General features: G+C 69.5%; 52 protein-coding genes (2 of these 52 only partly in view). 25 read left to right on the top strand and 27 right to left on the bottom strand.

Going from position 1 to position 57,671, the window contains the following annotated elements; all coding sequences use genetic code 11:
- On the top strand, positions 1–378 hold the 3' end of the coding sequence (locus CVV72_RS40220) for a bifunctional lysylphosphatidylglycerol flippase/synthetase MprF (RefSeq protein ID WP_219149954.1). The gene continues 1,797 nt to the left of window position 1, outside the view; 378 of the gene's 2,175 nt are visible here — the last part of the coding sequence; the start codon falls outside the window, past its left edge; it ends in the stop codon at positions 376–378.
- Here CVV72_RS40220 and CVV72_RS40215 read toward each other — a convergent pair.
- Positions 315–1,244, bottom strand: coding sequence for a hypothetical protein (locus CVV72_RS40215; protein WP_219149952.1), 930 nt, complete (start codon positions 1,242–1,244; stop codon positions 315–317). The genes CVV72_RS40220 and CVV72_RS40215 overlap by 64 nt on opposite strands.
- A gap of 161 nt (positions 1,245–1,405) precedes the next feature.
- On the bottom strand, positions 1,406–3,154 hold the full coding sequence (locus tag CVV72_RS40210; RefSeq protein ID WP_219149950.1) for a proline--tRNA ligase: 1,749 nt from the start codon (positions 3,152–3,154) through the stop codon (positions 1,406–1,408).
- 126 nt (positions 3,155–3,280) lie between these two features.
- Here CVV72_RS40210 and CVV72_RS40205 point away from each other — a divergent pair, with 126 nt between their 5' ends.
- Positions 3,281–3,637 (top strand): VOC family protein, encoded by a 357-nt coding sequence (locus CVV72_RS40205; protein ID WP_219149948.1) that lies wholly within the window; start codon positions 3,281–3,283, stop codon positions 3,635–3,637.
- A 28-nt stretch (positions 3,638–3,665) separates the two neighbouring features.
- The gene (locus CVV72_RS40200) at positions 3,666–4,580 is read left to right on the top strand and encodes a 2-hydroxyacid dehydrogenase (protein WP_219149946.1); all 915 of its coding nucleotides are present in this window, start codon (positions 3,666–3,668) and stop codon (positions 4,578–4,580) included.
- A gap of 245 nt (positions 4,581–4,825) precedes the next feature.
- Here the strand turns inward: CVV72_RS40200 and CVV72_RS40195 are convergent, their stop codons facing one another.
- Both CVV72_RS40195 and CVV72_RS40190 read right to left on the bottom strand, forming a co-directional pair.
- Positions 4,826–5,761 carry an aminoglycoside phosphotransferase gene (locus CVV72_RS40195; RefSeq protein ID WP_219149945.1) on the bottom strand — a complete coding sequence of 312 codons (936 nt, stop codon included), beginning with the start codon at positions 5,759–5,761 and terminating at the stop codon, positions 4,826–4,828.
- A gap of 74 nt (positions 5,762–5,835) precedes the next feature.
- Positions 5,836–6,804: a GNAT family N-acetyltransferase gene (locus CVV72_RS40190; RefSeq protein WP_219149943.1), complete on the bottom strand. Its 969-nt coding sequence runs from the start codon at positions 6,802–6,804 to the stop codon at positions 5,836–5,838.
- Positions 6,805–6,863: 59 nt separating this feature from the next.
- On the opposite strand from CVV72_RS40190, the gene yaaA reads away from it, so the two are divergent.
- Complete coding sequence (gene yaaA, locus CVV72_RS40185; protein WP_219149941.1) at positions 6,864–7,619, top strand: peroxide stress protein YaaA; 756 nt, start codon at positions 6,864–6,866, stop codon at positions 7,617–7,619.
- Between the two features lie 87 nt (positions 7,620–7,706).
- On the top strand, positions 7,707–9,158 hold the full coding sequence (locus CVV72_RS40180; protein WP_219149939.1) for a trypsin-like serine protease: 1,452 nt from the start codon (positions 7,707–7,709) through the stop codon (positions 9,156–9,158).
- 55 nt (positions 9,159–9,213) lie between these two features.
- On the opposite strand, the gene CVV72_RS40175 is transcribed toward CVV72_RS40180, so the two are convergent.
- The 3 genes from CVV72_RS40175 to CVV72_RS40165 all read right to left on the bottom strand — a co-directional run bounded on the left by CVV72_RS40175 (position 9,214) and on the right by CVV72_RS40165 (position 13,520).
- Complete coding sequence (locus CVV72_RS40175; protein ID WP_219149937.1) at positions 9,214–10,737, bottom strand: NAD(P)/FAD-dependent oxidoreductase; 1,524 nt, start codon at positions 10,735–10,737, stop codon at positions 9,214–9,216.
- Positions 10,738–10,809: 72 nt separating this feature from the next.
- Positions 10,810–12,357, bottom strand: a complete 1,548-nt coding sequence (locus CVV72_RS40170) for a S8 family serine peptidase (RefSeq protein ID WP_219149935.1) — start codon at positions 12,355–12,357, stop codon at positions 10,810–10,812.
- Complete coding sequence (locus CVV72_RS40165) at positions 12,357–13,520, bottom strand: S8 family peptidase (protein ID WP_219149932.1); 1,164 nt, start codon at positions 13,518–13,520, stop codon at positions 12,357–12,359. Before CVV72_RS40165 ends, CVV72_RS40170 begins: the two co-directional genes overlap by 1 nt.
- A gap of 310 nt (positions 13,521–13,830) precedes the next feature.
- Here CVV72_RS40165 and CVV72_RS40160 point away from each other — a divergent pair, with 310 nt between their 5' ends.
- The 4 genes from CVV72_RS40160 to CVV72_RS40145 all read left to right on the top strand — a co-directional run bounded on the left by CVV72_RS40160 (position 13,831) and on the right by CVV72_RS40145 (position 21,057).
- Positions 13,831–16,656 (top strand): AAA family ATPase, encoded by a 2,826-nt coding sequence (locus tag CVV72_RS40160; protein ID WP_219149930.1) that lies wholly within the window; start codon positions 13,831–13,833, stop codon positions 16,654–16,656.
- 278 nt (positions 16,657–16,934) lie between these two features.
- The gene (locus CVV72_RS40155) at positions 16,935–17,876 is read left to right on the top strand and encodes a serine protein kinase RIO (RefSeq protein WP_219149928.1); all 942 of its coding nucleotides are present in this window, start codon (positions 16,935–16,937) and stop codon (positions 17,874–17,876) included.
- Between the two features lie 342 nt (positions 17,877–18,218).
- Entirely contained in the window at positions 18,219–19,727 is a 1,509-nt protein-coding gene (locus tag CVV72_RS40150) for a DEAD/DEAH box helicase (RefSeq protein WP_034311040.1), read from the top strand.
- A gap of 142 nt (positions 19,728–19,869) precedes the next feature.
- Positions 19,870–21,057 carry an 8-amino-7-oxononanoate synthase gene (locus CVV72_RS40145; RefSeq protein WP_219149926.1) on the top strand — a complete coding sequence of 396 codons (1,188 nt, stop codon included), beginning with the start codon at positions 19,870–19,872 and terminating at the stop codon, positions 21,055–21,057.
- Here CVV72_RS40145 and CVV72_RS40140 read toward each other — a convergent pair.
- Together CVV72_RS40140 and CVV72_RS40135 are read right to left on the bottom strand one after the other, a co-directional pair.
- Positions 21,023–21,505 carry a GNAT family N-acetyltransferase gene (locus CVV72_RS40140; protein WP_219149924.1) on the bottom strand — a complete coding sequence of 161 codons (483 nt, stop codon included), beginning with the start codon at positions 21,503–21,505 and terminating at the stop codon, positions 21,023–21,025. The genes CVV72_RS40145 and CVV72_RS40140 overlap by 35 nt on opposite strands.
- A 33-nt stretch (positions 21,506–21,538) precedes the next feature.
- Complete coding sequence (locus CVV72_RS40135; RefSeq protein ID WP_219149922.1) at positions 21,539–22,372, bottom strand: trypsin-like serine protease; 834 nt, start codon at positions 22,370–22,372, stop codon at positions 21,539–21,541.
- A 334-nt stretch (positions 22,373–22,706) separates the two neighbouring features.
- Here CVV72_RS40135 and CVV72_RS40130 point away from each other — a divergent pair, with 334 nt between their 5' ends.
- Together CVV72_RS40130 and CVV72_RS40125 are read left to right on the top strand one after the other, a co-directional pair.
- Positions 22,707–23,369 (top strand): M15 family metallopeptidase, encoded by a 663-nt coding sequence (locus CVV72_RS40130; RefSeq protein ID WP_219154422.1) that lies wholly within the window; start codon positions 22,707–22,709, stop codon positions 23,367–23,369.
- 75 nt (positions 23,370–23,444) lie between these two features.
- Positions 23,445–24,839, top strand: coding sequence for a mycothione reductase (locus tag CVV72_RS40125; protein WP_219149920.1), 1,395 nt, complete (start codon positions 23,445–23,447; stop codon positions 24,837–24,839).
- Between the two features lie 10 nt (positions 24,840–24,849).
- Here the strand turns inward: CVV72_RS40125 and CVV72_RS40120 are convergent, their stop codons facing one another.
- Both CVV72_RS40120 and CVV72_RS40115 read right to left on the bottom strand, forming a co-directional pair.
- On the bottom strand, positions 24,850–25,362 hold the full coding sequence (locus CVV72_RS40120; protein WP_255632413.1) for a hypothetical protein: 513 nt from the start codon (positions 25,360–25,362) through the stop codon (positions 24,850–24,852).
- A gap of 55 nt (positions 25,363–25,417) precedes the next feature.
- Complete coding sequence (locus CVV72_RS40115; RefSeq protein WP_219149918.1) at positions 25,418–26,665, bottom strand: MFS transporter; 1,248 nt, start codon at positions 26,663–26,665, stop codon at positions 25,418–25,420.
- 48 nt (positions 26,666–26,713) lie between these two features.
- Between CVV72_RS40115 and CVV72_RS40110 the strand changes: the two genes are divergently transcribed.
- Positions 26,714–27,403 carry a FadR/GntR family transcriptional regulator gene (locus tag CVV72_RS40110; RefSeq protein WP_219149916.1) on the top strand — a complete coding sequence of 230 codons (690 nt, stop codon included), beginning with the start codon at positions 26,714–26,716 and terminating at the stop codon, positions 27,401–27,403.
- Positions 27,404–27,476: 73 nt separating this feature from the next.
- Here the strand turns inward: CVV72_RS40110 and map are convergent, their stop codons facing one another.
- The 6 genes from map to dxr form a co-directional block, all read right to left on the bottom strand.
- Positions 27,477–28,334, bottom strand: a complete 858-nt coding sequence (map, locus tag CVV72_RS40105; RefSeq protein WP_034311024.1) for a type I methionyl aminopeptidase — start codon at positions 28,332–28,334, stop codon at positions 27,477–27,479.
- Between the two features lie 23 nt (positions 28,335–28,357).
- The gene (locus tag CVV72_RS40100; protein WP_219149914.1) at positions 28,358–30,163 is read right to left on the bottom strand and encodes a penicillin-binding transpeptidase domain-containing protein; all 1,806 of its coding nucleotides are present in this window, start codon (positions 30,161–30,163) and stop codon (positions 28,358–28,360) included.
- 50 nt (positions 30,164–30,213) lie between these two features.
- The gene (locus tag CVV72_RS40095) at positions 30,214–31,068 is read right to left on the bottom strand and encodes a GNAT family N-acetyltransferase (protein ID WP_034311020.1); all 855 of its coding nucleotides are present in this window, start codon (positions 31,066–31,068) and stop codon (positions 30,214–30,216) included.
- 154 nt (positions 31,069–31,222) lie between these two features.
- Positions 31,223–32,374: a flavodoxin-dependent (E)-4-hydroxy-3-methylbut-2-enyl-diphosphate synthase gene (ispG, locus tag CVV72_RS40090; protein ID WP_076155264.1), complete on the bottom strand. Its 1,152-nt coding sequence runs from the start codon at positions 32,372–32,374 to the stop codon at positions 31,223–31,225.
- Positions 32,375–32,492: 118 nt separating this feature from the next.
- Positions 32,493–33,734 (bottom strand): RIP metalloprotease, encoded by a 1,242-nt coding sequence (locus CVV72_RS40085; protein WP_219149912.1) that lies wholly within the window; start codon positions 33,732–33,734, stop codon positions 32,493–32,495.
- Positions 33,735–33,737: 3 nt separating this feature from the next.
- Positions 33,738–34,943: a 1-deoxy-D-xylulose-5-phosphate reductoisomerase gene (gene dxr / locus CVV72_RS40080; protein ID WP_219149910.1), complete on the bottom strand. Its 1,206-nt coding sequence runs from the start codon at positions 34,941–34,943 to the stop codon at positions 33,738–33,740.
- A 95-nt stretch (positions 34,944–35,038) separates the two neighbouring features.
- Between dxr and CVV72_RS40075 the strand changes: the two genes are divergently transcribed.
- Positions 35,039–35,308 carry a DUF2631 domain-containing protein gene (locus tag CVV72_RS40075; protein WP_034311011.1) on the top strand — a complete coding sequence of 90 codons (270 nt, stop codon included), beginning with the start codon at positions 35,039–35,041 and terminating at the stop codon, positions 35,306–35,308.
- Positions 35,309–35,320: 12 nt separating this feature from the next.
- Here CVV72_RS40075 and CVV72_RS40070 read toward each other — a convergent pair whose 3' ends face one another.
- The gene (locus CVV72_RS40070; protein ID WP_219149908.1) at positions 35,321–35,923 is read right to left on the bottom strand and encodes a hypothetical protein; all 603 of its coding nucleotides are present in this window, start codon (positions 35,921–35,923) and stop codon (positions 35,321–35,323) included.
- A gap of 553 nt (positions 35,924–36,476) precedes the next feature.
- Here CVV72_RS40070 and CVV72_RS40065 point away from each other — a divergent pair.
- The 4 genes from CVV72_RS40065 (at position 36,477) to CVV72_RS40050 (ending at position 42,735) form a co-directional block, all read left to right on the top strand.
- Positions 36,477–37,151 (top strand): peptidylprolyl isomerase, encoded by a 675-nt coding sequence (locus CVV72_RS40065; RefSeq protein ID WP_219149906.1) that lies wholly within the window; start codon positions 36,477–36,479, stop codon positions 37,149–37,151.
- 6 nt (positions 37,152–37,157) lie between these two features.
- Positions 37,158–37,430, top strand: a complete 273-nt coding sequence (locus tag CVV72_RS40060) for a hypothetical protein (protein WP_219149904.1) — start codon at positions 37,158–37,160, stop codon at positions 37,428–37,430.
- A gap of 247 nt (positions 37,431–37,677) precedes the next feature.
- On the top strand, positions 37,678–41,286 hold the full coding sequence (gene metH / locus CVV72_RS40055; RefSeq protein ID WP_219149902.1) for a methionine synthase: 3,609 nt from the start codon (positions 37,678–37,680) through the stop codon (positions 41,284–41,286).
- Between the two features lie 12 nt (positions 41,287–41,298).
- Complete coding sequence (locus CVV72_RS40050; RefSeq protein ID WP_219149900.1) at positions 41,299–42,735, top strand: PLP-dependent aminotransferase family protein; 1,437 nt, start codon at positions 41,299–41,301, stop codon at positions 42,733–42,735.
- Here CVV72_RS40050 and CVV72_RS40045 read toward each other — a convergent pair.
- Positions 42,732–43,463 carry an alpha/beta fold hydrolase gene (locus CVV72_RS40045; protein ID WP_219149898.1) on the bottom strand — a complete coding sequence of 244 codons (732 nt, stop codon included), beginning with the start codon at positions 43,461–43,463 and terminating at the stop codon, positions 42,732–42,734. The genes CVV72_RS40050 and CVV72_RS40045 overlap by 4 nt on opposite strands.
- 48 nt (positions 43,464–43,511) lie before the next feature.
- Between CVV72_RS40045 and CVV72_RS40040 the strand changes: the two genes are divergently transcribed.
- Positions 43,512–44,762, top strand: a complete 1,251-nt coding sequence (locus CVV72_RS40040) for a cytochrome P450 (RefSeq protein WP_219149895.1) — start codon at positions 43,512–43,514, stop codon at positions 44,760–44,762.
- Positions 44,763–44,814: 52 nt separating this feature from the next.
- Here the strand turns inward: CVV72_RS40040 and CVV72_RS40035 are convergent, their stop codons facing one another.
- Positions 44,815–46,272 carry an MFS transporter gene (locus tag CVV72_RS40035; protein ID WP_219149893.1) on the bottom strand — a complete coding sequence of 486 codons (1,458 nt, stop codon included), beginning with the start codon at positions 46,270–46,272 and terminating at the stop codon, positions 44,815–44,817.
- Positions 46,273–46,358: 86 nt separating this feature from the next.
- On the opposite strand from CVV72_RS40035, the gene CVV72_RS40030 reads away from it, so the two are divergent.
- A complete protein-coding gene (locus CVV72_RS40030; RefSeq protein ID WP_219149891.1) occupies positions 46,359–46,745 on the top strand; it encodes a MarR family winged helix-turn-helix transcriptional regulator in 387 nt (128 codons plus the stop codon).
- A 113-nt stretch (positions 46,746–46,858) separates the two neighbouring features.
- On the opposite strand, the gene CVV72_RS40025 is transcribed toward CVV72_RS40030, so the two are convergent.
- Positions 46,859–47,755, bottom strand: coding sequence for an LLM class flavin-dependent oxidoreductase (locus CVV72_RS40025; protein WP_219149889.1), 897 nt, complete (start codon positions 47,753–47,755; stop codon positions 46,859–46,861).
- Between the two features lie 107 nt (positions 47,756–47,862).
- Between CVV72_RS40025 and CVV72_RS40020 the strand changes: the two genes are divergently transcribed.
- The 5 genes from CVV72_RS40020 to CVV72_RS40000 all read left to right on the top strand — a co-directional run bounded on the left by CVV72_RS40020 (position 47,863) and on the right by CVV72_RS40000 (position 51,601).
- Positions 47,863–48,291 (top strand): hypothetical protein, encoded by a 429-nt coding sequence (locus CVV72_RS40020; RefSeq protein ID WP_370641854.1) that lies wholly within the window; start codon positions 47,863–47,865, stop codon positions 48,289–48,291.
- Complete coding sequence (locus CVV72_RS40015) at positions 48,285–48,506, top strand: helix-turn-helix transcriptional regulator (RefSeq protein ID WP_125673158.1); 222 nt, start codon at positions 48,285–48,287, stop codon at positions 48,504–48,506. The genes CVV72_RS40020 and CVV72_RS40015 overlap by 7 nt, the downstream gene beginning before the upstream one ends.
- A 7-nt stretch (positions 48,507–48,513) precedes the next feature.
- The gene (locus CVV72_RS40010) at positions 48,514–49,476 is read left to right on the top strand and encodes an NAD(P)-dependent alcohol dehydrogenase (RefSeq protein ID WP_219149887.1); all 963 of its coding nucleotides are present in this window, start codon (positions 48,514–48,516) and stop codon (positions 49,474–49,476) included.
- A gap of 83 nt (positions 49,477–49,559) precedes the next feature.
- Positions 49,560–51,095, top strand: coding sequence for an alkaline phosphatase (locus CVV72_RS40005; protein WP_219149885.1), 1,536 nt, complete (start codon positions 49,560–49,562; stop codon positions 51,093–51,095).
- A gap of 164 nt (positions 51,096–51,259) precedes the next feature.
- The gene (locus CVV72_RS40000) at positions 51,260–51,601 is read left to right on the top strand and encodes a hypothetical protein (RefSeq protein WP_219149884.1); all 342 of its coding nucleotides are present in this window, start codon (positions 51,260–51,262) and stop codon (positions 51,599–51,601) included.
- Positions 51,602–51,638: 37 nt separating this feature from the next.
- Here CVV72_RS40000 and CVV72_RS39995 read toward each other — a convergent pair whose 3' ends face one another.
- Together CVV72_RS39995 and CVV72_RS39990 are read right to left on the bottom strand one after the other, a co-directional pair.
- Positions 51,639–52,502: an alpha/beta fold hydrolase gene (locus CVV72_RS39995; protein WP_219149882.1), complete on the bottom strand. Its 864-nt coding sequence runs from the start codon at positions 52,500–52,502 to the stop codon at positions 51,639–51,641.
- A gap of 27 nt (positions 52,503–52,529) precedes the next feature.
- On the bottom strand, positions 52,530–53,354 hold the full coding sequence (locus CVV72_RS39990) for a GAF and ANTAR domain-containing protein (RefSeq protein ID WP_370641853.1): 825 nt from the start codon (positions 53,352–53,354) through the stop codon (positions 52,530–52,532).
- Between the two features lie 346 nt (positions 53,355–53,700).
- Here CVV72_RS39990 and CVV72_RS39985 point away from each other — a divergent pair, with 346 nt between their 5' ends.
- Positions 53,701–55,137 (top strand): PP2C family protein-serine/threonine phosphatase, encoded by a 1,437-nt coding sequence (locus CVV72_RS39985; RefSeq protein WP_219154419.1) that lies wholly within the window; start codon positions 53,701–53,703, stop codon positions 55,135–55,137.
- A gap of 6 nt (positions 55,138–55,143) precedes the next feature.
- Here CVV72_RS39985 and CVV72_RS39980 read toward each other — a convergent pair whose 3' ends face one another.
- The 4 genes from CVV72_RS39980 to CVV72_RS39965 all read right to left on the bottom strand — a co-directional run.
- Positions 55,144–55,698 (bottom strand): cysteine hydrolase family protein, encoded by a 555-nt coding sequence (locus CVV72_RS39980; RefSeq protein ID WP_219149878.1) that lies wholly within the window; start codon positions 55,696–55,698, stop codon positions 55,144–55,146.
- 67 nt (positions 55,699–55,765) lie between these two features.
- Entirely contained in the window at positions 55,766–56,593 is an 828-nt protein-coding gene (locus CVV72_RS39975; protein WP_219149876.1) for an acetylxylan esterase, read from the bottom strand.
- A 135-nt stretch (positions 56,594–56,728) separates the two neighbouring features.
- A complete protein-coding gene (locus tag CVV72_RS39970; RefSeq protein ID WP_219149874.1) occupies positions 56,729–57,280 on the bottom strand; it encodes a hypothetical protein in 552 nt (183 codons plus the stop codon).
- 115 nt (positions 57,281–57,395) lie between these two features.
- Positions 57,396–57,671: the 3' end of a cysteine desulfurase-like protein gene (locus CVV72_RS39965; RefSeq protein WP_219149872.1), read on the bottom strand. It continues 906 nt past the right edge of the window; the window shows 276 of its 1,182 coding nt (coding positions 907–1,182); its start codon lies off the right edge, out of view; it ends in the stop codon at positions 57,396–57,398.

The following is a 57,671-nucleotide window of genomic DNA, read 5'->3' as shown; positions in this document are numbered from 1 at the left end:
TCGTCGTGCCTGGCCTTCCGCGAGGAAGGCGCGAAGTTCGTCTCGCTGTCCGGCGCCCCGCTGGCGAGCTCCGGCGAACCCGCGCACGCCGTCGAGCGGGTGCTGGACGCGCTCGGCACGATGATGGAACCGTTCTACGGCTTCCGTTCGCTGCACGCGTTCAAGGCGAAGTTCCAGCCGCGCCACGTGCCGCTGTACCTCGCGTTCCGCGACGAGGCGGATCTGCCGCGGATCGGGATCGCGCTCGGCCGGGCGTACCTGCCGAACACCGGCCTGCTGCGGCTGGCGAAGCTCGCGCGAGCGGGCAAGAAGCCTCAGCGCACTGTCGAAGGCGGCGGCGTGATGGTCTTGCGGTCGGCCTCCGGGACACCCCGGTAGGTCTTGAGGATCTTCAGGATCAGCTCCCGATCCGCACCGCCCGGCGCGTCCTGGCCCGAATAGACGGCCAGGGCCGCCGAGGCGTCGCCCAGCTCCGGCGCGATCACTCCGACCAGGGCACGCTGGGCGCCACACGGGCCCGGCGGGGTGACGACCTCCGCGAGGACGATGCTGGCGGGGACCTTCTTGCCGGTACCGAGGGTGAACTCGGTCGGCTGGGGCGCTTCCGGGGTGATCTTGGCGGTCAGCGGGCCGTTCTCCGGGTTGTAGGCGCTGACGGCGAGGTCGTCGACCGCCTTCCGCGCCGCGGCGACGGGATCGGAGACCTTCACGTTCGCCACGCCGGCGCCGCCGAGCCTGCTCCGCTTCTCCTGCGGGCAGTAGCCCTCGCCGACGAACGCACTGGCGACCATGGTGATGCCCGGGACCTGGGTGCCCTTCTCCCAGCCGTGGATCGTGCCGGGTTTCGGCATCCAGTTCGGCGGGACGTCGTAGGCGTAGACGCCGTCCTTGCCGGCCACCGACTGCCAGCCTTCGGTCACCGGCGGCGCGACAACCCGAGGCGAAGGCGTGTAGACGACCGGGGCCCGGGTGGTCGGCGCGCTGCTGTCCGAAGACCGGTCGCTGGTGTTCGAGAGAGCGGCGACCGCAATGACACCGATCGTCGCGAAGAAGCCGTACATGGCCCTTCGCCCGCTCCGCGACATCGGCTGCTTCGCGGGCTTCTGCGGCTCCGGTTCGGCTGGAGCCGGTGTCTCGGGAGCAGGCGTGTAGCCAGACGAGTCCGAGGGCTGGTAGCCCCCGAACCCGTCCAGCGCCGCGTTGTCCTCGTAGCCCGGGGAATCCCGGCGCTTCTTGCCGAACACAGCGTCCTCCGTCGGGAATGCGGTGCGTTTCTCGGTGAGTCCGGGTTTCGGCCGGCAAGGCGCCGGGCCGTCCTCGTACCGGGTCGTACCCGGCGGACCGGCGACGCGGCCAACGGGAAGCCGGGCCGCCGAGATACGTGCCGGATTCCCGACGGTCGACGCTACGAACGGACGAGCTTGACCAGGTGCTCCACGACCGCGTCGACGGCGATCTCTTCACGGTCGCCGGTGCGGCGGTCCTTGACCTCGACGACACCGTTCGCCAGGCCGCGCCCGACGACGAGGATCGTCGGCACACCGACGAGTTCGGCGTCCGCGAACTTCACGCCGGGGGTGGCCTTGCGGTCGTCGAGGACGACCTCGAGGCCGGCGGCGTCCAGTTCGGCGGCGAGCTTCTCCGCGCCCGCGGCGACCGTCTCGTCCTTGCCCGCGATGACGACGTGCACGTCGAACGGCGAGACCTCGCGCGGCCAGACGATGCCGAGGTCGTCGTGGTTCTGCTCGGCGAGCACGCCGACCAGCCGCGAGACGCCGATGCCGTAGGAACCCATGGTTATGCGGATGGGCTTGGAGTCCGGGCCCAGCGCGTCGAGCTCGAACGCGTCCGCGTACTTGCGGCCCAGCTGGAAGATGTGCCCGATCTCGATACCACGCGCGGCGACCAGGGTGCCCTTGCCGTCGGGCGACGCGTCGCCCTCGCGGACCTCGGCGGCCTCGATGGTGCCGTCACCGGTGAAGTCGCGGCCCGCGACCAGGTCGACCACGTGGTGGTCGCGCTCGTCGGCGCCAGTGACCCAGGCGGTCCCGTCGACGACGCGCGGGTCGAGCAGGTAGCGGACGCCGTTGTCCTTCAGCGCCTTCGGGCCGATGTAGCCCTTGACGAGGAAGGGGTTCTTGGCGAAGTCGGCCTCTTCGAGCAGTTCGAACTCGGCGGGCTCGAGCGACGCTTCGAGACGCTTCGTGTCGACCTCGCGGTCGCCGGGGAGGCCGATGGCCAGCAACTCCCACTCCTTCGCGCCCGGCTGGCGGGTCTTCACCAGGACGTTCTTGAGCGTGTCGGCGGCGGTGAAGGTGCGGCCGAGGCCGGCGTTGTTCAGGAACGCGACCAGCGACTCGATGGTCGGGGTGTCCGGCGTGTGGTGGACCTTCGCTTCGGGCAGGCCCTCGATCGGCTTGGCCTCGGGAGCGGGCGTGGTGACCGCTTCGACGTTGGCCGCGTACCCCGATTCGGTGCTGCGGACGTAGGTGTCCTCACCCGTCTCGGCGACGGCGAGGAACTCCTCGGAGGCCGAGCCGCCCATCGCGCCGGAGGTCGCCTTCACGACGACGTACTCGATGCCGAGACGGTCGAACAGCTTCGTGTAGGCCTGGCGGTGCAGCTCGTACGACTTGGCCAAGCCTTCGTCGTCGAGGTCGAAGGAGTAGGAGTCCTTCATGACGAACTCGCGGCCGCGCAGGATGCCGGCGCGGGGGCGCGCCTCGTCGCGGTACTTCGTCTGGATTTGGTACAGGACGACCGGGTAGTCCTTGTACGAGCTGTATTCACCCTTCACGGTGAGCGCGAAGAGCTCTTCGTGCGTCGGGCCGAGAAGGTAGTCGGCGCCCTTGCGGTCCTTGAGGCGGAACAACGCGTCGCCGTACTCGGTCCAACGGCCGGTGGCCTCGTAAGGCTCCTTCGGCAGCAGCGCGGGGAACTGGATCTCCTGCGCGCCGATGGCGTTCATCTCTTCGCGGACGACGTTCTCGATACGGCGCAGCACCCGCAGGCCCAGCGGCAGCCAGGAGTAGCCGCCCGGAGCGACTCGGCGGACGTAGCCGGCGCGTACCAGGAGCCGGTGGCTCGGTACCTCGGCGTCCGCCGGATCCTCACGCAGGGTGCGAAGGAACAACGACGACATCCTGGTGATCACTTCTGGGCTCCTCGCTGGAATTACGTGCTGAGACGTTCTGCGCAGCGTAGTCACCCCGCCCCGGGCCGGTTCAACCGGTTATCGCGGGCGCCCGGTTTTGTCGGTGGCCACCGCTAACGTGCCGCCATGGGAATCGAACTGGGCATGATCACGATCGACTGCGCGGATCCGCGCGGGCTCGCGGCGTTCTGGACGAAGGCGCTCGGGGTCGAGGTGGATCAGGACCACGACGGCGAGTTCCTGATCCTGCACGCCAAGAAGGAGAACGGGCCGGTGTTCGCCTTTCAGCGCGTGCCCGAGGAGCGAGTGGGCAAGAACCGGGTCCACATGGACTTCGGTACCGACGACATGGAGAAGGAGGTGGAGCGTCTGATCGGATTGGGCGCGAAGAAGCTGGACAGGCACGAGATGCCGGGCTTCGCCTGGACGGTGCTGGCCGATCCCGTCGGCAACGAATTCTGCGTGGCCACCCACGAGGGCTGAGGCAGGCCGCGATGGTCAGAATGGCGGCATGACGGAGCGAGCCATCCTGCCCTGGTCCGACATCGAGCTGCCCGAGGGCCTGAGCGCACGGCTCTACGACGGCTGGGGGCCGCTGCCGGACGAGGGTCTCGAGGACGTCGAGGTCTACGTGCTGCCGTACGACACCGGCGCCGAGCCGATGAAGCTGCTCTCGCGGCTTCCGTCGCTGAAGCTCGTGCAGTCGTTGTCGGCCGGGGTGGAGAAGCTGATCCCGCTGGTGCCGGCGGGGGTGCGGCTCGCCAACGGTCGCGGCCTGCACGACCTCAGCGTGGCCGAGCACGCGCTGGCGCTGATCCACGCGTCGCAGCGGGATCTGCCGCGCTGGTTCGCGCAGCAGGCGACGGCGTCGTGGGAGCGCGAGCACACGCGGTCGCTGGCCGACAGCCGGGTGCTGCTGGTCGGCCACGGCTCGATCGGCCAGGCCATCGAGCGGCAGCTGGTCGCGGCCGAAGCGATCGTGACCAGGGTGGCGAGCACGGCCCGGCCCGCGGAGCGTGTGCACGGCGTCGGCGAGCTGGCGGAACTGCTGCCGTCCGCCGACATCGTGGTCCTGATCCTGCCCGAAACGCCCGCGACCATGGGTCTGTTCGGTGCCGCGGAGCTCGCGGCGCTGCCGGACGGTGCCCTGGTGGTGAATGTCGGGCGAGGCTCGGCGATCGATACCGACGCGCTCACGGCCGAGGCCGTCTCCGGGCGGCTGCGCGCCGCGCTGGACGTCGTCGATCCGGAGCCGCTGCCCGCCGGGCATCCACTGTGGACCGCGCCGGGAGTGATCATCACGCCGCATATCGCGGGCGGGTCGGCGTCGTTCTACCCGCGCGCGAAGCGGCTGGTCGCCGAGCAGTTGCGCCGGTACGCCGCCGGTCAGGAGCCGCTGAACCTCGTGAGCGGTAAAGACGGTTAGAACCGTCCTGGCCACTCACGAGCCCTGTCTCCCGCGCCGAGGTGTCGCCCCCGCCGGTGGCGTTGCGAAAGCCACTTTCGCAACGTTGAAGGTTGCGAAAGTGGCTTTCGCAACGGGGTCCCGGCCGCAGTGAAGTAGCGGCGGCTCTGGTCGAGGCCGATGTCGCGAAAGCCACTTTCGGGACACCTGACGTCGCGAAAGTGGCTTTCGCGACACACGTCGGCGCTCACGAGCCGAGCGAGGCGCTACTGCCAGTGCGTCCGGTAAGCGAGCCAGTCACGCATCGCCGCGGCGAGACGACGCTGCGCCGCGCGGACACCCGTCGTCGCGGGCGGTTCCGGTAGCCGGGACGCTCGTTCGGCGTGCCCGGCCAGCGCGACGCCGAACGCGGTGACCGCCCAGACCGGGACACCGGTCAGCACGGGTCGCCGCCGGAGCAGGCGGTCGACGTCGGCGGGCTCGTGCCCGGCGTCGAGCAGGTACGGGACGAGCGCGACCAGATCGAGCCAGCCCGCGCCCCGCGCCGGGTAACGCCAGTTGGTGACCAGCACCCGGCCCGGGCCGGTCCGCACCAGGTATTCGGGCTGGATGTCGTTGTGCAGCAACGTGTCACCGGCCGACCAGGGATGCCAGGAGGTCTCCAGCTGGACGAGCCGGTCGAGGTTGCGGACGGCCCAGCCGTCGAGGTCGTCCGGCGGTTCCTTCGCCAGTTCGTGCCAGCCGCGCAGGAGCGGGCCGAGATCGTCGAGAGCGTCCGGGACGTCGGGCAGCGGGCACGGCGTGAGCGTGCGCCCGAGCGCGCCGAAGGTGGCCAGTACCGCCGAGAGGTCCGGCGATCCCGGCCGCAGGTTCGGCCTGGTGCCGTCGAAGTCGGCGAACGCGAGCACCAGCCACTCGCCGTCCACAAAGGACAGCAGCTTCGGCGTGGGCGCCTCCAGGGGAAGCCGTCGCGCGATGGCGGCCTCCGTCCGGTAGCCGCCCGCGCGCGGGCTGCCCGCCGGGATCGCCTTCAGGAAGACCCAGCCATGACCGCGGTCGAGTTCGAGCCGCGCGGCGACACCGCCGTCGAACTCCGGGGTCTGCCACAACGAACGACGGACCACCGACCCGAGCTCACGCTCCACGGCGTCACGCGTCGCCGACGGCAGGTCGTGCCAGCCGAGGCGTGCGGAAACCGGCAACGCCCTACCACCCCCAGCGATCTCATCCGAGAAGATCGACTGTACCGAAATCCGCCCTTTCGGGTGACAACCGGTCAGGTCGGAACGGGCTTCACGTACCCGGCCCAGCGCTGAAACTCGCTGAACCCGACGCGCTCGTAGACGCCGAGGGCACGATGGGTGTTGTCCTGGTCGACGTTGAGCGAAGCCCGCTGGAAACCCTTGGCCTTCGCCTGGCCGAGCGTGTACCCGAGCAGCGCGCCGGCGATCCCGCGCCCGCGAAAGCTCGCGTCGGTGGCGACGTGGCTGACGTACAGATCCTTCACGCCGGTGGCGGCCGTATCAGAGGCGAAATGCACGCTCAGCACCATCGCGACCACCCGTTCCCTGTCCGAGCTCAGCAACAGGTACGACAGGTCCGGCTGGAAGTCCTTCGCGCCGACCACCAGATGGCGCCAAGCCTCCGGGGACTGCTCCGTGCTCCCCCAGTGGTCGGCGAAGGTCTCGTTACGGGACCGCAGCGTGAGCGCCTCGTACTTCTGTTCGTACGTGACGAGCGGGAACTCTTCGGGCAGCGGCTTGGCCGGCGGGATCGAGCCGAGGTCCGCCCGCATGTCGACGAACCACCGGGCGTGCTCGTACCCGGCGTCCACGAGTACCTCGGAGAGCCAGCGCTGCTTGGTGTTGGCCGCGGCGTGCAGTTCCAGCGGTACGTCCGGGTGGGACTTCGCGTGGAGTTCCTTGCCCGCCTCCTCGAACCAGCCGGTGAGGTGCGCGGCGATCGCGTCGTCGCGGTACGCGGGGTGGACCAGCGTCTCGACCCGCATCATGTGCACCGGATCCGCCGCGTCACGTTTCCGGAGCAGACCGTAGGCGACCAGGGTGTCGCCGTCCCAGGCGCTGGTGGACGCCGTCGGCAGGTCGACGGTCGGCGAACCGATCTCTTCGGCGAGGTCCTCCGCGCTGTAGTGCTCCTCGATCGGCTCGACACGCTCCGCCTCGGCGAAGGTCTCGGCCAGTCGCGGCATGTCGTCCATGGTCAGCGGGCGCCAGATCAGGCTCATGTGGATGAGGCTAAGCCCGCGCCTCGGGGTGACGCACTCCATTTAGTTACGCTTCCGTGGTGCTCGTGCTCCTCCCCCCTTCCGAGACCAAGGCCGCCGGCGGCACCGGCGCGCCGCTGGACCTCGACGCGCTGTCGTTCCCGGAGCTGAACCCGGCCCGGGCGAAGCTGGCCGACGCGCTGACCGAACTGGCCGCCGACGTCCCGGCCAGCGTCGCCGCGCTCGGCATCACGCCGCGGCAGGCCGACGAGGTCGCCCGCAACGCCGAGCTGTGGACCTCGCCCACGATGCCCGCGCTGCGCCGCTACACCGGAGTCCTCTACGACGCGCTCGACGTGAAGTCCTTCACCAAGGCGACGCTGGCGAAGGCCGAGAAGCGCCTCGCCGTCGCTTCGGCGCTGTTCGGGGTGGTCGCGGCGACCGACCCGATCCCCGCGTACCGGCTTTCGGGCGGGAACACGCTGCCGTCGCTCGGCACCGTCCGCAGCGTGTGGAAGCCGGTCCTCGAACCGGCGCTCCAAGCCGTCGACGGTCTCGTCGTCGACCTGCGGTCCGGGACCTACTCGGCGCTGGCGAAGCTCCGCCCGGACGCGGTGACCGTGCGCGTCGTGACCGAGGACGCGAAGGGCAACCGGACCACGGTGAGCCACTTCAACAAGGCGTACAAGGGGCGGCTGGCCGCGGAGCTGGTGAAGTCGCGCAGCGAACCGTCCACTGTGGAGCAACTGATGCGGGTACTGACGAAGGCGGGCCTCGACGTCGAGCGCACCGGTGACCACAGTATCGAGCTGCTCACCGGCGACGGGGTGCATTAGTTCCGTACCCCTACGGGCTTCTTCCTCGGTTGTTCCGCCAGGTGCACATGCGGAAAGTGATTTCCAGCCACCTGGAAAGGAACCACCGTGAACAGAAGACAACGGCTACTGGGGATCGCCACCGCCACCCTCGGCTGCCTCTCGGTCCTCCTGCCCGCTCCGGCGGCCGCCGCGAACCTGCCCGCCGTCACCCCGACGGATCAAGCGGTCGTCCCCGGTGGACTGCACACGAACTCCATCGGCGGCACCCCCGCCTCGGTCCGGGACTACCCGTTCATCATCGCGGGCCTGCGCGAAGGCGGGACGCGGCCGCAAGGCCAGACCTGCACCGGATCGGTCGTCGCGCCGCGCAAGATCCTGATCGCGGCGCACTGCAAGGACGCGGCGGGCGAGAAGTCCTTCCTGTACGGGCTGGACGATCTCAACGCCGGTGGCGGGACGCGGATCGGCGTCATCAGCTACGAGAAGCACCCGAAGTACGTCAACTTCGACCAGGGTTACGACGTCGCGGTGGTCACCACCGACGCCGACATCCCGGTGCCGGGTGGCCAGTACGCGAAGGTCGCCACCTCGGCCGACACGGAGTTGCACAAGCCGGGCAAGTCCGGGCTGGGCCTCGGCTACGGCAAGAAGGACCACAACGACGACACCCGCAACGTCGAACTGCACAAGTTCACGCTGCCGATCGTCCAGGGCAGCAACTGCAGCGGCGTCGGCGCGGGCTTCAAGGACGCCACGATGATCTGCAGCGGCTACAGCGACGGCCGCGTCACGATCCTGCCCGGCGACAGCGGCGGGCCGCTGATCGTGGACGGCAAGGTCGTCGGCGTCGCGTCCTGGAGCCGCAGCGATTTCAAGTGGTACAGCGTGTACGGCAGGCTCAACAACGAAATGGGCGACTGGGTCAAGCAGCAGATCGGCGAGCCGCAGAACCCGGAGACGTTCTCGCTCGGGGTGACGCCGTCGGCCCTCAAGGTCGAGCCGGGCAAGTACGTTTCGGCCACGGTGACCAGCAAGCCGGGCAAGAACGGTGCGGAGAAGGTCGATCTCAGCGCTTCGGGACTTCCCGAGGGCGCGACGGCCACGTTCCAGCCCGCGACCATCAACTCGGGCGAGTCGGCGAAGGTGAGCATCGAGGTGCCCGCCGGGACGGCCCAAAAGGACTACGCCGTCACGATCTCGGGCAAGGGCACCACGGACACCGCGACCACGAACCTGACGCTGACCGTCGGCGACGGCACGCCGCAACCGGGTGAGCTCAAGGTGGGCCTGAGCCCCACCAGCGGAACCTCGCAGCCCGGTTTCTTCAGCAACGTCACGGTTTCCGCCACCGGTGGCACGGGCACGATCACGTTGTCGGCGTCCGGGCAGGGACTGCCGTTCGCACCGTTCTTCAACCCGAAGACGATCTCGAGCGGTGGCAGTTCGACCATGCAGGTGGTCGCACCGTTCCAGCGGGGCACGTACCCGGTGACCGTCACCGCGACGGACTCGGCGGGTAAGACCGCCACCGCCACGTACACCCTGACCGTCCAGTAAGCAGCCAAGTGCGTGAAGGCCCCCTTCCCTCGGCTGAGCCGAGGGAAGGGGGCCTTCACGCGCTGGAAAGCACCGCCATCGCGGCGTTGTGGCCGGGGATGCCCGAGACCCCGCCGCCCCGCACGGCTCCGGCGCCGCAGAGCAGCACCCGCTCGTGCGCGGTCTCGACACCCCAGCGACCCACCTGAGCGGCGTCCGCGGCATAGGGCCACGAAAGATCTCGATGGAAGATGTGTCCCGCGGGCAGCCCCAGTTCGGCTTCGAGATCCAGCGGCGTCTTCGCCTCAACGCACAATCCGCCGTCCGGCGAACGCAGCACGCAGTCCTCGATCGGCTCGGCGAGCACACTGTCCAAAGAGGACAGAGTTGCTCGCAGGGCCTCGTCACGCGCCGCGTCGTTGCGCCCCTCGAACAGCCGCGCGGGCATGTGCAGGCCGAACAGCGTCAGCGTCTGCACCCCGGCGGCCTGTTCGGCCGGGCCGAGGATCGACGGGTCGGACAGCGAATGGCAGTAGATCTCGCACGGCGGCAGCGATGGAATCCGGCCCGCCACGGCCTCGGCGTAGGCCGTCGCCAACTGCTCGTAGCCCTCGTTGACATGGAACGTCCCGCCGAACGCCTCCCGCGGATCGACGCTCGAATCACGCAGCCGCGGCAACCGTGACAGCACCATGTTCACCTTGAGCTGCGCGCCTTCCGGCGCCTCCGGCGGCTCCTCCCCCAGCAACCGCGCGAGCGTCCGCGGCGCGACGTTCGACAGCACGTGACCGCCACGCACCACGAACTCGTCGTCGCCGAGCCGGTAACGCACCGAGCCACCGGGGTCGATCGACAGCACTTCGGCGCCGGTCGTCAGCCGTGCCCCGGCGGAATACGCGGCCGACGCGAGCGCCCCGGTCACCGCGCCCATCCCGCCCACCGGCACGTCCCAGTCGCCGGTCTCGTTGCCGATCACGTGGTAGAGCAGGCACAGGTTCTGCCGGAAATCGCCGGCTCCGGCGAAAGTGCCGATCAGGGCGTCGGTCAGGACGACACCGCGGACGACGTCGTCGCCGAACATCCCGGTGAGCGTTTCCGAGATCGGCCGTTCGAACAGCGCGTCCCACGCCTCCGGCTCGATACCCGAGCGCAGTTCCTCCCTGGACACCAGCGGTTCGGTCAGGGTGGGGAACGTCCGTTCCGCGACCCGAGCCGTCATCGCGTAGAAGCGCCGCCACGCCTCGAAGTCCTTTATGGACCCGGTGAGGGCGGAGAACGACGCCGAGGTACGGCCGTCGTCGCCCGTGTCGACAAGGAGACCGCCGTCGCCGACGGGCGTGTACGAAGACATCCGCCGCCGCCGGAGGTCCAGCCCGAGCCCGAGGTCCGCGATGATCTTGCGCGGCAGCAGGCTCACCAGGTACGAGTACCGTGACAGCCGGACGTCGACGCCGGGAAAGGCGCGGAAGGAGACCGCCGCCCCGCCGACCTCGTCGCGCCGTTCCAGCACCAGTACCGAGCGGCCGGCCCCGGCCAGGTAGGCCGCCGCCACCAGGCCGTTGTGCCCGCCACCGACGATCACGGCGTCAAAGGACTCCATGCAAAGCCTCCCAGCGAAAACGACAGTGCGCCGCGGTCATCGTGACCGCGGCGCACCGCCGTTCGCAAGGACTCAGAAGGTGATGGAGAAGCCTTCGATCGTCCCGGTGTCGAACCGGTAGACGTCACGGACCCGCAGTTTCCAGGTCCCGTTCGCCGGTTCGGACGAGGCGTTCACCGTGTACGACGTGTGCACGCCGGTCGCCTCGCCGATCCCTCCCGCCTGCTTGAGGCCGAACACCGCACCGCTCGGCCCGATCAGGTCTATCGCCAGGTCACCGGTGTAGGTGTGCGCGATGTCGACCTTGACCGGCAGCGTCGCCGACGCCTTCCCGTCACAGCCTTCCTGCGTCACCGAACTGGTCACCGCGTCACCCGCGTCCGGAATGGACACCGGTGTCGTGCTGGACTTGACCCCGCACGTCGGCGTGGGGCCACCGCCGCCGATGAACGACACGTTCAGCAGTTTGTTGACCGTGCCGGACGGCAGTCCCTTGAGCACGCCGTCGGAGGCGTTGTTCACCAGCGCGTCCCGCGTCTGCTGCGCGGTGGCACCGGAGTTCGCGGCGAGGTACAGCGCCGCCGCCCCGGCCACGTGCGGCGTGGCCATCGACGTCCCGCTCATGTTCGCCGAACCACCGTTGGACGTGGACAGCGACGTGATGTTGCTGCCAGGGGCGAAGATGTCCACGCACGAACTGTGGTTGGAGAACGAGGATTTGTTGTCGCTCTGGTCCGAGGCGCCGACCGTGATCGCCTCGGGAACCCTGGCGGGGCTGACGTTGCAGGCGTTCTGGTTCTCGTTGCCCGCCGCCACCACGTAGACGAAGCCCGCCGCGATGGACTTCTTGATGACGTCGTCGCCGACCCCGGCCTGATCCATCCGGAGGCTCAGGTTCGCCACCGCCGGTTTGGTGCCGTTCGCGGTGATCCATTCGGCCGCGTCGATGATGCCGGAGTCCGGCCCGTTGCCCGAACAGTCGTTGCCCAGCACCTTCAGCCCGACGAGCTTGACCTTCTTCGCCACGCCGTAGGTCTTGCTGCCGATGGTGCCCGCGGTGTGGCTGCCGTGCCCGTTGCAGTCCTTCCCGTTGCCGCCGAAGAAGTCCTTGCCGACGGACGCGCGTCCCTCGTACTCCGGGTTCTCCGGGTTGATCCCGGTGTCGAGGTCGTACGCGGTGACGCCCTCACCCGTGTTCGGGTACGTGAAGCTCTTGTCCAGCGGCAGGTTCTTCTGGTCGACCCGGTCGAGTCCCCAGGTGGGGTTGGTCTGCGTGCCGACGGCACGCGCGGTGCCGTCCTGGTAGACCGCCTTGACCGCCGGGTCGGCCGCGAGCCGCCGAGCCTGCCGCTCGGACATGCCCTTGACCGAGAACCCGCGCAACACGTTCTTGTACGCCGACCGGACCTCGCCGCCGTAGCGACCGGTCAGCGCGGCCGAGGACTGCTCGACCGCCAGCGTGCTCACATCGTGAAGCTCCACGATGTACTGATCGCCGTAGTGCTGCTTCGCCTGCACGACAACGCCTTCCGCCTCCGCGGCGAGGGCGTTGCCCGCGGCGAGCGCGGCCAGCGCGGTGGCTGCGACGGCCACCACACCGGCCCGCACGCCGCGCCGCATCAGAGACCCGCCACGTTCAGCAGCTTGTTGGTCGAACCGGTGCCCGGGCTCGTGACGACACCGCTGGTGGCGGCGTTGGCGAGACCGGAGGCGACGGCGGCGGGGGTGGCCGACGGGTTCGAGGTCAGGTAGATCGCGGCCGCGCCGGCGACATGCGGCGTCGCCATCGAGGTACCGCTCATCTGCTGGGTGCCGCCACCGTTGCGCAGGGAGGTGATGCTGGTTCCCGGCGCGAAGATGTCGGTGCAGCTGCCGTAGTTCGAGAACGTCGAGCGGCGGTCGTCGCTCTGGGTGGCGTTGACGGTGATGGCTTCACGAACCCGGGCCGGGCTGGTGGAGCAGGCGTCCGTGTTGGAATTGCCGGAGGCCACCGTGTTCGTGATACCCGCGGACACGGCGCGGCGCACGGCGGCGTCGACCCCGGAGTCGGCCGGGCCACCGAGGCTCATGGTGAGCACCGACGGTCCCTTGGCGTTCTTCACGACCCAGTCGATCCCGCTGATGATCTGCGAGTACTGGCCGCTGCCCTGGCAGTTCAGCACGCGGACCGACACGATCTTGGCACCCTTGGCGACACCGTAGGTGGCGCTGCCGACGGTACCGGCGACGTGCGTGCCGTGCCCCTGGCAGTCGCGGGCGTCGCTGTCGTTGTCGATGAAGTCGTACCCGCTGGTCGCCCGGCCGCCGAATTCGGCCTGGCGGTAGTCGACACCGGTGTCGAGGACGTAGACCGTCGCCCCGGATCCGGTGTTCGGGTAGGTGTACTTCTTGTCCAGGGGCAGGTTCTTCTGGTCGATCCGGTCCAGGCCCCAGGTCGGGTTGGTCTGGGTGCCGGTCATGTGGGCGACCGCGTCCTGCTGGACGAAGTCGACGTTCGGGTCGGCGGCGAGGCGTTTCGCCTGCGCCTCGGTCATCTTCACCGAGAAGCCGTTGAGCGCGGCGGTGTAGGTCGCCTTCACCTGGCCGCCGTACTTGGCCGCGAGTCCGGCGTCGCCGCTCTTGAGCGAGACGATGTACCCGTCCGTGACGGCTCCCGGCACACCGGCGCCGCGGATCTGCCCCTCGGCGGCCGTGGCCGGTCCGGCGAAGGCCACGGTGGCCGCCGCACAGGCACCGGCGAGCACCGCACCCGCGATCCGGTGACGTCGAAGTTCTCCACGCATCTCCTGAGCTCCGTTCACTCGAACAGGTGGTTCGCGTCGGCGGGGATCCGGGCCGGCGCCGTGACGTGCAGTCACGCATGAATCACTTTCGGGTGGCGGGACCTGCGCGAACAAGCGAGGCAACACTCCGTAGGACTACGTATCTAATAGGGGAACTCCCCGTCCCTACGAAAGTTCCGTGACGGTCCGGGCGGGTTCCGTGATCACTGAGCAGGCGCTTAAGCTGCGTTCACTCGAACGGTGTGGTTCGTGAAGCGGGGGTGACCCGGCAATGGTGATCGGTGGCTGCCGACGCAGGACGAGCGCGCCCGTGCTCGTCGGCCGTGAGGCGGAACTACGCGAACTCCTCGACGGCGCGATGCGCTCGCCGTCGGTGCTCATGCTCGAAGGCGAGGCGGGGGTGGGCAAGACCCGGCTCGCCGCCGAACTGCTGGCCTGCCCCGAACTGGGCGGGCGGCCGGTCCTCACCGGAACCTGCCAGCCGCTGCGCGAGCCCTTCCCGTACGGCGTGGTCTTCGACGCGCTGAAGGACGTCCGGCCGGCACGTGACCTCAACCCCGTGACCGGTGTCCTCGCGCCCTATCTGCCGGAACTCGCGGCCTTCCTCCCGGAGCCGCCGCCCCGGCTCGGCGATCCGAGGGCCGAACGGCACCGGCTCTTCCGCGCCGTCCGGGAGCTGCTCGGTTCGCTGGGCCCGCACGTCCTCCTCATCGAAGACCTCCATTGGGCGGACGACGGATCCCGCCGCCTGCTGCGGTTCCTGATGACCGATCCGCCCACGGGCTTGACCCTCCTGCTCACCTATCGGCGCGAAGAGACGCCCGGCGGCATCCCGCTCGGCAGCGCCTACCGCCCGGCGCCCGGCACCGCGCACGCGCTCGTCACCCTCCGGCCCTTGGACCGCGATGGCGTCCAAGCGCTGGTTTCGGCACTGCTCGGCGAAGCGAACGTGTCCGCCGAATTCGCCGCACGGTTGCACGAGCGGACCGCGGGGATCCCGTTCGTGGTCGAGGAGATCGTGCGCGCGATCGGCGGCGTCGAGGGCGCGGTGCACGCCGACGGCGCGACCGCGCGGCACCTGCTCGACACGGTCGAAGTCCCGGCGCTGCTGCGGGAAGCCACGGTCGAACACCTCGTCGCGCTGCCGCCGGCCGCCCGGCGGATCGCCGAGGCCGCCGCGGTCCTCGCCACGCCGTCCACTTCGGACCTGCTGGCCGCGGCGGCCGCGCTCACCCCCGAACGCGCCCGCCGCGCGCTCGTCCTCGCGCTGGAACGCAACGTCCTGGTGGAGACCGGTGAGGGCACGTACGGCTTCCGGCACGCGTTCGCCCAGCAGGCCGCGTACCGCACCATCCCCGGCCCGGATCGCCAGGAACTGCACCGGCGGGCCGCGCGGCTGCTGCGCGACCGCCTCCCGCAATCCCTCGTGCGGCTGGCCGAGCACTGCCGCAAGGCGGGTGACCGGGCCGGTGCCCTGAAGTACGGCGAAGCGGCCGCGGATCAGGCGTCGGCGGTCGGTGATCTCGCGACCGCGACGGATCTGCTCCGCACCCTCCTCGACGAACCCGGCCTCCAACCGTCCGATGTGGACAGACTGGCGGTCAAGTTCAGTTCGGTGGCGTGCAACGGCCTCGCGCAGACCGAGGTCGTCCCGGCGCTGGAGCGGCTGCTCACCGACGGCAGGCTGTCCGGACGCCTGAGCGGCGAGGTCCGGCTGGGGCTCGGGCTCCTGCTGGTGCGCCAGGCGGGCGGCCTGGAGGCCGCGAGGACCGAGATCGAGATCGCCGTCAACGACCTCGCCGACCGGCCGGACCTGGCCGGACGCGGGATGGGCGTGCTCGCGCAGCCGTGGGTCGGCGCGACCCCGCTGCGGGAGCACCGGCGCTGGATGGACCGGGTGGACGGGCTCATCGAGCAGGCGACCGACCGGCGGCTGCAGATCATCCTGCTGGCCAACAACGTGGCGTCGCGGCTGCACATCGGGGACGCGCGCGGCTGGGACATGCTGGACCGGGCGCCCACCAGCGTCGGTTCCGCCGACGAACAGCGGCATCTGGCGCGGCTGCACTGCAACAGCGCCGACGCCTGCGCCTGGACGGGCCACCATCGGCGGGCCAGAAGCCTGTTGCACAGCGGAATGCAGCTGGCCGCCGACTGCGGGGCGCCGTACGTCGTCAGCACCGCCCGCGCGACGGCCGTCCACACCGACTGGCTCACCGGGAACTGGGACGGGCTCGCCGAACGGGCCTGCGCGCTGATCGACGAGTACCGGGACCTCCTGCCCGTGACCAGCGAGCTGTGCCTGGTCCTCGGGCTGCTCGCCGCCGCCCGCGGCGAATGGGACGAGGCCGCCGCCCGGTTCGCCGGCACCGCGGCGGACCAGCCGGAGAACGCGTTCACCCCGGTCGCGATCGCCGCGCACGCCGGGATGGCGGGCATGCTGCTCGCGCAGGACCTCGGCGAGGCCGCCGTCGCGCAGGCCGAAAAGGGTTTGGAACTCTTGCGCGCCAAGGGTGTCTGGGCCTGGGGTGCCGATCTGCTGATGGCCGCCGTGGACGCGTACTGCGCCACCGGACGGGACGCCGAAGCGCAAGCGCTGACCGACGAGTTCGAACGGGAGATCGGCGACCTCGACGCGCCGTCGACCCGGGCGGCGCTGGCCGCGAACCGCGGGCTCGTCGCGGCGTCCTGTGGCGAGCACACGGAGGCGATCGAGGCCTTCGAGGAGGCAAGGACCCGGTTCGAAGCCCTTCCCGCGCCGTATCACGCGGCGCTGATCGCCGAACGGGCCACGCGCTGCCGTCTGGCCCGCGACGAGGACGTCGCCGAGACCTTCGCGGCGCTCGCGGAGACCTTCGACCACCTCGGCGCCACCCGCGACGCCGCGCGTTGCCGCCACGCCTTCCGGTCCACCGGCGCGGTCGCCCCGTCGCGACGTGGCCGCCGCGGGTACGGCGACGAGCTGTCCCCCCGCGAGCGCGACGTCGCCCGTCTGCTGGCCGCCGGGCACACCAACCGGGAGATCGCCGAGGTGCTGTTCCTGTCCCGGCGCACGGTGGAACAGCACGTCGCGAGTGTCCTGCGGAAGCTGAAGGTGCGGTCGCGGAGCGAGCTGGCGGGGCTGCGGTCGGCCTAGCTCGGCTCCGCAGGTCACAACGGCCGCGCGTGAAGGCCCCCTTCCCTCGGCTGAGCCGAGGGAAGGGGGCCTTCACGCGCCGGAATTAAATCGGTTGCGGTCGTCCGGAAGGGTCGGGAATGATCGTGCGCGATCCGGCAGGGAGCCGGTGGATGCGACAGGGAGGTGCCTCGTGCTGATGACTGTCCGGGGCCTTGGCCGCCCCCATCCACTCGCCCCTCGCGGCTGAGCCACGACGCTCGCCCGGTGGGGCATCCCTGATCTAGGAGAACCCACCAGTGCGCAAGCACGATCTCGAAGAGTCCTACGAACACCGTCCTCGCCGCACCCGTCGTGCCCGTTTCGACGACGAGCCCGAACCCACCCGCGGCGGGCGGCTCACCGAAGCCGAACGCGTCCGGCTCGCCCGGCTGCGTGAGGACGCCTACACCGAGACCGCCATCCCCGACGGCGCCGACCGCTGGAGCACGTGGGGAGAAGCGGAGCAAGGGCCGCTGCCACGCCCGGACTGGGTGATCACCGAACTCGCGGCGGTGGACACCGAACTCGGCGTCCTCAAGACCGGCAAGGAGGCGGACGTCCACCTCGTCCGGCGCAACCTGCCCGGCACCGAGGGCGTCGTGCTCGCCGCCAAGCGGTATCGCAGCGGCGAGCACCGGTTGTTCCATCGCGACGCCGGCTATCTCGAAGGCAGGCGGATGCGGCGGTCGCGGGAGATGCGGGCCATGGAGTCGCGCAGCAGCTTCGGCCGCAACCTCATCGCGGAACAGTGGGCCGTGGCCGAATTCGGCGCACTGAGCAGGCTTTGGGCGGTCGGCGCGCCCGTGCCGTACCCGGTGCAGCGCGACGGCACCGAGTTGCTGCTGGAATTCCTCGGCGACGGCGAGACGGCCGCGCCACGCCTGGCACAGGTCCGCCCGGAGCCCGAACAGTTGCGGGAACTGTGGTTCCAGACCTCGGCGATGCTGGAACTGCTGGCGTCGCAGGGGCTCGCGCACGGCGACCTCTCGGCGTACAACCTGCTCGTCCACCGTGATCGGATCATGGTGATCGATCTGCCGCAGGTGGTCGACATCGTGGCCAATCCGGGCGGGCTGGAGTTCCTCGCGCGGGACGTGCGGAACATCGCGACGTGGTTCCACTCGCGGGGGCTGCCGGAGCGGCTCACGGCGGTTCCGGAGCTGATCGAGGAGCTGAAGGAGATCGCCGGTCTTCGGTGACCGTCCACAGTGTCATGAAGGGTCGTTCCCGGCCTGCGGTGCCGGGAACGACCCTTCGTGGAGACCCTGCCCACAATCGGTCCCTCGGGTTGGGCGGCCGGATAACGGTCCGGTACAGTAGTGACAGACCGCAATCGGCGGCGTGGATGAGTGGTGTCCGTCGCCTCCAAAGCCAACCGAATGGCTCGCGGTATCCGTATCAACCAATTGGCGCGCGGTGTCACGCAGACGCGGTGTGCCGGGTTCGTCCCTGTGAACGCCCATCTGTGCACACCATCTTGCCTTGCCTGCGTGCGGGCAGCCCCGGGCCTCCTTGTGACGTGCCACGTCCGAGAGGCATTTGTGACAGTCACGTTCAACTCCGGCCACGTCTCACCGTCGGCGCGTCAGCACCGCAGCAAGCCGCGCACCCGCCCCGCGGGTGACGCGATGCTGCACAACGACGCCGTCGAGAGTGTCAAGGCCACCACCTGGGCGGAGCTCGGGCTTCCCGAGCCGCTGCTGCGGGCACTGGCCGACGCCGGTATCACCACCCCCTTCCCGATCCAGTCGGCGACCATCCCCGACGCGCTCGCCGGCCGCGACGTGCTCGGCCGCGCCCAGACCGGTTCCGGCAAGACCCTGGCCTTCGGCCTCGCGATGCTGACCCGGCTCAACGGCGGCCGCGCCCGGCCGAAGCACCCGCGTGCGCTGATCCTGGTCCCGACCCGCGAGCTGGCCATGCAGGTCGCCGACTCGCTGACCCCGCTGGCCAAGTCGCTCGGCCTGTGGTGCCGCACCGCCGTCGGCGGCATGGCCTTCACCCGCCAGGCCGACGCGCTTTCCCGCGGCGTCGACCTGCTGATCGCCACCCCCGGCCGGCTGTCGGACCACGTCCGCCAGGGCACCGCGTCGCTGTCGGACATCAACTTCGTCGCGCTCGACGAGGCCGACCAGATGGCCGACATGGGCTTCATGCCGCAGGTCCGCGAGATCCTCGACCTGACCCCGGCCCGCGGCCAGCGCCTCCTGTTCTCGGCCACCCTCGACGGTGACGTCGACAGGCTGGTCCGCGCGTACCTGACCGACCCGGTCACGCACTCGGTCGCCCCGTCGACCGCGAGCGTCACCACCATGGACCACCACGTGTTCCAGGTGTCGCACCAGGACAAGCAGGACATCATCACCGAGATCGGCGCCCGCGAGGGTCGCACGATCATGTTCGTCCGCACCAAGCACCACGTGGACCGCCTCACCGAGCGCCTGCGCGAGAAGGGCGTCCACGCGGCCGCTCTGCACGGCGGCAAGACCCAGGGCCAGCGCAACCGCGTCCTCTCGGACTTCAAGGAGGGCTACGCGCCCGTCCTCGTCGCCACGGACGTCGCCGCGCGCGGTATCCACGTCGACGACATCTCGCTGGTGCTGCACGTCGACCCGGCCGCCGACCACAAGGACTACCTGCACCGTGCCGGTCGTACCGCGCGCGCCGGGGCGTCCGGTGTCGTGGTCACGCTGGTCACCCACGACCAGCGCCGCATGGTGCGCCGGATGACCGACCGCGCCGGTGTCCGCGCCGAGCAGACCACGGTCCGCCCGGGCGACGCCGAGCTCGCCCGGATCACCGGTGCGCAGCAGCCCAGCGGCGAGCCGGTCGTCGAGCGTCGTCGTGAGTCCCCGCGTCGCGGCGGTGGCCGTGGCTACGGTGGCGGCGACCGCGGCGGTTACCAGGGTTCGCGCGAGGGTCACGGTCACCGCGAAGGCGGCCGTCCCGGCGGCTTCCGCGGCCGCCCGCGTCGCGGCGAGTCCGGTGGCGGCAGCGGCCGTCCGCAGCGTCCGGGCAACGGCCGCCCGCGTCGCAGCTACGACAGCTGAAGTGACTGAAGCCGGTTCACCCGGCGGCTAGGCCCATGAACGGTCCGTTCCTTGCGAATTTCGCAAGGAACGGACCGTTCCTTGCGTTCGCTGTGGGGACCACCACGCCCGGCGCCGAACGGCGGATGGGAGACTGCGGGACGTGACTTCTTCCGGCCCCGCTTCCCAGAACCTCCCGCCCGACCAGGTCTTCGACTGGCTCGACGTGGAGGCGGAGAAGCGGGCCGAGGCCGGGCTGGTGCGCAAGCTGCGCATCCGGCAGGCGCAGGAACCGGAGCTGGATCTCGCGGGTAACGACTATCTCGGGCTCGCCAGGGACAAGCGCGTCGCCGGTGCCGCCGCCGCGGCCGCGTTGCGCTGGGGCGCCGGGGCCACCGGCTCCCGGCTCGTCTCCGGCACCACCGAGGTCCACGCCGAACTCGAGCACGAGCTCGCCCGCTTCTGCGGCACACAGGCCGCGCTGGTCTTCTCGTCCGGCTTCACCGCGAACCTCGGCGCGGTCACCGCGCTGTCCGGCGCGGATTCCGCGATCGTCACGGACAAGTACATCCACGCCTCGCTGATCGAGGGCTGCCGCCTGTCCCGCTCGGACATCGCCGCAGTCGCCCACAGCGACCCGAGCGCCTTCAAGCACGCGCTCGCGACCCGCCGCAAGCCGCGCGCGCTCGTCGTCACCGATTCCGTGTTCTCCGTCGACGGCGACATCGCCCCGCTGGAGCAGCTCGCCGGTGTTTGCCGCGAGCACGGCGCTTCACTGCTCGTCGACGACGCGCACGGCTTCGGTGTCCTCGGCGAGGGCGGCCGCGGCGCCGTCCACGCGGCGGGGCTCTCCGGCGCACCGGATGTCGTCACCACGATCACGCTGTCGAAATCCCTTGGCGCACAAGGCGGAGCGGTACTCGGACCGCGTCGGGTGATCAAGCATCTCGTGGACACCGCGCGCAGTTTCATCTTCGACACCGGCCTCGCTCCCGCCAGTGCCGCCGCCGCGCTGGCCGCCCTCAGCGCGTTGAAGGCCGAGCCCGAGCTGGCGGCCAAGGTGACCGAAGCCGCCGGAAACCTCGCGATGCAGCTGAAATCGGCGGGATTCCGGGTCAGCCTCCCGGACGCCGCGGTGATCTCGGTGCAGGCGCCTTCGCCCGAATCGGCCGTGTCGTGGGCGGCCGCGTGCGCGGATCAGGGCGTGCGGGTCGGCTGCTTCCGTCCGCCGTCCGTGCCCGACGGCATCTCCCGCCTTCGCCTGACCGCGCGGGCCGACCTCACCGAGGCCGACGTGGACCGCGCGGTCGCCGTGATCACGGCCGCGGCGCCTCCCGGCGCCACATCGTGAGGTGCGGGATCCCGTCTTCCATGAACTCTTCGCCTTCGACCACGAAGCCGTACTTGGCGTAGAAATCCGTCGCGTACGTCTGCGCGTCGAGGACGCACGGCGCGTCCCCGATCCCCGCGAGCGCGGTCTCCATCAGCCGTCCCGCCAGGCCTTTGCCGCGTGAGCGGACGGCCGTGCAGACCCTGCCGATGCGGAAGGTGCCGCCGGCGTCCTGCAGCACCCGCAGGTACGAGTCGACGGCCACGGAACCCCCGATCCAGAGGTGCCGCGTGCCGGGCAGGAGGTCACGCCCGTCGATCTCGTGATAGGCGCAGTCCTGCTCGACGACGAACACGTCCACGCGCAGGCGGAGGATGCCGTGCAACTGCGCGGCGGTGATCTCGTCACCGGCGACGGACAGCGGGAACGACGAGGTCTCGATGATCGGGGTGTCGGTGCTCACGCCCACTTGTTAGCACATCGGACGTGAAGAAGGCATCGATCAGCCGATCAGACCCCGGTTCTTCTGCTGGGAGATCTCGTCCGCGAAGTGGGAGACACGGGTGTAAACGCCAGGTTTGCCCGCCTTCGCGCAGCCTTCGCCGAACGACACGATCCCGATCAGCGTGTCGCCCACCATGAGCGGTCCGCCCGAATCGCCCTGGCAGGCGTCGATGCCGCCTTCGGGGTAGCCGGCGCACACCATGTCGCTCGGGTCGTAGCCCGAGTACGCGGTGCGGCAGGTCTTGTCGCTGACCACCGGGACGACCGCGCTGCGCAGGTAGTCCGAGCGCGCGCCGCCGTCGGCGACCCGGCCCCAGCCGAGGACGGTCGCCTTCGTGCCTTCGCTGTACAGGTCGGCGTCGCTGGTGTCGGCGACCTTCGCGGGCCGGTACGGCAACTGGCCGCTGACTGTCATCACCGCGATGTCGTCACCCTTGCCGGGATCGCCGCTGTAGTCGGGGCTGACCCAGATCCGCGAAACACGCAGTTCCACGCCGTCCCGGGAGCGCTTGTTGTCCCGCCCCGCCACCACGCGGACATCGGCGCGTTTGACCGCGACCGCGCAGTGCGCCGCCGTCGCGACCGTCGTGGAGCTGACGATCACCGCGCCGCAGTACTGGTTGCCGCCGCGATCGGCCAGGTAGACCGCGTACGGATACTGCGAGACCGAAGCCTTGCCGCCGCCCACGATCCTCGGCTGGGCCGCCTGCTCCGGCCCGCTGACCGAGCTGTCGTCCGCCGACGCGCTGTTGACCGCGACCGGCACCATCACGGCCGTCGCGAGTACCGCTCCGACCGCGAGCAGCAGCGTGCGACGTGACTTCTTGGGCATGTTCTGTCCCTTCACCGGGGCGTACGTACGGTCAGACCCTGGGAAGTCATTCGACTCCAGCGCGTACACGAGCGATCGCGAATACCCTAATCGGAGAAAGCCCGATGTGGTGTCACTGAAACGGGTGGACCTGTGCTCACCGAACGCATCTGTCACCCTGGACCTCGTGCGGGCTACGGCGACGATTCTGGCGGCTACGGCCCTTCTGCTCTTCTCGTGTTCGAGCCCGGCCGTCACCGGCGGCCCGGCACAAACCTCTTCGGCGGCAACGACTCCGACGACCTCGGCCCCGCCACCCACCCCCGTCTGGCAGGTCGGCGCGAAGCCGCTTCCCTTGCGCGGTGACGGTTTCGGGCAGATCCTCCCCACTCCGCCCGTGCTGGCGAACCGTTCCCTGCCGACCGCCGACCTGCTTCCGCCGCCCGCCGGAAACCGGTTCGCGGGCACGGTGAATCCCGTTCCCGCCGACGTGCTCGCCCGCAGCACCTGGCAGGCGGGCTGCCCCGTCTCCGCGGGCGAACTGCGTTATCTCACGCTCTCGTTCTGGGGTTTCGACGGCCGCGCGCATACCGGGGAAATGCTCGTGAACGCGTCGGTGGCGAACGCCGTCGTCACCGTATTCGGGCAGTTGTTCGCCGCGAAGTTCCCGATCGAGGAAATGCGCGTGACCGCTCCCGCCGAACTCACCGCTCCCCCGACGGGTGACGGGAACAACACCAGCGCCTTCGTCTGCCGTCCGGCCCGCGGCCAGACGAACTGGTCCGCGCACGCCTACGGGCTCGCGATCGACGTCGACCCCTTCTGCAACCCGTACACCAAGGGCGACCTCGTGCTGCCCGAGCTCGCGTCGGCGTACCTCGACCGCGAAGACCGGCGGCCGGGGATGATCACCGCCGGCGACCCGGCCGTGGCCGCCTTCGCCGCGATCGGCTGGACCTGGGGCGGCACCTGGACCACGCCGAAGGACCGGATGCACTTCAGCGCCAACGGGCACTGACCGGGAACAACCGGCCGCCGTGACAGGTTGGCTAGAGTCGGAACCACCCCGCTCCCCGCCGCAAAGGAAGACAGCGTGCCCCACTACGACCTGGTGATCGTCGGTACCGGATCGGGTAACTCGATCCTCGACCCGCGTTTCGCGGACTGGAACACGGCGATCGTGGAGAAGGGCACGTTCGGCGGGACCTGCCTGAACGTGGGCTGCATCCCGACGAAGATGTTCGTGCACGCCGCCAACGTCGCGGCCACCCCCGCGACGTCCTCGAAGTTCGGCGTCGACGAGGAGCTGACCGGGGTCCGCTGGCGCGACGTGCGCGACCGGATCTTCGGCCGGATCGACCCGATCGCCGCCGGCGGCCGCGAGTACCGCGTCCAGCACGAGGACAACAAGAACGTCACCGTGTACGAGGGCGAAGGCCGCTTCACCGGGCACAAGGAACTTCAGGTCGGCTACTCCGATGGCCGCCCTTCGGAAACGATCACCGCCGACAGGTTCGTGCTGGCCGCGGGCGGGCGTCCGGTGGTCCCGGACGTCCCCGGTCTCGCCGAAACCGGCTACCACACCTCCGACACGGTGATGCGGCTCGACGAGCTGCCGTCGAGCATCGTGATCCTGGGCGGCGGGTACATCGCGGCCGAGTTCGCGCACGTCTTCGCCTCGTTCGGGGTCAACGTGACCGTGGTCAACCGGTCCGGTGCGCTGCTGCGCTCCGAGGACGACGACGTCAGCGCCCGGTTCACCGAACTGGCCTCGCAGCGGTTCGACGTCCGGCTCGACCGGAAGACCGTCCGCGCGCGCAAGACCGCGTCGGGTGTCGCTTTGGACCTGGAGGGCCCCGAAGGCGCCGAGACCGTCGAGGCCGACGTGCTCCTGGTAGCGACCGGCCGCACCCCGAACTCCGACCTCCTCGACGTCGGCGCCACCGGCGTGACCACGGGCGAGCGCGGGCACGTCGTGGTCGACGAATACCAGCAGACCGTGGTCGACGGCATCTACGCGCTCGGCGACATCTCGTCGGTCTTCGAGCTGAAGCACGTCGCGAACCACGAGCAGCGCGTCGTGCAGCACAACCTGCTGCACCCGGACGAGCGGATCGAGGCCGACCACCGGTTCGTCCCGCACGCGGTGTTCACCTCGCCGCAGGTCGCTTCGGTCGGGCTGACCGAACGCGAGGCGCGCGAGCGTGGCGTGTCGTACGTGACGTCGCACCAGGATTACGCGGGCATCGCCTATGGCTGGGCGATGGAGGACACGACCGGCTTCGCGAAGCTGCTCGCCGACCCGGCCACCGGACAGCTGCTGGGCGCGCACATCATCGGCCCGCAGGCGTCTTCGGTGATCCAGCCGCTGATCCAGGCGATGAGCTTCGGTCTCGACGCGAAGAGCATGGCGCGCGGGCAGTACTGGATCCACCCGGCGATGCCGGAACTGGTCGAGAACGCGCTGCTGAACCTGCCCCTGGACTGAGCGCGGGAGGTCAGACGACGCGGTCGCAGGCGCGGGCTCCGTTCCGCACCGCGAGCGCGCCGACCACGTTCCTCTCGACGTCCGAGGCGTTCATCAAGGCGGCCGAGCGGGCCCCCTCCCCCGAGAACCGCTCGCCCGCCTCGACGTACCGGCGGATCGCCGCCAAGAACTCCTCCCGCGCGGATGCCGCCCCTCCTGGCACCGCGCGGACCCCCGTCGCCCCCTTGAGGACGTCCTTGGCGTCGTCCACCCTCGTCGCGACGTGGTGCTGCCACTTGCGCAGTTCCGTCGCGCCGTCCCCCTTCGGATCCGGCCAGTAGCGCTGGATGTCGGCGCCGCTGTCCCTCCACACCTGCACGCACACCAGGTCCACGGCGCGGTAGAACTCCCGCGGCGAGGCCACCACGGCGGGCCGCTGCGGCGCCACGGCGACGCACACCGCGGCGAAACACGCCAGAGCCGCCCCGTACGCCAGTCCCTCCACCACGCCGACCCCCAGGACCCGAGTTTTGAACAGGTTCAACTCAATCAGGCTATGGCTGCGCCCCAGGGTGGGTCAAGATGTTTTTTGAACGCGTTCAGACGAAGCGGCGGCGACCGGCCAAGGCGCCGAAGGTCATCTGCGCGGCGAAGACGACGAGCATCATGATCCAGGGCACGGTCCAGGCGTGGGTGAGATCGTGAAGCAACCCGAACAGGAAGGGCCCGACGGCGGCCATCAGATACCCGATGCCCTGCGCCATCCCCGAGAGCCGCGCGGTGTCCTCACCGGTGCGCGCCCGCAGCGCGATCACCGTCAGCGCGAGCGAGAAGACGCTCATCCCGAGCCCGATGAGGATGCACCAGAGCAACGGCGAGAGGGACGGCGCGACCATCATGCCGACCATGCCGGCGAAGCCGAAGACACCCAGCCCGACGATCCACGGGCTCTGGCTCTTGTGCCGCGCGGCCATCGGAGCGACCACGAGGCTGATCGGGACGGCGATGAGCGACATCAGCCCGAGCAGCAGACCGGATTCACCCTTGCTCACCCCCGCGTCGATCATCACTTCCGGCAGCCAGCCCATCACGACGTAGGCCAAAAAGGCCTGAGTTCCGAAGAAAAGCGTGACCATCCACGCAAGGGGGCTACGCAGGAGCGATCGCCCGCTACCCTGCTTGCCTGCCTCGGCAACGGGCGCACGCCCCGCACCGCGGGCTGCGAGAATCCAGACGAGGAGTGCGAGCACCGCCAATACGGACCAGGCGCCGAGACCTTGGCGCCAGCCGCCGAACGCGTTCTCCAAGGGAGGGGTGAGCGCGGACCCCAGGGCGCCCCCGCCCTGCAGAGCGGCGGTGTACACGCCGGTCATCATGCCGACACGTGCCGGGAAGGAGTCCTTGATGACGACCGGGATCAGTACGTTCGCCAGGGCGATTCCCGCCGTGGCCACCAGGGTTCCCCCGAGCACGACGTACGGTCCGTCGAGCACGCGCAGCACGAGACCGACGGCCAGCACCGAAAGCGCGGAAGCGATGGCCGCGCCGATGCCGAACCGCCGGGCCAGCAGAGGGGCGGCGAGACCGGCGGCGGCGAAACAGAGGCCGGGGAGCGTGGTGAGCACGCCTGCCCAGGTCGCCGTGGCGCCGAGGTCGTCGCGCATCTCGCCGAGAATGGGTCCGACACTGGTGATGGCCGGGCGCAGGTTGAGCGCCACCAGGATCACCGCGACACCGAGCAGCACGCCGCCGGTGATCACTCCCGGCCGCCACTCCGTTTCGATCGAGCCTTCGAGTTCGAGACTTTCATCGAACGGGGAAACGGGTTCTCGGGAGTCGACACGCACGTCGGCTAGTATCACATACATAGGATGATTGGATGAAGGGACAACGCTGTGCCATTGGCCACCACGCGCCGTGCCGGCCTGGTCGATCAGGTCATCGAGCAGCTGCGTGACGCCGTCACGCAGGGAGAATGGCCCATCGGTCAGCGGATTCCGACCGAACCGGAGCTCGCGGGGCAGCTCGGCGTCGGACGCAACACCGTCCGCGAGGCCGTGCGCGCACTGGCGCACACGGGGCTGCTCGAGGTCCGGCAGGGCGACGGGACCTACGTGCGGGCGACGAGCGAGGTCTCGGGCGCCATCCGGCGGTTGTGCGGTTCGGAACTGCGCGAGGTGCTGCAGGTGCGTCGCATCCTCGAAGTCGAAGGCGCCCGGCTCGCGGCCGCGTCGCGGACCGACGAGGAGGTCGCCGAGCTGAAGGCACTGCTCGACCGCCGCAACGCCGAGCTGCGCGAGGGCCACTGGGAGGATTTCGCCCGCCTCGACGCGGAATTCCACTTCGCCGTCGTCCAAAGTGGACATAACACCCTGCTGACCGAGATGTACCGCGGCCTCACCGAGGTGATCACGGCCAGTGTGGCCGCCACGTCGAACGTGACGCCGGGGGGCGAGTACCTGCCGGAGATAGGGCATGAAGGCCTCGCCGAGGCCATCGCCGACCAGGACGCCGACCGGGCCGCCAGCGAGGCGTGCGGTTTCCTGGACGAACTCCTGGCCAGGGTGGAGCAGGACGACGCCTGACCCGAACAGCGCGTGAAGGCCCCCTTCCCTCGGCTGAGCCGAGGGAAGGGGGCCTTCACGCGCTGCGAGCCGCTTACGGCAGCGTCAGGATTTCGGCGCCGTCCTCGGTCACCACGAGGGTGTGCTCGAACTGGGCCGTCCACTTCTTGTCCTTGGTGGTGACGGTCCAGTCGTCGGCCCAGATGTCGTAGTCGATGGTGCCGAGGGTGATCATCGGCTCGATCGTGAAGGTCATGCCCTGCTCGATGATCGTGTCGACCGACGGCTCCTCGTAATGCAGGACGGTCGGCGCGGTGTGGAAGGCCGGGCCGACGCCGTGGCCGGTGAAGTCACGCACGACGCCGTAGCCGAACCGCTTCGCGTACGCCTCGATGACGCGGCCGATCACGTTGAGCTGCCTGCCGGGGCGGACCGCCTTGATGGCGCGCATGGTCGCCTCGCGCGTGCGCTCGACCAGCAGCCGCGCCTCCTCGGAGACGTCACCCGCCAGGAAGGTCGCGTTGGTGTCGCCGTGGACGCCGCCGATGTACGCGGTGACGTCGATGTTGCAGATGTCGCCGTCCTCGATCACCGTCGAGTCCGGGATGCCGTGGCAGATCACCTCGTTCAGCGAGGTGCAGCACGACTTCGGGAACGCGCGGTAGCCCAGCGTCGACGGGTACGCGTGGTTGTCCAGCAGGAACTCGTGGATCACCTTGTCGATGTCGTCGGTGGTCGCACCGGGTTTGACGGCCTTGCCGCCCTCCTCGAGCGCCTGCGCCGCGATCCGGCCCGCGACCCGCATCGCCTCGATCACCTCGGGCGTGCGGACCCCGTTGCCCGTGTCGCGTTTCGGCGCCGGCCGGTCGACGTACTCGGGACGGGCGATGCTGGCGGGGACGACTCGCCTCGGCGTCTGGACGCCGGGCTTCAAGGGGGATCGAACGGACATGAGCCCAGCCTACGACCTGACGGCTAGCCGAGCCCCGCCAGGAAGCGCTGGGCGGCCTCGACCGCGGGCCTGGACGTTCCCGCGTCGGTCGTCAGCACCGCGAAGGCCAGGTCGCCGGTGTATCCGACGAACCAGCCGTGCGAATGCGTCCCGTCGCCGAACTGCGCCGTCCCGGTCTTGCCCCGCACGTCCGGCAAGGGCTTGAGCAGCGTCGCCGTGCCGTCGGTGACGACCTCGCGCATCATCCTGCGCAGGGCGTCGAGCACCTCCGGCTTGATCGGTTTGCCGAGCCCGGACGACGTCGTGGTCATCCCCCGCACCAGTGTCGGCACCGGGACCTTCCCGGACTGGACCGTCGCGGTGGCGACCGCCAGCCCGAACGGGCTCGTCACGACGGTCCCCTGCCCGAACCCGTTCTCCGCCCGCTGCGCGACGGTGTTCGCAGGCGGGACCGAACCGGTGATCGTGGTCAGGCCCGGGATCACGAAGTCGGCGCCGACGCCGAGGTCGCGTGCGGCGTCGGTCAGCGCGGCGGGCGGCAGATCGGTCGCGAGTTTCGCGAACGTCGTGTTGCAGGATCTGGCGAACGCCGTGGACAGCGGGATGACGCCGAGCGCGAACTTGCCCTCGTTCGGCACCGTCCGGTTTTCGAACGTCGCCGTGCCCGGGCAGTCGACGGGGCTGTCCGCCCGCACCGAACCCGCGGTCAGCCCCGCGACCGCGGTGGCCATCTTGAACGTGGACCCCGGCGGGAACCGTCCGGTGAGCGAGATCGCGCCCTGCGTGTCGGCCGGGGCGTTCTGCGCCACCGCCAGCAGTTCGCCGGTCGACGGCTGGATCGCGACCAGCGCGGAGGCTGTCGGGACCGGGGCGAGCGCCCGCTCCGCCGAACCCTGCGCCTTCACGCTGAGCGTGCTGACGACCGCGGGCGCGGGCTTGGGGTTCTCGGAATGCAGGTCGATGATCTCGCCGCCGCCCGTGTCGAGCGTGACGACGCGCCAGCCCGCCGAGCCCTCCACCTGGTCCTCGACGAGCGACCGGACCGCGGGCAGCACCTGCTTGCCGAAGTTCTTGTCGTCGGGCAGCAGCCTTTCCTGCTGGCTGAACCGGACGCCGGGCAGATCGTAGATCTCGGGCTTCACCTCTTGGTAGCTGCTCGCGCGCAGGCTCACCACCGGATACCCGGAGCCGGGTTTGAGCGCCTTCACCCCGTCGCGGATCGACTGGCCGGTCACCGACGCCTCGAACCGGTTGAGCGCCGCGCCGAGTTTGTCGGTGACGGCCACCAGGTCGCCCGCCTTGGCCGGGTCGAGTACCACGCTGACGACCGTCTGCGGGCGCAGCAACGGCATCCCGTCGCGGTCCAGCACCGGCGCGAGTTCCGGCGGATCGGCCTTCAGCGCGATGCTCTGCTGCGCGGCCAGTTGCGGATGGAGCGCCGTCGGCAGCCAGCGCACCTTCCAGCCGTCCTGCGTGGAATGGACCTGCGCGTCGGCCTTGTACGTCCAGTTCCGGCCGCGCGGCAGTTTCCAGGTGAGCTGATAGGTCGCGGTCCCGTTGTCCGCCCCGGACGCATGCTTGACCTGCTTGTCCACGATGGTGATCGACTCGGGCGAGAGCGCTTTCCGTGCCATCTCCAGGGACGCGTGCGCGGCATCCGGCGAATCGGTGAAGGAGGCCGCGGCGGCGACGTCACCGGAGGAGAGCCCGCCGAGGAAGCCCGAGATGGCGTCCTCGGGACCCGAATCGGCGAAGAGCCCGCACCCGGCGGCCGAGAGACCCACCACCCCCGCGAGCACGACGACGGCGACACGACGACCTGCAGGCATGCTTGAAGATCCTGCCAGCCCCGGCCCGGTCCGGCCGGACGCGACACGGCCTAGAACAGAACCGTCGCGTACTGGCCGACCTGCTGGAAGCCGATCTTGCGGTAGGCGGCGAGCGCCGGGCTGTTGTAGGCGTTCACGTACAGGCTCGCCGTGCGGCCCATTCCGCGGACGAGCCTGGTCACCACGGAGGCCGTCCCGGCCGTGCCGACCCCGCCGCCGCGGCGTTCCGGATGCACCCAGACACCCTGGATCTGGCCGACCGTCGAGGACATCGCGCCGATTTCGGCCTTGAAGACGACCTCGCCGTCCTCGAATCGCGCGAACGCCCGGCCGCCGGCGATCAGCTCCGCGACGCGGGCGCGATATCCGGCGCCACCGTCACCGGTGCGGGGGTCGACGCCGACCTCCTCGACGAACATGGCGATCGCGGCCGGGAGATACCGGTCGAGTTCCTCCGGGCGGACCGCGCGGACCAGCGGATCGGCGGCGACGGCCGGGATCCCGTCGAGAGCCAGCAGCGGCTGGTCGTGCCGGACTTCGCGGGCGGGGCCCCACTCCGGCTCGAGTTCGTCCCACAGCCCCAGCACCTGCTCGGCCGGGCCGACCAGTGACGAACAGGTGCGTTGCCGCCGCAGGGCGCGATCGGCGAAGGAACGCAAAGCGGAGGCATTGCCGCGCAGGGGGATCAAGTTCGGCCCGGAGAAGCACAGCCCTTGGAGCCTGCCCGCGCGAACGGGGCGGGAATCCGCGGCCCAGAGCTCACCACCGAGCCGCCAGGGGTCGAGACCCGCCGTCTCCACCCTGGCACTCACCATGCAGCTGCCGACCGGGTCTGTGGCGAGCGCGGCACGGACCGCGGGATAGTCCCGATCATCGAGCAGCCGTGCACCTGCAAGCCGCAACACCACTCCAGGGTGCCAGATCAGCGGCGTAAACGGAACGCAAGCTTCACGACACGCTGAGAGAACTTCGGCAGGTCGGGGCCGTCAAGTGCCATGAACGGTCCGTTACTTGCAAAATTTGCGAGGAACGGACCGTTCCCAGCGTGGTCTCGACCAGTCAGCCGACGGTGACGGTGGGCTCGCCCTCGCCGATCGTCTGGCCCGACTCCTCGGCGATGCGCATCGCCTCTTCGATCAGCGTCTCGACGATCGCGTGCTCGGGCACGGTCTTGATGACCTCGCCCTTGACGAAGATCTGCCCCTTGCCGTTGCCCGAGGCGACGCCGAGGTCGGCCTCGCGCGCCTCACCGGGGCCGTTGACGACGCAGCCCATGACCGCGACGCGCAGCGGGACCTCCATGCCCTCCAGGCCGGCGGTGACCTGCTCGGCGAGCGTGTAGACGTCCACCTGCGCGCGGCCACACGAGGGGCAGGAGACGATCTCGAGCTTGCGCTCCTTGAGGTTGAGCGACTGCAGGATCTGGATCCCGACCTTGACCTCTTCCACCGGCGGCGCGGACAGCGAAACGCGGATGGTGTCGCCGATGCCCTGGCGCAGCAGCGCGCCGAAGGCCACGGCCGACTTGATGGTGCCCTGGAACGCCGGGCCCGCCTCGGTCACGCCGAGGTGCAGCGGGTAGTCGCACTGCTCGGCGAGGATCTCGTACGCGCGCACCATGACCACCGGGTCGTTGTGCTTCACGGAGATCTTCACGTCGTAGAAGTCGTGCTCGGCGAACAGCGACGCCTCCCACAGCGCCGACTCGGCCAGCGCCTCCGGGGTCGCCTTGCCGTACTTGTCCATGATCCGCTTGTCCAGCGAACCCGCGTTGACGCCGATCCGGATCGGGGTGCCGTGGTCCTTCGCGGCCCGCGCGATCTCCTTGACCTGGTCGTCGAACTTGCGGATGTTGCCCGGGTTCACCCGGACCGCCGCGCAGCCCGCCTCGATCGCGGCGAAGACGTACTTCGGCTGGAAGTGGATGTCGGCGATCACCGGGATCTGCGACTTCCTCGCGATCGCGGGCAGCGCCTCGGCGTCGTCCGCGGACGGGCACGCGACACGCACGATGTCACAGCCCGCAGCGGTCAGCTCGGCGATCTGCTGCAGCGTCGCGTTGACGTCGGAAGTGAGCGTGGTGGTCATCGACTGCACCGAGATCGGGTGCTCACTGCCGACGCCGACCGGCCCGACCTGCAGCTGTCGGGTCTTGCGACGCTCGGAGAGGACGGGAGGAGGAAGCGCTGGCATACCTAGAGCGACAGTCACGCCTTCAAGCGTACCTACCCCGATCGGCGGACATACACGACGTCAGCCGTCACGGTGAGCAGTATTACCTGGGCAGCCCAACGGTGCTGACAGCGCGCTCCGTTGCGGTCCTTCCGCGTCACTGGAACAGCTTGACCGGGTTCACGATGTCGGCGGTGACGGTGAGCAGAGTCACCGCGCCGCCGATGAAGACGAGCACCATCGTGACCGCGGACAGCTTCGTGTAGTCGACCGGACCACCCGCCGCCTTGCCGCGCAGTTTCCGGAACCAGTCCCGGACCCGCTCGTACCAGACGACCGCGATATGCCCGCCGTCGAGCGGGAGCAGCGGCAGGAGGTTGAACACACCGATGAAGAAGTTCAGGCTCGCCAGCAGGAGCACGAAGATCTCCCACAGACCGCGCTCGGCGGCCTCGCCACCGATGCGGCTGGCGCCGACCACGCTGACCGGGGTGTTCGGGTCGCGCTCGCCGCCGAAGATGGAGTCCACCACCGCCGGGATCCGTGACGGGAACTCGATCAGCCGTTTGGCGGTCTCGGAGAACATCGTGCCGGTGAAGGAGAACGTCGCCCCGACAGCGTCGACGGGGCCGTAGCTCAGCATCGGCGGCGCGGTGTTCTGGATCGGCGAGGCGCCGATCATGCCGACGTCCTTGACCGTGGTGTTGCCGGAACCGTCGGCGACCAGCCGCTGCACCCGCGGCACGTCGACGGTCAGGTTCAGCCGCTGTCCGTTCCGTTCGACCACGAACGGCGTCGGTCCACTGGCGACCTGGACGGCCGCGAGCATCTCGCGCCAGGTCTTGATCGGCTTGCCCGCGACGGAGACGACCTTGTCGCCGGCCTGGAGACCGGCGGCCTTCGCGGGGGCAGGGGCGCCGGGCGGGCAGGCGGTGTCGCTCAACTGCTCCACGGTGGTGGCCGGGCGAGCGCACGACGTGGCGCTGATCACGGCCTCGGTGGGCGCGGCCTGCGCGGCGGGATTCGGCAGGCCCATGGTGACGGCCATCAGGTACAGGATGACGAAACCGAGGATGAAGTGCATCGCCGAACCCGCCGACATGACGACGGTGCGCTTCCAGGTCTTGAAGCGCCACATCGCGCGCTTCGACTCTTCCGGGGTGACCTCGTCGAGGGCGGTCATGCCCGCGATGTCGCAGAACCCGCCGAGCGGGATCCACTTCATGCCGTACTCGGTCTCACCGCGGCGGAAGGAGAAGATCGTCGGCCCGAAGCCGATGAAGTAGCGCCGGACCTTCATGCCGAAGGCCTTGGCCGCCCACATGTGGCCGGCCTCGTGCAGCGCGACGGACAGGCAGATGCCCAGCGCGAACAGCACGATCCCGAGAATGAAGACCACGCGCTACTTCCCCTTACCGATCAGCGCACCGGCACGCGCGCGAGCCCAGCGCTCGGCAGCTAGTACGTCATCAACGTCGCGAGGTTCACGACGCCATTCGTCGGCGGCTTCCACCACCTGGGCAATAGTGTCCACAATCGAGGTGAAGCCGGTGTTCTGTGCCAGGAAAGCGGCCACCAGTTCCTCGTTCGCCGCGTTGTAGACCGCCGGGATGCAGCCACCGACGGTTCCGGCGTGCCTCGCCAGCTCGACGGCGGGGAACGCCTCGTTGTCCAGCGGTTCGAAGGTCCAGCTCGCGGGCTTGTCCCAGACGCACGCGGCCGCGGCGCCAGGTACGCGATCCGGCCAGTGCAGGGCCAGCGCGATCGGCAGCCGCATGTCGGGCGGGCTGGCCTGGGCGATCGTCGAGCCGTCGACGAAGGTCACCATCGAGTGGATGATCGACTGCGGGTGGACGACCACGTCGATGCGGTCGGTCTCGATGTCGAACAGGAGCTTCGCCTCGATCAGCTCCAGCCCCTTGTTGACCAGAGTGGACGAGTTGATCGTGATGAGCGGCCCCATCGACCAGGTCGGATGCGCCATCGCCTGCTCGACCGTGACGTCCGCCAGTTCCTCGCGCTTGCGGCCGCGGAACGGGCCACCCGAAGCGGTGAGCACCAGCCGGGCGACCTCGGACTCGCGTCCGGCGCGCAGGGCCTGTGCGATCGCGGAGTGCTCGGAATCGACCGGGACCAGCTGGCCGGGTTCGGCCGCGGCCAGCACGAGCGGCCCGCCCGCGATCAGCGATTCCTTGTTGGCCAGCGCGAGCGTGGCGCCGGTGGCGAGCGCGCGCAGGGTCGGCGGGAGCCCCTGTGAGCCGGGGAGCGCGTTGAGCACGACGTCGACCGGGGTGGCGTCGATCATCTCGACGACCGCGTCGGCCCCGGCGAAAATCCGCGGGAGCTTGAAGTCGCCGCGGTTGTAGCCGCGCTTCTGTGCCTCGGCGTACAGCGCGAGCTGCAGGTCTTCCACGGCCGTCGGCCTGCTGATCGCCACGGCGTCGACCTGGTGCGCCAGGGCCTGCGCGGCCAGCGCGGCGGGGTCGGAGCCGCCCGCGGCGATCCCGGCGACCCGGAACAGCTCCGGGTTACGGGCCGCGACGTCGAGGGCCTGGGCGCCGACCGATCCGGTCGAACCGAGCACGAGCACACTTCGCGAGGTAGTCATCGGGGCTCATTGTCGCTTGGGGCCCGTCGGGCGCGTGCAGCCAGGTGTGGGATCATTCGCGGGCAAGCGAACCATCGGGTTTTGAGGAGTTGATCGTGGCGAGCAAGGCGGTCGAAAAGCGCGGCCGGGTGGGCGTCGACACCGTTGACCCCCGCGACGAGCCGTCGGCCGAGTGGGGCTGGCACGGTTCCTTCCCGAAGGCGACGCGGATCGCGGGCTGGCTGAGCGCGATCATCCTGCTGGTGATGCTGTACGGCAACCACCACGGCTGGACCGAGAACCTGTGGCTGATCGGCCTGTCCCTGCTGCTCGTGTTCGGCCTCGTGCTGGACATCCGCAAGCAGCGCACGGCCTGGCGCAAGTAGCTCCCGCACGGCTCATCGGCCCCCGCTCTCCTTCGAGGACGGGGGCCATTCGCCGTTCTGGGTCCACAGCTCGTTGACGATCTTGACGGCGTCGCCGGCCTCGACCCCGTAGCGATGCCGGTACTTCGCCGCCGGCCGCTGGACGACCGCGGCGACCTCCCCGATGGCGACGTTGTTCCAGGAGTCGTTCGGGTAGAACTGCCGCATCACGGCGAGGAACCTGCCGGTCGCCCAGACCGGGTCGGTCCGCTGCTCGAAACTCCCCCAGCTCGCGCGCTGCTGGAAGAGCCCGACCGAATCGCCGAGGCCGCCGTCGAGGTTGGCGATGCTGGACTCGACGATCACCGTGGCGATCGCGATGGCCGCCGCGCGATCGTTGAGCCCCGCTCTCTGGACCGTCTCGACGATCACTCTGGCGCACGAGGTGTTGTAGGGGTTCATGTAGCCGCGCATCTTGGTGGCGAGTTGCTGATTGAGCGCTCCCGCCGTGTCCGCGTCGTCGGCGGACGTGCCCGTCTGTACGCACGGCAAGGCGACGTGTTCGACCTGGTCGGGCCGGATCTCGGTGGGCGGGAGCAGGACGAGGGAAAGGGCGAGGTACGCGGCGGTGAACATGCGGCTCCAGGTGGTCGTGAGTGGCGATTCGTGTTCTAACCCGAATCGCCACTCACGACCACCTGGACCGATGCCTCGCCGCCACCCTCACTCGCCCGATGGACAGGAAGGCACCCTCCCCCGCGCCTGACGCAAGGAAACCACTTCATGTAGTCGTGAAGGCCTCCTTCACTACCTTCAGGGTAGGCAAGAAGGCCTTCACGGACCGAACCCGCGAGTTACGCCTCCAATCACGTGAGTTACGCCTTCAATCACACGAGTTACGCCTCCGATCACGCGTACTCGATGGAGGGAATTTGTGATCGGACGGACGACACGCGTGATCAGACGGACGACACGGGTGATCGAGGGCGTGACTCGCGTGATTGAGGACGTAACTCGCGTGATTGAAGGCGTAACTCGCGTGATTGAGGACGTGACTCGCGTGAAGGCCCCCTTCCCTCGGGCCCAGCCGGGGAAGGGGGCCTTCACGCGGTCACTCGACCGAAGCAGGGAAAGCGCGTCCCCGTGAAGCGCTATCCCACGACCACCCTTTTGGGTTAGGTTCCCCCACATGAAGCTGCGCTGGGGTGTCACCACTGTCGTTTCCGCACTCGCCGCCGTCCTGCTGCCCGGCGTGGCCACCGCCGCGCCCGCCCCGGCGTCCCTGCCGATCGTGCGCTGCGAGTTCACGCCGACGCCGGAGAACCCCGCGGCCCGCCCGGTGCTGCGCCCGCTCCCCTTCGCGTTCACGCGCGGCACCGTCGACGTCACCTTCCGCTTCAACTACGGCCCGGTGACCGTCCGGCTGAACCGCGCCGGCGCCGCTCCGTGCGCCGTCCATAACCTGGCGAGCCTGGCGCTACAGCGCTTCTACGACCGCAGCCAGTGCTGGCGCCTGACGAACTCGTCGCGCCTCGGCGTCCTTCAGTGCGGCGACATCTACGAAGCCGAGAAAGGCGGGCCGGGCTACAAGTTCCCGGACGAGGTCGACGGCACCGAGACCTACGAACGCGGCACCATCGCCATGGGCAACCAGGGCCCCGGCACCAACGGCAGCGAGTTCTTCATCGTGCACTCGTTCGCGAACATCCCGAAGAACTACTCGGTGATGGGCAAGGTCGTGCGGGGCATGGAGGTTCTCGACCGGATCGTGGCGAACGGCATCATCCCGACGGATCCGAACGGTCCTGCCGACGGGCTGCCCGCGAAGCCGGTGAAGATCCAGAAGGCGACCGTCGGTTTCTAGCCGTTCATGACCTGGTTCGGCAGGCGGCGCAAGGAGAAAGCGGTCCGAGCACGCCTTTCGGTGCCGGCAGACGAAATCGGTGCGAGGACAGGCGAAGTACTCGGCGAGCACTTCAGCGGCGGTATGGGCTCGCCCCTCAGCCTGGTGATCGTCTCGCTTCCACCGAGCCGCGGCTACCTGCGGCTTCACCCCCGCAGGCCGATGGATTCCGGCCATGGCGACGCCACGGTTCGCCTCAACGCGAAAGAACATCGGCCTCCTGCCGGAATCCGCCCCTGACAACGGAAGATGTCCATCCCGCGATCGACGTCGGCCGCGGGATCGTGGCCAACGCCCAATCCCACAATGCGGGAAAGCCGAACCCGCGGTGGCCAGCGGGTGAGCAATTCAGGCGAAGTGCGCTTGTCCTGATCCGGTAGTCTTGGGCACCAAGGTCGAGAGGCGCTGCAACGGACCGCCGGGTCCGCCACGCTCGGCCCCGGACTTCACCGCAAGGGCGCCTCCCACGACATGGGAGGAGCGCTGGATGAAAACGACCGCCCTGCGAAAGCTGCTGGATGAGCGCATCGTCGTGCTTGACGGGGCGTGGGGGTCGATGCTCCAGAACGCCGGCCTCAAGCCGGAGGACTACCGCACCGAGCGGTTCCAGGATCACCCGCGTGACATCACCGGCGACCCCGACCTGCTGAACATCACGAGGCCGGACGTCGTGCTCGACATCCACCGCCAGTATCTGGACGCCGGCGCGGACATCACCACGACGAACACGTTCACCGCCACCACCATCGGCCAGGCGGACTACGGGCTCGAGCACCTCGCGTACGAGATGAACCTCCGCGGCGCCCAGATCGCCCGCGAGGCGGCGGACGCGGCAGGCGGTAAGTTCGTCGCCGGATCGGTCGGGCCGCTGAACGTCACGCTGTCGCTCTCGCCCAAGGTCGAGGACCCCGCCTTCCGCGCGGTCACCTTCGACGAGGTGTACGCCGCGTACGCCGACCAGATCAAGGCGCTCGCCGAGGGCGGCGTGGACCTGCTGCTCATCGAGACGATCTTCGACACACTCAACTGCAAGGCCGCGATCGCCGCCGCGCGCGACGTCGCGCCGCATCTGCCGCTGTGGATCTCGGTGACGATCGTCGACCTGAGCGGCCGGACGCTGTCCGGGCAGACGGTCGAGGCGTTCTGGAGCTCCATCGAGCACGCGGATCCGCTGCTCGTCGGCGTCAACTGTTCGCTGGGCGCGGAGGAGATGCGCCCGCACATCGCCGAGCTCTCCCGTCTCGCAGGCACGTACACCGCCTGTCACCCCAACGCCGGCCTGCCGAACGCGTTCGGCGGGTACGACCAGACGCCCGAAGAGACCGGCGGGCTGCTCGGCGACTTCGCCACGGCCGGGATGGTCAACGTCGTCGGCGGCTGCTGCGGTACGACCCCCGCGCACATCAAGGAGATCGCCGACGCCGTCCGCGGGATGACGCCGCGGGACGTCCCGGCGCCGAAGCCGCACACCCGGTTCAGCGGGCTCGAACCGTTCGAGATCGGCAAGGACACCGGGTTCGTCATGATCGGCGAGCGGACCAACGTCACCGGATCCGCCAAGTTCCGCAAGCTGATCGAGGCCGACGACCACCAGGCCGCCGTCGACGTCGCGCTGGAGCAGGTCCGCGGCGGGGCGAACCTGCTGGACGTCAACATGGACGCCGACCTGCTCGACAGCGAAAAGGCGATGACGACGTTCCTGAACCTCATCGCCACCGAACCCGAGGTCGCCCGGCTGCCGATCATGATCGACAGCTCACGCTGGACGGTGCTCGAGGCCGGGCTGAAGTGCGTGCAGGGCAAGGGAGTCGTCAACTCCATCAGCCTCAAGGAGGGCGAGGAGCAGTTCCTCCAGCAGGCCCGGCGCATCCGCGACTACGGCGCGGGCGTGGTCGTGATGGCCTTCGACGAGCAGGGCCAGGCCGACACCGCCGACCGGAAGGTCGAGATCTGTGCCCGCGCCTACGACCTGCTCACCCAGCAGGCCGGTTTCGCCGCCGAGGACATCATCTTCGACCCGAACGTGCTCGCGGTCGCGACCGGTATCTCCGAGCACAACGGGTACGCCAAGGCGTTCATCGACGCGCTGCCGCGGATCAAGGAACGCTGCCCCGGCGTGCACATCAGCGGCGGTATCTCGAACCTCTCCTTCTCCTTCCGCGGCAACAACGTCGTGCGCGAGGCGATGCACTCGGCCTTCCTGCTGCACGCGGTGCGCGCCGGGCTGGACATGGGCATCGTCAACGCCGGGCAGCTCGCGGTCTACGAAGACATCCCCAAGGATCTGCTGGAGCTGGTCGAGGACGTGCTCTTCGACCGCCGCGAGGACGCCACCGACAGGCTGGTCACCTTCGCGGAAACGGTCAACGGCAAGGGAACCCGGCGCACGGTCGACCTCTCCTGGCGCGACAACACGGTCGAAGCTCGGCTCAGCCACGCGCTGGTGCACGGCATCGTCGACTACATCGAAGAGGACACCGAGGAAGCGCGCCAGAAGCTGCCGAAGCCGCTGGAGGTCATCGAAGGCCCCCTCATGGACGGCATGAAGATCGTCGGCGACCTGTTCGGCTCCGGCAAGATGTTCCTGCCGCAGGTGGTCAAGAGCGCGCGCGTGATGAAGCGGTCGGTGGCCTACCTCGAACCGTTCATGGAGGCCGAGAAGGAGAAGGCGCGCCTCGAAGGCCGGATCGAAACCCGGCAGGGCAACGGGAAGGTCGTCCTGGCGACGGTCAAGGGCGACGTGCACGACATCGGCAAGAACATCGTCGGCGTCGTCCTGGGCTGCAACAACTACGAGGTGATCGACCTCGGCGTGATGGTCCCGGCTTCGGTCATCCTGGACACCGCCGTCTCGGAAGGCGCCGACGCCATCGGGCTCTCGGGCCTGATCACGCCGTCGCTGGACGAGATGGTCAACGTCGCCGCCGAGATGGAGCGGCGCGGGTTGAAGCTGCCGCTGCTGATCGGCGGAGCGACCACGTCGCGCCAGCACACCGCGGTCCGCATCGCGCCCGCGTACGAGCACACGACCGTGCACGTCCTGGACGCCTCCCGCGTCGTCGGCGTCGTCGGTGACCTGCTCGACGCGGACCGTGCCGAGGTCCTCGACAAGAAGAACCGCGAGGATCAGGAAGAGCTGCGCGTGCAGCACGCGAACAAGCAGCGGACGCCGTTGCTGACGGTCGAGGAGGCGAGGGCCAACCCGGAGAAGGTCTCCTTCGACGACATCCCGACGCCCGCGTTCACCGGCGTCCGGTACGTCTCGCCGTCGCTCACCGAGCTGCGCGAGATGATCGACTGGACCTTCCTGTTCCTGGCGTGGGAGCTGAAGGGCAAGTACCCGGCGATCCTGAACAACCCGGTGGCACGGGAGCTGTTCGACGACGCGAACACCCTGATGGACCAGATCATCGCCGAAGAGCGGTTCCAGGCGAAGGGCGCGTACGCGTTCTGGCCGGCGCACTCCGAGGGCGACGACATCATCCTGGAGTCGGGCGTCAAGTTCCCGATGCTGCGCCAGCAGACCAAGAAACCGCTGTCGCGGCCCAATCGCTGCCTGGCGGACTACATCGCCCCGGCCGGCGCGGGCGATCACCTCGGCGGCTTCGCGGTCACCATCCTCGGCGCCGAGGACTTCGCGGCCGAGTTCGAGGCGAAGCAGGACGACTACCGCGCCATCATGGTGAAGGCGCTCGCGGACCGGCTCGCCGAGGCGTTCGCCGAGTACCTCCACCTCAAGGCGCGGCGGGACTGGTTCGAGCCGGACGCCGATCCGAAGCTGGAGGATCTGCACGCCGAAAGGTTCCGCGGCATCCGCCCGGCGCTGGGCTACCCGGCCAGCCCGGATCACAGCGAGAAGCAGGAGCTGTTCGAACTGCTCGATTCCGACCGGCTCGGGATGGGGTTGACCGAGTCGTTCGCGATGACGCCGGCGGCGAGCGTCAGCGGGCTGATCTTCGCCCACCCCGATTCGCGGTACTTCACCGTCGGTCGGCTGGGCAAGGACCAGGTCGAGGACTACGCCGCCCGCCGCGGCCTCGAACTGTCCACTATGGAGCAGTGGCTGCGGCCGAACCTCGCCTACGAGCCCGAATGACACAATGATCGGGTGACTGCCGAAGGCTCGGACTTCCTGCAGCTGGACATCGGGGACGCACCACCGGGGCGCCGGTCGGACTGGCTGGCGTCGCGGTTGCGGCACGCCATCTCCGACGGCCGCCTGCCGGTCGGCAGCAGGCTGCCCGCGACCAGGGCACTGGCCGCGGACCTGCGGGTCTCCCGCGGCGTGGTCACCGAGGCCTACCAGCGGCTGGTCGAGGACGGTCATGTCGCCGGACGGGGCCGCGCGGGCACGGTGGTCGTCGCGGCACCGGCCCGGACGAAGGAGCAGACGACGCCCGGTCCCCCGTCCGCGGGCACGATCTTCCGGCCCGCGCCGGGGATCGGCGTCTTCGACTCGCTGCGGTCGACCCCGGCGAGGATCGACCTGTCCCCCGGCGTGCCGGATCTGACGGCGTTCCCGCGAACGGCCTGGCTCCGCGCCGAACGCACCGTGCTCAACAACCTCTCGGCGGCGGATTTCGGCTACGGCGACCCGCGGGGCGCGCCCGCGTTGCGGCTCGCGATCGCGCGCTGGATCGCCCGCACCCGCGGTATCACCGCCGACGCCGACGACGTGCTGATCGTCGCCGGTGTCGCGCAGGGCCTCGGCCTGCTGGCCCAGGTGCTCTGCGACACCGGGATCTCCGAGATCGCGGTCGAGGATCCGAGTTCGCTGGGCGCGCGGCAGCATCTGCACGACCGGCGGCTGGCGACGCCGCCGATCCGCGTCGACGACGAGGGGGTCGACGTCGCCGAGCTCGTGCGCAGCGGCGCGCCCGCCGTGCTGCTCACGCCCGCGCACCAGTTCCCGACCGGTGTCGTGCTCGGCGGGGAACGCCGTCGCGAGCTCATGCGCTGGGCCGCGGACGGCGGCCTGATCATCGAGGACGACTACGACGCCGAGCACCGCTACGACCGTCCACCCGTCCCCGCGTTGCGCTCGATGCTCGCCGAGCAGGTCTGTTACGCGGGCAGCGTGTCGAAGTGGCTCGCGCCCGCGCTCCGGGTGGGCTGGATGCTGGTTCCGTCGCGGTACCGGGACGAGGTGGTCGCGGCCAAACGGTTCGCCGACCTGGGCAACGCCGTCCTCCCGCAGCTGGTGCTCGCGCATCTGATGGAGTCCGGCGAGATGGAACGGCAGCTGCGGTTCGTGCGCAAACGGCATCGCCGCCGCCGGGACGCGATGATCGACGCGCTCCGGACCCATCTCCCGGACGCCGTGGTGCACGGCGCCGCCGCCGGGCTGCACCTGACGATCACCTTCGACGCGGAGTTCTCCGATCTCGACTTCGCCGCCGCCGCGCTGGAGCAGGGTGTGAAGGTGCAGCCGCTGTCGTGGCACTGTCAGCGCCCGATGAATCCGGGGCTCGTCCTCGGTTACGGGGCGAGCCCGGCGAGCGACATCGCCGAGGGCATCGCGGTCCTCGGCAAGCTCCGGCGTTAGCGACCGACGAACTGCCGGGGGAAGGGCAGGAGCGCGGACGGGTCTTCGACGTGGGCGTTGTGGCCCAGTCCGGGGAACTCGACGGTGAAGGAGCTGAGTGCGCGAAGCTGCTCGGGGCGGCTCATGGGGTCGTGCTCACCCGCCGCGAGGACGACCGGGCAGCGTGCCGCGCCGAGCAGTCCGCGCATGTCCGGAGCCCCCACGGCGAACGCGCGAGGGTCCAGTGCCAACCGCCAGCCACCTTCGGTCTCGGCCACCCCGTCGGGATCCGCGTCAGCGATACCGACCAGGCCGGCGATCTTGAGGAAGCCGCGTTCGGCGTCCTCACGGGAGGGGAACACCCTCGGCGGTTTCGCCGCCATGGCGGCCGCTCGCGCGAGGTCGGCTTCGCTCCATTCGACCTTGACGCCGACCGCGAGCAACCCGGCGACCTTCACCCCGAACCAGCCGGAGGCCAGCGCGAGCCCGACCACCCCGCCCAGCGAATGGCCGACCACCAGTACCGGACCACGCTCCGGGAACGCGTCGGCGACCGCCGCGGCCAGTCCGCCGAAGGAGTAGTGCGGCAACCGGGGCGATCCCCCGTGACCAGGCAGATCCGGCGCCAGCCAGCGATATCCCGGCTGCGCCATGAGGCCGTCCCAGACCGCTCCCGTCGCGCCGAGGCCGTGCAGCAGGAGCACGGCGGGGCCTTCGGTTCCGGCAGTGCGCATCTTCAGCGTGTCCACCGGACGGATCTTTCCGCAGTCCCCCGCTCAAGGGCTAGTGTCGACGCCGTGATCACCGATCCGGACGTCTACACCCGGGGCGTGCCGTACGAGCACCTCGCGTCGCTGCGCCGGGGGTCACCGGTCGTGCGCGTCGACGATTTCTGGGCCGTGCTGCGGCATTCCGACGTCAAACACGTGCTGAAGAACCCGAAGCTGTTCTCGTCGCGGCTGGGCGGGACGCAGATCCGGGATCCGGCGACCGAGCAGGATCTCGGTTACGTCCGCCGGATGATGCTCAACATGGATCCGCCCGAGCACGCCCGGCTGCGGGGCCTGCTCACCAAGGCGTTCACGCCGCGCGCGGTCGGCAGGCTGACCGAGCGGATCCAGGGCTGGGCGCGGGAGCTGATCGCCGGGGTCCGCGCGGACGGCGAATGCGACTTCGCGGTGGTCGCCGCCGATCTCCCGCTGCTGACGCTCGCCGAGGTCTTCGGGATCCCCGAACAGGACCGGCGGCTGATGTACGACTGGAGCAATCGCGTGATCGGCTATCAGGACGCCGACTACGCGGTGAGCGCGACCGTCGAGGCGGACGAGGTCACCGATCTCGCTCGGGCGGCGCTGGCGGTCCGGCCGGTTCCGGGGCCGGACGGGTCGATGCCCGATCCGCGTACCCGCGCGGGGATGCCGGATCTCTACGCGTACGCCACCGCCCTCGGCGAGTACAAACGCCGCCATCCCGGCGATGACGTGATGAGCAACCTGATGGGTCACGTGGAAGACGGTGGCCGGGTCTCGATCGCCGAGTTCGAGAACCTGTTCTGGCTGTTTTCCGTGGCGGGCAACGAAACGTTGCGCAACGGCATCCCCGGCGGGATGCTGGCGCTGCTGTCGCATCCGGATCAGTACCGGCGGCTGCGCGCCGACCGTTCCCTGCTTCCCGGTGCGGTGGAAGAGATGCTGCGCTGGTGGTGTCCGGTCATGCACTTCCGCCGGACCGCGACCGAGGACGTCGTCCTGTCCGATGTGGACATCCGCGCCGGCGAGAAGGTGGTCGTCTGGTTCTCCGCCGCGAACCGCGACGAGACCGTTTTCGAGGATCCGGACCGCTTCGACATCGGCCGCACTCCCAACGATCACTTGACCTTCGGGCACGGCCCGCATTTCTGCCTCGGCGCCCAGCTCGCCAGGGTGCAGCTGCGCGCGATGTTCGAAGCGGTACTGGACCTGCTCGGCGAGGTCGAACCCGCCGGGGAACCGGTGCGGCTGCGGTCGAACTTCCAGAACGGGCTGAAATCGCTGCCGATCCGCTGGTAGCGACGAGCCCCTTCCCGCCCCCGAGCGCGGGAAGGGGCCCATCACCCCCTGGTCATTCGGCCGCGGCGAACTCCGGTTCGGCGACGGTGGAGCGGGCTTCGGCCTTGCGCAGGCCGACGACTCCGGACAGCGCCACCAGGACACTGATCACGGCGATGCCGGTGACGACGGTGAGCGCGGGCGCCAGCCCGTTCAGCAGCGCGGCCGGTCCGGTGGCACCACCGGAGTTGCCGGTCAGGACCGCGGTCACCACGGCGAGGCCGATCGCGCCGCCGACCTGGATCGACGTGTTCAGCAGCCCACCGGCGAGCCCCTGCTCGTCGTCGGAGATGCCGTTGGTCGCCTGGATGTTCAGCGAAGAGAACGCCAGCATGAAGCCGATGCCCAGCAGGATCATGCTCGGCAGCACCGAACCGGCGTAGCTGGAACTCTCGTCGATGCGCAGGAACAGCGCGTACCCGATGACGTGGGCGACGACACCGGCGAGGATCGTGCGCGGGGTGCCGAGCCGGTCGATCAGCGGCTCGATCCTGGGCGAACCGAAGGCCACGATCAGCGCGGCGGGCAGGAAACCGAGCGCGGTCTGGAGCGCGGACCAGCCCAGCACGGTCTGCAGGTACAGCATGACGACGAACTGGAACCCGATGTAGGCGCCGAAGAACGTCGCGCCGCCGAGGTTGGCGCGGGCCAGCGGCCCGGAGCGCAGGATGCCGAGGCGGAGCAGGGGGTGCTTGCTGCGCTTCTCGATGAACACGAAGGTGACGAGCAGGGCGAGCGCGAGGGCGAACGAGATCAGCGTCCGCGGTGCGGCCCAGCCGATTTCCGGCGCCTCGACCACGGCGAAGACCAGCAGGAGCGAACCGGCGGCACCGGTGATCGCGCCCGGGAAGTCATAGCCGCCACCGGTCTGCGGCCGGTAGGACGGGATCAGCTTGATCGCGGCGACCAGCGCGGCGAGCGCGATCGGCACCGGCAGCAGGAACGTCCAGCGCCAGCCCACCTCGGTGAGCAGGCCGGAGAAGACGAGGCCCGCGGAGTAACCGCTGGCGCCGAAGACGGCGAAGATGCTGATCGCCCGGTTGCGGGCGGGGCCTTCGTGGAAGGTCGTGGTGATGATGGACAACGCGGCCGGTGCGGTGAACGCGGCGGCCAGCCCCTTGATGAAGCGGGTGGCGATCAGCAGCGCGCCGTCGTCGACGAGACCGCCGAGCAGGGAGGCGAGCGCGAAGACCGCGACGGCGACGAGGAAGACGCGGCGCCTGCCGAGCAGGTCGGCGGTGCGCCCGCCGAGAAGCAGCAGGCCGCCGTAGCCGAGCACGTAGGCGCTGATGATCCATTGCAGGGCACCGGTGGAGAGGCCGAGTTCGGCCTGGATGGACGGGAGGGCGACGGCGACCATCGACACGTCGAGCGCGTCGAGGCCCACGACGACGGACACAGTGAGCAGGACACCCCAGAGGCGCGCGTCCCACCTTGTCGAGCTGGTGGACAGCTGCACGGAAGAACTCATGATCCGTACAGTACATGCACACGCATCTAATGCAAGTGCATTTAATGACTTTGCATAAAATTCACGTGCATGCTATCTTGGGCCGCGTGAGCGACGTCGCCGAACAAGACCTGCTGCGGGAGTGGCACGAACTGTCCGCCCGGCACGCGGCGGTCTTCGGGCGGCTCGAGTGCCGCCTTCAGGAGCGCCACGGCCTCGGCGTCACCGAGTTCGAAGCCCTGGAACGACTGGTGAACTGCGTGGTCGGCAAATGCCGCGCGGCCGATCTGACCGAGGTCGTCCACCTGAGCCAGAGCGCCACCTCGCGGCTCGTCGCCCGCCTCGAGCGCGAAGGACTCGTCCAGCGCGCGCTCTGCGAGTCGGACCGGCGCGGGATCTTCGTCGTCGTGACCGATGAGGGCCGCCGTCGCTACGAAGAGGCGAAGCCGACGCATCGGGCGACTCTCGAAGAGACCCTCACCGTCGGCGCCTGAAGTCACGCCCAGCCTCGGCAGATGTCGCGAAAGCCACTTTCGGGACATCAGACGTCCCCAAAGTGGCTTTCGCGACACGGAACCAGCCCGCGGAACGCGCGTGTCACCGGCGGTCAGCCCTTGGCCAGCTCCTCACGGATCGCCGGGACGACCTCGTTCCCCCAGCGGCCGAGCGCACTGTCGGTCGTGGCCCCGTCCTCGACCGGGAAGTAGATGAACCCCGCGGCGCCGTGGTCGCGCACCGCCGGAACCAGTTCCCCGACCCACTGTTCCGGCGAACCACCCACCCATCGCCCCTCGTCGTCACGCGGCGACAGCAGGGGCTTTTCCGTTATCCGGCCCGGAAAGTTGTAGATGGTGGCGATCTCGCCAGGGTCGCGGCCCGCGTCGACGGCGGCCTGGTCGATCACCGGACGGGATTCGGCGAACCGCGGGCTGAGCCAGTCCGCGGCGTGCCCGGGGATCCAGCCGTCCGCCAGCTTTCCGGTCACCGCCAGGGATTTGGGTCCCACAGCGCCCGTCCAGACCGGGGGCGCGGGCGCGGCCGCCGGGACCAACCCGTCGACGGAGTAGAACTCACCCTCGAAGGTCACCGGTGCCCCGCCACCGGAAAGCGCCTTGATGAGGGTGATCGCCTCACCCATCGCCCGGACCGCTTCGGCGGGCGTGCGGTGCTCGACACCGAGTTTGGCGATCTCCCGCCAGAGTCCGCCGGCACCGATGCCGAGCGCGACGCGGCCACCGGAGAGCGCCGAAAGCGAGGTGATCGTCCTCGCCAGCATCGGGGCGGGGCGGCTCGGCAGGTTGGTGACGTTGACCGCGGCCGTCACCCGTGACGTCCGGCCGAGGATCACGCCCAGTGCCGCGTAGGCGTCGAGCCGGTCGGCGAAGTACGGGTGATCGGACAGGCTGACCAGGTCGAGTCCCGCGCGGTCGGCCTGTCCGGCGTGCCGCAGGAGGTCTTCCACCTCGCCGACGCCGGTTTCGAGCCCGAATCCGAACAGTGTCATCACCACTCCTAAGTTCGTAGTACGCACTATTTGTATCACGAACTACTTGCCGATGTCGAAGTAAAGAATATTTGACATGATGTCTAGAACTCTTTACCTTGGGTCTCGTGGCAATGGAAGAGAAACGCGCGTGGATCATGGTGGTGGTCACGGTCTTCGGCTACGCCGCGTACCTGATCGTCGTCCTCCGCCGGGCGGGCTCCGGCCCGCTCGTCGATGTCCCTTATGTGGCGGCGTTGGTGTGGACGGTCGGGGCGGCCATCATGGCTTCGATCGTGCTGCACATCGCCGCGGCGGCCGCCGCACCGCGGGACGCGGGACGCAAGGACCAGCGCGACCGCGAGATCGGCCGGTTCGGTGAGCACATCGGACAGTCGTTCGTCGTGATCGGCGGTGTCGCGGCGCTCGTCATGGCGATGGCGGAGCTGGACCACTTCTGGATCGCCAACACCGTGTACCTCGCCTTCGTCCTGTCCTCCCTGCTCGGCTCGATCGCGAAGATCGCCGCCTATCGCCGGGGATTCCAGGCATGGTGAAACCGACCAAGGTCACGAACTCCATCCGCGCCCTGCGGTTCGCGAAGGGTGAGATGACCCAAGCGGAACTCGCGGACCGGATCGACGTCACCCGCCAGACGGTGATCGCCATCGAACAGGGCCGCTATTCGCCGTCCTTGGAGATGGCCTTCCGGATCGCCAGGGTGTTCGGCGTCGGGCTCGACGACGTTTTCCAGTACCCAGACCAGGAATGAGGCCGCCGTGAAGGCGATCGCCCAGAACGAGTACGGCACCACCGATGTGCTGACCCTGACCGACCTTCCCGAACCCGAAGCCGGACCGGACGGTGTCGTCGTGCGGATCCGGGCGGCGGCGGTCGATCCCGGGGTCTGGCACCTCATGGAAGGCACGCCGTACCTGGTGCGCCTGATGGGTTTCGGCGTACGGAGACCGAAGGCCCGGGTCCGCGGCCTGGACTTCGCCGGCGTCGTGCACGCCGTCGGCGACGGCGTGACGCGATTCCGGCCGGGCGACGAGGTTTTCGGCACCTGCCAAGGCGCCTTCGCCGAGTACGCACTGACCACAGTGGACAAGATCGCCCGGAAGCCCGAGCGGCTCGGCTTCGACGAAGCGGCGGCCGTTCCCATCTCCGCTTTCACCGCGCTCCAAGCGCTTCGGGACAAGGGCCGGGTCGCGCCCCGGCAGAAGGTCCTGGTCATCGGCGCCGGCGGTGGCGTGGGCAGCTTCGCGGTGCAGATCGCCAAGGCGTTCGGTGCCGAGGTGGACGGCGTATGCGGCACGGGCAAGGTCGACCTCGTCCGCGCACTCGGCGCGAACCGCGTTTTCGATTACACCCGCGAGGACTTCGGCGGCGGCTACGACCTCATCCTCGACACCGCGGGCAACCGGCCGCTGTCCTCGCTGCGGAAGGCCCTTGCCCCGCAAGGCACTCTCGTCCTCGTCGGCGGTGAGAGCGAGGGGAAGTGGATCGGCGCGGTAGGGCGCAATGTGCGGGCACTGCTCCTCGGGCCGTTCGTGAAGCACAAGCTCCGCGGCCTGTTCTCCACGGAGAACCACGATGATCTCCAGACGCTGCGGGCGCTGATCGAAGCGGGGAAACTGACGCCCGTCGTCGACCGGACCTACTCGCTGGCCGAGGTACCCGAAGCCATCCGTTACGTCCGCGAAGGACACGTACGCGGCAAGGTCGTCATCACCGTCTGATGTTCTCCCCCACGTCGGGCTCCGGTCATCTTGGCAGTGTTCGGTGTCGGAGAGCGATCCGCCGAGTGCCGAGGAGACCAGCGATGTCCGTCAACCGCCGCGACCTGTTGCGAGGCGCCGCCACCGCCGGTGCGCTGGGGCTGGCTTGGCCGTTGAGTTCGCGGATGACGGTCGCGCAGGCCGAGGAGGCCGCGGTGGCGCTGGGCGCGACCTGGGACGAAGCGCCGTTCACCCTCGGCGTCGCGTCCGGCGACCCGGTTCCGTACGGCGTCGCGCTCTGGACCAGGCTCGCGCCGAAGCCGATGGAGTTCGAGCAGCCGCTGGACGACACCGTCGAGGTCGCCTGGGAGGTCGCCACCGACCGCGGGTTCCGCCGCCGCGTGGCGCACGGGACGACGGCCGCCACCGCCGGGCTCGGGCACAGCGTCCACGTGCCGGTGTCCGGACTGGAGCCGGGCTCGCAGTACTACTACCGCTTCCACGCGCTCGGCAAGGTCAGCCGGATCGGCCGCACCCGTACCGCGCCGGTCGGGCCGGTCCGGCGGGTGCGGTTCGCTTCGGCGAACTGCCAGGCGTTCCACGACGGGTTCTACGCGGCGCACGCCGGAATAGCGCGGGAGGAACTGGATTTCGTCGTCCACCTCGGCGACTACGTCTACGAGCACGGTCAGGTCGGCGGGAACCCGCTGCGCGATCACGAAGGACCCGAGGTGCTCACCCTGCCGGCGTACCGGCGGCGGCACGCGCTCTACAAATCCGACCCCTCCCTGCGGGACGCCCACGCCGCCCATCCCTGGTTCATCACCTGGGACGATCACGAGGTCGTCAACGACTACAGCGGCACCACCCCGTCGTTGCGAGCCCGGCGCTCGGCGGCGTACCAGGCCTGGTTCGAGCACATGCCGGTGCGCCCCGACCACCCCTCGACTCCGAGGATCCACCGGCAGCGCCACTGGGGCGACCTCCTCGATCTGTCCATTTTGGATCTCCGGCAGTACCGGTCGGCGCAGAACCTGCCCGACGGCACCATTCTCGGCGCGGACCAGAAGGCATGGCTCAAGGACCAGGTGACCGGCGCGGGCGAGGCGTGGCACTGCTGGGTGAACTCGATCATGCTGAGCCAGCTCGCGAAGCCCGGCGGCGGCTACATGTTCACGGACCAATGGGACGGCTTCCTCACCGAACGCAAGGAAGTGCTGACCCACGTGGCCCAGAGCGGCCTCGAAGACCTCGTGGTGATCACCGGCGACTGGCATTCCGCGTTCGTCGACGACATCCGCCCGGACTTCGCGGACCCGGCCACCCCGGTGATCGGCACGGAGTTCACCGCGCATTCGGTCTCCTCCGGCGCCTACTCCCCCGAGTGGAACGCCACGAACGGGCCGAAGATGGGCGCGGCGAACCCGCACCTCAAGTACTTCGAGGGCAACCGGTACGGCTACGACGTCTACGAGGTCACCCCGCGCCGCTGGAGCACGCATATGCGGGTGATCGGCGACCGGCGCGACCCGCGTTCCCCGGTGAGCACCCTGACGACGTTCCACGTCGACCGCGGCAGGCCCGGATCGTACGAGGACCGGTCCACCATCACTTCTCCGGCGCAGTACCGGCGGCGCTAGGCCAAAAGGGGAGCCGCGAACTCAGAAGGGGGGCGGGCGACGCTCTTTCGGAGCAGTGCGGTTCACCGCACGCGTTCTCGTTTCACCTGCCCGATGAATTCACGACAATTCTTCCGTGCGGCTAATCTGGGCTTTCCACTGGGAACGAGCCGCGGGAGAAAGCAATGAAGAAGAAAATCGCCGCTTTAGTCTTGGCCGCCTTTTCGGCGGCCGGAATCCTGGCCGCCTCACCGGCCTCCGCGGCGACCGAAGGCAAGTTCCCACCCTACGGATGCAACGGCGATCGCTATGGAATCCTCTTCGGCGAGGGCATTTCCCTGACCTGTTTCGCCCTGCCGAAAGCCTCGGAAACCTACCGAGTGGTCGCCCACTGCGCGTCCGGATCCTCCTATTGGTACACCGTCGGACATTGGGTTCCGGTCGGTTTCGGCCCGTCGACGGCGGAATGTCACGGCGCACTGCTTTCGAGCGCATACGTGGCGGGATATCACGTAGACGACTTCTAATATCCGAATGACTTGATGTCGATCTTGACGGCGCGGTTCAGCGTCCGCTCCCGGCAGGTCCCCACCGGCCCACTTCCGCGGTGAGCCACCGATGCAGGGAAAAGGCCAGTTCGACCGGAGCGTCGTACTGGATCAGGTGCCCGGCCTCGGGAATGACGTCCAGGAGGGCACCGGGAATCGCGTCGGCGAGACGCTTCGCCCGGTCCACCGGGATCCACGTGTCGTCCGCACCCCAGATCACCTTCACCGGCAACGCCAGGTCCGGATAGCGGTCCTGGATCTCGTCCGTGTACCGGACGTCCGCCTCGGCGATCTGCCGGTAGAAGGCGCGTTGCCCGTCCGCGTCCAGCCAGGGCCCGGTCAGCGTGGCCAGCTGCGCGCCGGTGAGCCCACGATGGGAGGCCGTCCCGATGTAGGACTCCAGCGCTCCCCGGTGCACCGCCGGCGGCTGCGCCTGGAAGACCTCGGCGTTCTCCGCGACGAGCCGGAAGAACTCCGAACCCCACGGGCGCAGCGCGACGACGTCCACCAGTGCGAGCGAGGCGTACTCCGCGCCGTGCAGCAGCTTCGCGCGCAGAGAAACGGCCCCGCCGTAGTCGTGGGCGATCACGTGCGGGGCGGTCAGCCCCCAATACCCGAGGAGGTCGGCGAACAGCTCGCCCTGTGTCCCGAGATCGACGGCATGGCCGGGTTCCTTCGACGAACGGCCGTATCCCGGCATGTCCCAGACGTGGACGGCGAACTCCGTGCTGAGCGCTCGCGCGAAAGGCGCCCACAGTTGCGCCGACCACGGTGTCCCGTGGCACAGCACCACCGGGGCGCCTTCGCCGAGGCGTTCCCACGCCACCGAACGGCCACGCCACTCGAACGTCCGCGACAACTCCAGCTCGCCGAAACCCATGATCGCGATCGTAGTCGCGCCCACCGCTCAGTCCGGCAGCTGCAGTTCCGTATGCCGTTTGGACAGCATCTCCGCCAGCTCCCGGAGTTTGACGTTCATGTTCTGCGACGTGTGCCGCAGCACCTCGAACGCCTCCGCGGCGTCGATCCCGCGCCGCGCCATCAGGATGCCCTTCGCCTGCCCGATCGCGTCACGGCTGTCCAGCGCCTGCTGGAGCTGCTCCTCCTGAAGCTGACCGCGGGTGACCGCGTGCGTGGTCGCCAAGGCCAGTGACGCGTGCGTCGCCAGAAGCAACAGCACGTCACGGTCGGCCCTGGCGATGCCGTGCGGGCTTCGCGAATAGACGTTCAGCGCGCCGGAAAGCTGCGAACTCGACGCTTCCGGCAGGAGAGCGGTCGAGACCAGCGAGTGGAACCCGAGCGCCGCGGCGGCAGGACCGAACCGAGGCCATCGAGCGTCCTCCGCGAGATTGTCGCTGAACGCCGCCGCCGGCCCCGAAACCCGCGCCGCTTCGACGCAGGCACCCTCGCCGTATTGATACTGCAACTGATCCAGCTCGCCGGCGATCTCGTCGGTCCGCACCGGCGTGTGGAACCCTCCGTCGGGATCGAGGAGGGTGACGCTGACCAGATCCGCGCCCGGCACCAGGTCACGCGTCGCGAAGACCACCCGTTCGAGCACCGCCGCGATCGAACCGGAATCCAGCAACGCCCTGGTCAGGGCCACGAACTGGGTGACAAGTGGCCCGGCGATGAGCCGGGCGCCGTTCTCGGAGGTCACCGGCAGGTCGCCGTCGCCGACATCCTCGACGAATCGGTTCTTGTCCTGCTGCCAGTCGAATTCATCGGCCAAAGCCCGCCTCTCCCACTTCTGCACATCGGCGTGATGCACCACGGGAATCACCGGCGGGAACCGGCGCCGAGCGCGCACCATCAACCGCCGCAACCAACCCGGTTACCGGCGGATCGGCGCTAACTTCTCAACGCTCAGAACCGCTTTCGGAAACCGACCTTAGCCGAATGCGATCACCCGGCCTACCGCGACCCACGTTCCGCCCGTCCCGGATCGCCCTTCCGGGCACACCGGCGCCGACCGGTTCGGCCACCTGGCGTAATTCCGCACCGTCCGCCGGCTCCGGACTCATGTTTCACCTCGGGTCGTGGTGGTACCCGGGCCGGTGTCGCCGAAAACCCCGGGGGTGATCACTGTGTCCTCGCTCCAGGCCGCGGAGCAGCGACGGATCATCGCTGACTGCTTCGCGCGCACAGGGCTCACCTTGGAACAGCTGTGGCTGAGGTACTTCGCGCTGGGCGGCGATGTCAGCGAAGTCGACTTGGCGGCCTACCTGCGGGGAGCGCTCCCCCTGCCCAGAATCCAGCGGGACATGGTGGCCCACGCGGTCAACGAACGGCTCGACGAACTCTCCGGTGCGCGACGGGCTCCGTACAGCCGCGATACCGGAGACGACAGCCGCCCTCGCGGACTCTTGGCCGCGTTGGTGGGACTCCTCGACGGAGCCCAGCGGGTTTCACCCGAACGGCTGCCCGCGATCGTCGCCGCCGCCGGCCGGGCGCTGGACCTGGAGCTGACGGTCTATCTCGCCGACTACGAGCAGCGGCAGCTCTTCCCCCTTCCCACCGAGTCCGCGCCCGACCGGACGCCGCTGCCCATCGAGGCCAGTACCGCCGGACGCGCCTATCGGCACGCCGGCACCGTGCTGACCGACGATCCGGGCGGGCCGCGGTTGTGGGCCACCCTGCTGGACGGCGACGAGCGGATGGGCGTGCTCGAGATCGAAGCCGTCGCGGACGCCGACCTTCACGACCCCACCCTGCGCACCCAGTGCCAGTGGCTCGCGTCGCTGTCCGGCCACCTCATCGCCGCCGCGATGCGCTACGGCGACGGCCTCGACACGACCCGGCGCCGGAGACGGCGCGGCCCCACCGCCGAGCTGCTCTGGCAGAACCTGCCCCCGCTGACGGCGGCGACGGCCGACTTCGTGGTGGCGGGCGGCGTCGAGCCCGCCTACGACGTTCGCGGAGTGACCTTCGACTACGCCCTGTCCGACACGACGGCGTGGCTGGCGATCTTCGACGCGGGCCGGGACACCGGGGCCGCGGGCCTCGCGGTCTCGGCGGCACTCGCGGCCTACCGATCCGCCCGCCGCGAGGGCCATGGCCTCCGCGGCCAGGAGAACGCTGTCGACAAAGCGCTTTCGACACCGTTCGGTGACGGCACCACGGTTCGCGGCACCCTGGCCGAGGTGGACCTCACACAGGGCGCCCTGCGTCATCTCGAAGCGGGCGGGGAACCACCGCTCGTGCTCGGCACCGGACCCGAACCGACCACAGTGGACAGTGCACGGTGCCCGCCGTTCGGCGACGGAGGCTCCCGGCGTATCGGGTCCTCGCGCCTCCAGGCCGGAGATCTCCTTGTGCTGCACACCGAAGGCCTCACGGGAGCGCGCGCCGCCGACGGTGCACGCTTCGCGCTCGCCGCCAGCCTGGACGCCAGCGCCGGGCAGGTACCGCCGGAAATCGTCCGCCGGGTGCTCGATGCGGCGAAGTCCCACTGCCGCAGCGGTTTCACAGGCGACGCCGGACTGCTGATCGCCCGCTGGCCGGGCACGCGGTGAAGCGGCTCAGCCGCGGAAATCGACGTCTTCGGTCTTGACCGTTCCTCCCTTCCGCCCCGGCGCGACCTGGTGCCGCCAGTACAGGTTCGTGTGCGCGATGACCTGCTCCGGCGTGGGCGCACCCCACGCCGATTTGTCGAAGGTCGTATGCGCGTCACCGACCAGCGTCACGTCGTACCCGCGGACCATCGCGCCGTGCAGTGTCGAACGGATGCAGGCATCGGTCTCCGCCCCGGCGACCACCAGCCGCCCGACACCGCGCTCGGCCAGCACCTTCTCCAGATCGGTGTCCTCGAACGAGTCTCCGTAGGACTTCTCGACGAGAGGCTCGGACTCGGCACGGTCCAGCTCGCCGACGATGCGCCACTCCTCGCTGCCTCGCACGAGTTCTTCGTCGGAATGCCGCACCCACACGACCGGCACGCCTTCCCTCCGCGCCCTGCCGACGAGAGCGCCGATGTTCGCGATCACGGAGTCACGCTCGTATGCCTCGTCGACGACGCCGTTCTGGACGTCGACGACCAGGAGCGCGGTGTTCGGCCGGTCGGCGAGAGTGGTCATCGCGGGATCCCTCCAGGTCAGGCTGCTGCGGCAGACCTTAACCCCGGCCACCGACAAGATCCGGCGATCAAGCTCCCGGAACGGCCAGCGCCTTCGCGTTGCGCCGGACGTCGGACCACGCCCCGTCCCGGCACAATCCGCAGGAAGCGCCGAAGAATTCGGCCCGGGCCCCCTCGTCACCGGAAAGCCAGAACCGGAACCACGCCGTGATCGCGCCGCGGAACCCGCCTCCGTCGCCGACGGGCGTGAAATGGGTCGCTCCGCCCAGTTCGCCGTAGATCGCGGGGACCTGGTCCGCGACGCGGTAGCGCGGGATGACCAGCAGCCCGGGAACGACGATGGTGTCGAACTGCCCGCCCAGGAAGAACGAAGGCCCCTTCAGCGCCGCAACCGAGCCCTGCGGTCCCGGTTCGATCGGGATCGTCGTGGTGACACGGGAGTCCGCGCCGGCGGCGATCGCCCCGCCACCGCCCTGGGAGTGGCCGGTGGCGCCGATGTGCGCCGTGTCGATCTTCCCTTGATACGGACTGCCGGGCCGGGAGTTCTCGGCGATCAAGGTCGTGGCCCCGGCCAGCATCTCCTGACCGGAACCCGCGTTCGGCGTGTCGGCCGCCGCGACCACGAAGCCGTGGGAGGCCAGATGCCGCAACAGGCCGTCGTAGATCTTCGGATTCGCGCCGGTGCCATTGCCCCACAAGATCACCGGGTGCTCCTCCAGCCGCGAAGGCCGGTACACGGTGTGGGCGCTGTCGAGCGCTTCGACGGTCACGGCGTAGGGCCCCGGCTCACTCCACCGGCTCGCGATACCGGCCTCGGCCGTCGCGGCGGGCGTGATACCCACGGTCGCGAGCACGACCATCCCGGCGATCAGTATCCGTGCGCGAAGTTTCCCCATCGTGGCCACCGTCCCGTTTCGTCCGGGCCCCGTTGCCCGGGACGCTCCTCCCAGCGTGTCGGCACGGTCACCGTACGTCCATGGGGCCGATCACAAGATCGGGCGAACGAGTCTTGTGATCGACCCCAACCGGGGTCAGCCGATGAGCTGCCAGAGGTAGCTGGGGCTCTTGACCGGTGCGACCGCGTTCTTCTTCCAGAGGTACTTGACCTTGCACGGCGGGACGATCCGGTACTTCTGCACGGTGAACGAGCGCGCTTCCTTGTACTGCTGCAGCCGCAACGTCTTCCCCGCGGGCACCGTCGCGGAATAGGACCAGGAATCGGACTTCGAGTAGCTCGCGCCGACACTCACCGCCAGCGAAACACTCGCCTTGGCGAAGATGACACCCGCCTCGGCGCTGGTCGTACCGGTGATGGACGCGTTGACCGAGGAGGTCGTGGTCTTGTTGTAGGTGATCGTCCCCGGCCCGCGCAGGTAGTCGCTGCGCAGGTTCGTCTTCATCCAGGCCTTGGCGCCGTTCGAGATCTTGTAGTCGGGCGGATCGTTGACCTCGGGGCAGGGCTGAATCGCGAGCGACTGTGGCCCGGCTCCGAGTGCCGCAGGCGCCACGCACAGCGCGCAACCGAGAAGGACTGAAGCGGCCACCGACCGGAAACGCATCGCGAACCTCCCGCTGTCGATCATGATCGAACGGTAATACGGCTCCCGTCGGCGGCGCGGAAATCCAACCTGTTCGAGTTACGGGTCGCAGGTGTCGTTGCGGCCGCGCTCCATCAGGCCCGCACTGTCCACTGTGGTTTCACCCGAACGCCGAAAGCCCGTCCAGCAGCCTGTCGACGTCCTCCGTACTGGTGTACGGAGCCATCCCGACGCGGAGCGCGGGGTCCTCCAGTTTCAAGGCCGCGAAGACTTCGTAGGCGTAGAAGGACCCCGCCGGTGCGACGACATTCCTTTCGGCGAGATGCTTTTGCGCCTCGCGCTCGCGGCCGCCGAGACTCATCAGGACGGTCGGGGTCCGGTCGGCGGCCTTGCCATGGACGGTGACGGCGTCGCCCAGCTCCTTCTCCAGTCTGGT

The organism is Amycolatopsis sp. TNS106 (genome assembly GCF_019330265.1).
GTDB classification, from domain to species: domain Bacteria; phylum Actinomycetota; class Actinomycetes; order Mycobacteriales; family Pseudonocardiaceae; genus Amycolatopsis; species Amycolatopsis lurida.
This window is presented reverse-complemented; position numbering and strand designations above follow the sequence as displayed.

What these genes read in the sequence shown, in the direction of transcription:
- CVV72_RS39970 (WP_219149874.1), bottom strand. Translation starts at nt 57,280, where the DNA reads ATGATCGACAGCGGGAGGTTCGCGATGCGTTTCCGGTCGGTGGCCGCT.
- CVV72_RS40070 (WP_219149908.1), bottom strand. Translation starts at nt 35,923, where the DNA reads ATGTTCACCGCCGCGTACCTCGCCCTTTCCCTCGTCCTGCTCCCGCCC.
- CVV72_RS40165 (WP_219149932.1), bottom strand. Translation starts at nt 13,520, where the DNA reads ATGCGTGGAGAACTTCGACGTCACCGGATCGCGGGTGCGGTGCTCGCC.
- CVV72_RS40170 (WP_219149935.1), bottom strand. Translation starts at nt 12,357, where the DNA reads ATGCGGCGCGGCGTGCGGGCCGGTGTGGTGGCCGTCGCAGCCACCGCG.
- CVV72_RS40135 (WP_219149922.1), bottom strand. Translation starts at nt 22,372, where the DNA reads ATGCCCAAGAAGTCACGTCGCACGCTGCTGCTCGCGGTCGGAGCGGTA.
- CVV72_RS40000 (WP_219149884.1), top strand. Translation starts at nt 51,260, where the DNA reads ATGAAGAAGAAAATCGCCGCTTTAGTCTTGGCCGCCTTTTCGGCGGCC.
- CVV72_RS40025 (WP_219149889.1), bottom strand. Translation starts at nt 47,755, where the DNA reads ATGACACTGTTCGGATTCGGGCTCGAAACCGGCGTCGGCGAGGTGGAA.
- CVV72_RS40035 (WP_219149893.1), bottom strand. Translation starts at nt 46,272, where the DNA reads ATGAGTTCTTCCGTGCAGCTGTCCACCAGCTCGACAAGGTGGGACGCG.
- CVV72_RS40200 (WP_219149946.1), top strand. Translation starts at nt 3,666, where the DNA reads ATGACGGAGCGAGCCATCCTGCCCTGGTCCGACATCGAGCTGCCCGAG.
- CVV72_RS39995 (WP_219149882.1), bottom strand. Translation starts at nt 52,502, where the DNA reads ATGGGTTTCGGCGAGCTGGAGTTGTCGCGGACGTTCGAGTGGCGTGGC.
- CVV72_RS40190 (WP_219149943.1), bottom strand. Translation starts at nt 6,804, where the DNA reads ATGAGCCTGATCTGGCGCCCGCTGACCATGGACGACATGCCGCGACTG.
- CVV72_RS40205 (WP_219149948.1), top strand. Translation starts at nt 3,281, where the DNA reads ATGGGAATCGAACTGGGCATGATCACGATCGACTGCGCGGATCCGCGC.
- metH (WP_219149902.1), top strand. Translation starts at nt 37,678, where the DNA reads ATGAAAACGACCGCCCTGCGAAAGCTGCTGGATGAGCGCATCGTCGTG.
- dxr (WP_219149910.1), bottom strand. Translation starts at nt 34,943, where the DNA reads ATGACTACCTCGCGAAGTGTGCTCGTGCTCGGTTCGACCGGATCGGTC.
- CVV72_RS40175 (WP_219149937.1), bottom strand. Translation starts at nt 10,737, where the DNA reads ATGGAGTCCTTTGACGCCGTGATCGTCGGTGGCGGGCACAACGGCCTG.
- CVV72_RS40065 (WP_219149906.1), top strand. Translation starts at nt 36,477, where the DNA reads ATGAAGCTGCGCTGGGGTGTCACCACTGTCGTTTCCGCACTCGCCGCC.
- CVV72_RS39975 (WP_219149876.1), bottom strand. Translation starts at nt 56,593, where the DNA reads ATGGGGAAACTTCGCGCACGGATACTGATCGCCGGGATGGTCGTGCTC.
- CVV72_RS40015 (WP_125673158.1), top strand. Translation starts at nt 48,285, where the DNA reads ATGGTGAAACCGACCAAGGTCACGAACTCCATCCGCGCCCTGCGGTTC.
- CVV72_RS39980 (WP_219149878.1), bottom strand. Translation starts at nt 55,698, where the DNA reads ATGACCACTCTCGCCGACCGGCCGAACACCGCGCTCCTGGTCGTCGAC.
- CVV72_RS40005 (WP_219149885.1), top strand. Translation starts at nt 49,560, where the DNA reads ATGTCCGTCAACCGCCGCGACCTGTTGCGAGGCGCCGCCACCGCCGGT.
- CVV72_RS40060 (WP_219149904.1), top strand. Translation starts at nt 37,158, where the DNA reads ATGACCTGGTTCGGCAGGCGGCGCAAGGAGAAAGCGGTCCGAGCACGC.
- CVV72_RS40100 (WP_219149914.1), bottom strand. Translation starts at nt 30,163, where the DNA reads ATGCCTGCAGGTCGTCGTGTCGCCGTCGTCGTGCTCGCGGGGGTGGTG.
- map (WP_034311024.1), bottom strand. Translation starts at nt 28,334, where the DNA reads ATGTCCGTTCGATCCCCCTTGAAGCCCGGCGTCCAGACGCCGAGGCGA.